This is a genomic window from Leclercia sp. 1548 (assembly GCF_050435045.1).
In the GTDB taxonomy this organism is placed as follows: domain Bacteria; phylum Pseudomonadota; class Gammaproteobacteria; order Enterobacterales; family Enterobacteriaceae; genus Enterobacter; species Enterobacter adecarboxylatus.
Genome location: NZ_JBNDJP010000008.1, coordinates 113,138 through 169,964, shown reverse-complemented (window position 1 = coordinate 169,964; position 56,827 = coordinate 113,138). Strand labels below are relative to the sequence as shown.

Here is a 56,827-nt window from a genome sequence, read left to right as displayed (position 1 = left end):
TCCTGGCGTTGATGGGTGAAACAGATGTTGCAGTTGATCACATCCAGAGAATTCTGCATAAAAATATTTTGTGGTTTTGATCACACTACAGAAACAAACTCACGACAACAAAATGTGATTTGATTCACATTTTATGGGTCAAACTGCCGTTTTAACGGTCGTTGTATTTTTTTTACACTTCAATTTTGTGACGCACATCACTTCAATCGTGGCTGCACCCCCTGCATTTACGTGATTCAGATCACATAAATTTTGCCTGTCTGGACAGTTAAACCATTAAGTGCCAAATTTCACGTCAACAGAACAGGTTGGGCAACCTCTGCCACCACATTAACAACAAACCTCGGGCTTAAGGCCTGCATCAACAGAAGAAGGGGTGTTTTATGTCATCCGATTTCAAGATCAAAGTACAAAGCTTTGGTCGATTCCTTAGCAACATGGTGATGCCAAATATCGGCGCGTTTATCGCGTGGGGTATCATCACTGCGTTATTTATTCCGACAGGGTGGTTGCCTAACGAAACGCTGGCGAAACTTGTTGGCCCAATGATCACCTATCTGCTGCCGCTGCTCATCGGTTATACCGGTGGTCGTCTGGTGGGCGGTGACCGTGGCGGTGTGGTCGGTGCGATCACCACCATGGGCGTTATCGTCGGTGCGGATATGCCAATGTTCCTCGGCGCAATGATTGCCGGTCCTCTGGGCGGCTGGGCCATTAAGAAGTTCGACGTCTGGGTTGATGGCAAAATCAAATCCGGCTTCGAAATGCTGGTGAACAACTTCTCTGCCGGCATCATCGGGATGATCCTGGCTATTCTGGCGTTCCTCGGCATTGGCCCGGCAGTTGAAGTGCTCTCCAAACTGCTGGCAGCGGGCGTTAACTTCATGGTTGCCCACGACATGCTGCCGCTGGCGTCCATTTTTGTTGAACCGGCGAAAATCCTGTTCCTCAACAACGCCATCAACCACGGTATCTTCTCACCGCTGGGTATTCAGCAGTCTCACGACCTCGGCAAATCCATCTTCTTCCTGATCGAAGCGAACCCGGGTCCGGGTATGGGTGTTCTGCTGGCGTACATGTTCTTTGGTCGCGGTAGCGCTAAGCAGTCTGCTGGCGGTGCGGCTATCATCCACTTCCTCGGCGGTATCCACGAAATTTACTTCCCGTACGTGCTGATGAACCCACGTCTGATCCTGGCCGTTATCCTCGGCGGTATGACTGGCGTGTTCACTCTGAGCGTGTTGGGCGGTGGTCTGGTCTCCCCTGCTTCCCCAGGTTCTATCCTGGCGGTACTGGCGATGACCCCGAAAGGTGCCTACTTCGCTAACATCGCAGCGATCTGTGCGGCCATGGCGGTCTCCTTCGTGGTGTCGGCTATCCTGCTGAAAACCAGCAAAGTGAAAGAAGAAGACGATATCGAAGCGGCTACCCGTCGTATGCAGGACATGAAATCTCAGTCTAAAGGTGTTGCTGCAACGCCGCTGGCTGCGGGTGATGTGTCTAACGACCTGAGCCACGTGCGTAAAATCATCGTCGCCTGTGATGCCGGTATGGGTTCCAGCGCCATGGGTGCAGGCGTACTGCGTAAGAAAGTAGCGGATGCCGGTCTGTCGCAGATCTCCGTTACCAACAGCGCTATTAACAGCCTGCCGGCGGATGTTGACCTGGTCATCACCCACCGCGACCTGACCGAGCGTGCGATGCGCCAGGTTCCGCAGGCGCAGCATATTTCGCTGACCAACTTCCTCGACAGCGGCCTGTACACCAATCTGACCGAACGTCTGGTTGCGGCACAGCGTCATGAAGATAACGAAGTCAAAGTGCGTACCAGCCTGCAGGACAGCTTCGACGAGAGCAACAGTCACCTGTTCCGTCTGGGTGCGGAGAACATCTTCCTTGGCCGTACCGCGAGCCATAAAGAAGAAGCGATTCGCTTTGCCGGTGAGCAGCTGGTAAAAGGCGGCTACGTACAGCCAGAATATGTTCAGGCGATGCTGGATCGTGAAAAACTGACGCCAACCTACCTGGGCGAATCCATTGCGGTGCCGCACGGTACGGTTGAAGCGAAAGATCGCGTCCTGAAAACTGGCGTGGTGTTCTGTCAGTACCCGGCAGGCGTGCGCTTCGGTGAAGAAGAAGATGACATTGCCCGTCTGGTGATTGGTATCGCGGCTCGCAACAACGAGCACATCCAGGTAATTACCAGCCTGACCAATGCGCTGGACGATGAGACCGTGATCGAACGTCTGGCAAACACCACCAGCGTCGAAGAGGTCCTGGCGCTGCTGAACAAGTAAGTCTTTCCCTTCCCTCTCCCCGTTGGGGAGAGGGCTAGGGTGAGGGGAAATTCGCGTGGTTCCTCACCCCAGCCCTCTCGGGTAACAACATTGATGAAGGTTAATACGATGAAAGCATTACATTTCGGCGCAGGTAATATCGGTCGTGGTTTTATCGGCAAACTGCTGGCAGACGCGGGCATTACGCTGACATTTGCGGATGTGAATCAGACGGTACTGGACGCCCTGAATGCGCGTCATAGCTATCAGGTGCATGTCGTGGGTGAAAACGAACAGGTCGAAACCGTGACCGGCGTGAATGCGGTCAGCAGCATTGGCGACGATGTTATCGACCTGATTGCCAGCGTTGACCTGGTGACCACCGCGGTCGGTCCGGTGGTGCTGGAGCGTATCGCCCCGTCCGTCGCCAAAGGGCTGGCAAAACGTAAGGCCCAGGGTAACGATGCCCCGCTGAACATCATCGCCTGTGAGAACATGGTGCGCGGCACTACCCAGCTGAAAGGTCATGTGATGGCGGCTGTGGCTGATGAAGATAAAGCCTGGGTTGAAGAGCACGTCGGCTTTGTGGATTCTGCCGTTGACCGCATCGTTCCGCCGTCAGCGTCGGCCACCCATGACCCACTGGAAGTGACCGTGGAAACCTTCAGCGAGTGGATCGTCGATAAAACCCAGTTCAAAGGCGCGCTGCCTGAGATCGCGGGCATGGAATTAACTGATAACCTGATGGCATTTGTCGAACGTAAACTCTTCACGCTGAACACCGGGCATGCTATAACCGCCTACCTCGGTAAGTTAGCCGGTCATCAGACCATTCGTGACGCTATTCTCGATGAAAACGTTCGCGCCGTGGTAAAAGGTGCAATGGACGAGAGCGGCGCGGTATTGATTAAACGCTACGGTTTTGATGCCGATAAGCACGCGGCATATATTCAGAAAATCCTCGGTCGTTTTGAAAACCCGTATCTGAAAGATGACGTTGAGCGTGTAGGCCGTCAGCCGCTGCGCAAGCTGAGTGCGGGCGATCGTCTGATCAAGCCGCTGCTCGGCACCCTGGAATATGACCTGCCACACACCAGTCTGGTCAAAGGCATTGCCGCCGCGATGCACTACCGCAGCGAAGAAGATCCGCAGGCGCAGGAGCTGGCGCAACTGATTGACGAGCAAGGTCCACAGGCCGCGCTGGCGCAGGTATCCGGTCTGGATGCCAACAGCGATGTGGTTGTGGAGGCGGTTAACGTATATAACGCAACCAAATGATGCAGGAACTGGCGCAGGTCATCCTGCGCCCGGAATATAGATTGTCAGATATGCAGGCAATAATGGAACAAACCCAGGCCTTTGAAAACCGTGTGCTGGAGCGTCTGAATACTGGCAAAACCGTTCGAAGTTTCCTGATATCCGCCGTCGAGTTGCTAACCGAGGCGGTGAATATCCTGGTGCTTCAGGTTTTTCGCAAAGACGACTACGCGGTGAAATACGCAGTTGAACCGTTGCTTGACGGTGACGGCCCCTTGGGCGATTTATCCGTGCGTCTGAAACTGATCTATGGCCTGGGCGTTATTAGCCGTCATGAGTACGAAGACGCCGAACTGCTGATGGCGCTGCGTGAAGAGCTGAACCACGACGGCAACGAGTATGCGTTCACCGACGACGAGATCCTCGGCCCGCTCGGCGAGTTACATTGCGTGACCGCCCTGCCCCCGACGCCGCATTTTGATACCAGCGACCCGGAGCTGTACGCGATGCAGAAGCAGCGTTACCAGCAGATCGTTCGCTCCACGATGGTCCTTTCCCTGACTGAGCTGATTTCCCGAATCAGCTTAAAAAAAGCGTTTCAGAAGTAAGCCTGCGCACATTGGTGTATCCTTCCCTGTAATCTCCCCTGTTTTTAGAGCTATTTGTGATGAAAGAAGTCGAAAAGAATGAAATTAAGCGCCTGAGCGACCGCCTGGATCTGATCCGCCACCAGCAGGCCAGCCTCTCCCTGGTTGATGCCGCCGAGAAATACGCCGAGCTGGAAAAAGAGAAAGCGACGCTGGAAACGGAAATCGAACGCCTGCGTGGCGTGAAAGAGCAGAAGCTGAGTAAAGAAGCCCAGAAGCTCTCTAAACTGCCTTTCCGCCGCGCTATTACCAAGAAAGAGCAGGCCGACATGGGCAAGCTGAAGAAAAGCGTGCGCGGCCTGATCGTCGTCCACCCAATGACCGAGCTGGGCCGTGAAATGGGCCTGAAAGAGATGACGGGCTTCAGCAAGACTGAGTTCTGATTTTTAGCCGGGTGGCGCTACGCTGACCCGGCTTACCGCTCTACTCCCCTTCAAAATTGGCCCAACCAATTCCGCAACCAACCCTCCCTTGGTTCACATTTCCATAATCTTTGCTCACAAACACATTGCCGACCAATAACATTTGGTTAACCATTTGTTGTCATTAACCCTACATCACACTATTGGCAGGACCACTTTTACACATATTGTGACGCCGAGATGAGCACAGACTCACCGCATCGCAGTAGGTGTGGTCCTCGGGAGACCTGCAATGAGCCTCTGGCAACAAAACTACGATCCGGCAGGAAATATCTGGCTATCAAGCCTGATCGCCTCGCTACCTATCCTGTTCTTCTTCTTTGCGCTGATTAAGCTCAAGCTGAAGGGATACCTTGCCGCGACGTACACCGTTGCCATCGCCCTGATGGTGGCGCTGTTCTTCTACAAAATGCCGGTGGATCGCGCGCTGGCGTCTGTCATCTATGGCTTCTTCTACGGCCTGTGGCCGATTGCGTGGATCATCATCGCCGCGGTCTTCGTCTATAAAATCTCGGTGAAAACCGGGCAGTTCGACATCATTCGCTCATCGATACTGTCGATTACCCCTGACCAGCGCCTGCAGATGCTCATCGTCGGCTTCTCTTTCGGGGCCTTCCTGGAAGGGGCGGCCGGATTTGGCGCCCCGGTGGCAATCACCGCCGCGCTGCTGGTCGGGCTGGGCTTTAACCCCCTGTATGCCGCCGGTCTGTGTCTGATCGTCAACACCGCGCCGGTGGCCTTTGGCGCGATGGGCATTCCGATTCTGGTTGCCGGACAGGTGACCGGCCTGGACAGCTTTGAGATTGGCCAGATGGTGGGCCGTCAGTTGCCGTTCCTGACCATTATCGTGCTGTTCTGGATCATGGCGATAATGGACGGCTGGCGCGGCGTGAAGGAAACCTGGCCTGCAGTGATGGTGGCGGGCGGCTCTTTCGCTATCGCCCAGTATCTGAGTTCCAACTTCCTCGGCCCGGAACTGCCGGACATTATCTCTTCGCTGGTCTCTTTGGTCTGCCTGACGCTGTTCCTCAAACGGTGGCGGCCGGTGCGGATCTTCCGCTTTGCCGATATGGGTGCCTCGCAGGTCGATATGACGCTGGCCCGCACCCGCTACACCCCAGGACAGATTATACGTGCCTGGTCACCGTTCCTGTTCCTGACCGCCACGGTAACCCTGTGGAGCGTACCGCCCTTTAAAGCCCTGTTTGCCCCGAACGGTGCGCTGTACGACATGGTGGTTAATATTTCGGTGCCGTTCCTCGATAAAATGGTCGCCCGTATGCCACCCGTGGTGCATGACGCCACGCCGTATGCAGCAGTGTTTAAATTCGACTGGTTCTCCGCAACCGGCACGGCCATCCTGTTTGCCGCTATCCTTTCCATTGTGTGGCTGCGCATGAAGCCTGCCGCCGCGGTGCAGACGTTTGCCAGTACGCTGAAAGAGCTGGCGCTGCCGATTTACTCCATCGGTATGGTGCTGGCCTTTGCGTTTATCTCCAACTACTCCGGCCTGTCGTCAACGCTGGCCCTGGCCCTGGCGCATACCGGCTCCGCGTTCACCTTCTTCTCGCCGTTCCTCGGCTGGCTGGGGGTGTTCCTGACCGGGTCAGATACCTCGTCTAACGCCCTGTTTGCGGCCCTGCAGGCGACAGCCGCGCAGCAGATTGGCGTCTCGGACGTGCTGCTGGTCGCCGCTAACACCACCGGTGGCGTGACCGGCAAGATGATCTCGCCGCAGTCCATCGCCATTGCCTGTGCGGCGGTAGGCCTGGTGGGCAAAGAGTCGGATCTGTTCCGCTTTACCGTTAAACACAGCCTGATATTTACCTGCATGGTGGGGGTGATCACCACGTTGCAGGCTTACGTCTTAACCTGGATGATCCCATGATAGTGATGCCCAGACGCCTGTCCGGCGAGATTGCTTCTCGCGTGCGGGCGCTGATTGAAGAACAACAGCTGGAGGCGGGCATGAAGTTGCCCGCCGAGCGCCAGCTTGCCGCCCAGCTTGGCGTGTCGCGCAACTCGCTGCGCGAAGCCCTGGCGACGCTGGTCAGTGAAGGGGTACTGCTGAGCCGTCGCGGCGGCGGGACCTTTGTGCGCTGGCAGCATGAGGAGTGGTCAGAACAGGCGATTGTCCAGCCGTTGAAAACGCTGATGGAAAACGACCCTGACTACAGCTTCGATATTCTCGAAGCGCGTCATGCCATTGAGACCAGTACCGCCTGGCATGCCGCCATGCGCGCCACACCAGCGGATAAAGAGAAGTTAAAAGCCTGCTTCGAGGCGACCCACAGCAGCGATCCCGATATCGCCTCGCAGGCCGATGTGCGTTTTCATCTGGCGATTGCTGAAGCCTCGCACAACGTGGTGCTGCTCCAGACCATGCGCGGGTTTTTCGATCTGCTGCAAACCTCTGTTAAGCAGAGCCGCCAGCGGATGTACCAGGTGCCGCCGGTATTTGCCCGGCTGACTGAGCAGCATCAGGCTGTTCTCGACGCCATTCTTGCTGGCGATGCCGAAGCTGCCCGTCAGGCGATGATGGCGCATCTGGGCTTCGTGCATACCACCATTAAACGATTCGATGAAGATCAGGCCCGACAGGCGCGTATTACCCGTCTGCCTGGCGACAACGATATTTCCAGGGAGAACAAAGCATGATCATTTCTGCAGCCAGTGACTATCGCGCCGCCGCGCAGCGCATCCTGCCCCCGTTCCTGTTCCACTATATTGATGGCGGGGCCTACTCTGAATATACCCTGCGCCGCAACGTGGAAGACCTGTCGCAGGTGGCCCTGCGCCAGCGCGTCCTGAAGAATATGTCTGACCTGAGCCTTGAGACGACGCTGTTCAACGAAACGCTCTCTATGCCGGTAGCCCTTGCCCCCGTCGGCCTGTGCGGCATGTACGCCCGCCGGGGTGAAGTGCAGGCCGCAGCGGCCGCCGACGCCAAAGGCATTCCTTTTACCCTCTCCACCGTCTCGGTCTGCCCGATTGAAGAGGTGGCCCCGACCATTAAGCGTCCAATGTGGTTCCAGCTCTACGTTCTGCGCGATCGCGGCTTTATGCGTAATGCCCTGGAGCGGGCGAAAGCGGCGGGCTGTTCCACCCTGGTGTTTACCGTTGATATGCCCACCCCCGGCGCGCGCTATCGCGATGCGCACTCCGGGATGAGCGGTGCGAACGCAGCGTTGCGTCGTTACTGGCAGGCAGTGACCCATCCGCAGTGGGCGTGGGATGTGGGTGTGAACGGGCGTCCGCACGATCTGGGCAATATCTCCACCTATCTGGGCAAACCGACAGGGCTGGAAGATTACATTGGCTGGCTGGCGAATAACTTTGATCCATCCATCTCGTGGAAAGACCTGGAGTGGATCCGGGAGTTCTGGGATGGCCCGATGGTGATCAAAGGGATCCTCGATCCAGAAGATGCCCGCGATGCGGTGCGCTTTGGTGCCGACGGTATCGTGGTGTCGAACCACGGCGGCCGCCAGCTGGACGGCGTGCTCTCGTCTGCCCGCGCCCTGCCCGCCATTGCCGATGCGGTTAAAGGCGATATCGCGATTCTGGCGGACTCCGGGATCCGCAACGGTCTGGACGTGGTGCGCATGATTGCCCTCGGCGCCGACACCGTCCTGCTGGGACGAGCCTATCTCTACGCGCTGGCGACGCACGGCCAGGCAGGTGTGGCGAATCTGCTTAACCTGATCGAGAAGGAGATGAAGGTGGCCATGACCCTGACCGGGGCGAAGTCTATCCGTGACATCAGCAAAGAGATGCTGGTGCAGGAGTTGAGTCAGATCCCTGCCGGGCTGGCACCGCTGGCGCAGGGGAACGCGGCGTAGGTACGGTCTGATCTCCTCATCCCAGCCCCTCTCTCAAGGGAGAGGGTACTTTCTCTTTGGCAGAGGGTTAGGGTGAGTGAAAAATTCTGCTATTCTGCCCCCGCTATTCAAGGGGGCAGCATGCTTAATATCGTTCTATTCGAACCAGAAATTCCACCTAATACCGGCAACATCATTCGCCTGTGCGCCAATACCGGATTCCGTCTGCATATCATCGAGCCGATGGGCTTTACGTGGGACGACAAGCGCCTGCGCCGTGCAGGGCTGGATTATCACGAATTCACCGCCGTGGTTCGCCATCAGGATCTGGCCGCATTCATGCAAACGGAAAACCCGGAACGGATCTTTGCCCTCACCACCAAAGGTACGCCTGCGCACAGCGCGGTGAGCTATCAGGAGGGGGACTATCTGCTGTTTGGCCCGGAAACGCGCGGCCTGCCGGCCACCATTCTTGATGCCCTGCCTGCTGAACAAAAAATCCGTATTCCGATGATGCCGGACAGCCGCAGCATGAACCTGTCAAATGCGGTGTCGGTAGTGGTCTATGAAGCCTGGCGCCAGCTGGGGTACGCCGGAGCAATACTCAGGTAGGCCCGGTAAGCGTAGCGCCCCCGGGCATTTACTCAGATCCCGTCGCCATACTCAAAGGTGTGGTGACCGTTGAAGAACTGATCCATATCCATCGCTGGTTTATCGCTGTCCGGCCTGCCAACGATACGCGCCGGAACGCCTGCGGCGGTGGTATGCGGTGGTACAGGTTGCAACACCACTGAACCGGCGCCAATTTTCGCGCCGCGTCCGACTTCAATATTGCCGAGGATCTTCGCCCCCGCGCCAATCATCACCCCTTCACGGATTTTCGGGTGGCGATCGCCGCTGGTTTTGCCGGTCCCGCCCAGCGTCACGGATTGCAGGATCGAGACGTCGTTTTCAATAACCGCCGTTTCACCCACCACAATGCCGGTGGCATGGTCGAGCATGATCCCGCGGCCAATCTTCGCCGCCGGGTGGATATCCACCTGGAAGCTCACCGAGACCTGATTTTGCAGGAAAATCGCCAGCGCGCGACGGCCCTCGTTCCACAGCCAGTGGCCGATACGGTAGGACTGCAGGGCGTGGAAACCTTTCAGATAGAGCAGCGGCGTGGAGTATTTATCCACCGCCGGGTCGCGATTGCGTACTGCCTGGATATCACAGGCAGCTGAGGCGATCATCTCCGGGTCGGCCGCATAGGCCTCTTCCACCACTTCGCGGATGGCGATAGCGGGCATGATCGGTGATGCCAGTTTGTTGGCAAGCATATAGCTCAGCGCGCTGCCGAGGTTTTCGTGCTTGAGTAGCGTTGCATGGTAAAAACTGGCGAGCATCGGCTCACAGTCGGCCAAAGCACGGGCTTCGGCTTTAATATTGTTCCAGACGATATCCAGTTCTTCACACGGCATTGCTTGCTCCAGACGTAATGATAATGACCGGCCAGTTCTTCGCCAGCCGGGTCATTCAGGTGATAATGCTTTCCTGCGGTTAACTGCTGCTACGCTCGTCCTTGCGTGCACGACCTAATAAGGTCAATGCTGCCTCGCGCGCATTTTTTCCGCAATACAATACCTGATAAATTTCCTCGGTTATTGGCATTTCGACGCCAAAGCGGTGTGCCAACTCGCGGACTTCTTTGGTATTGCGATAGCCTTCCACCACCTGACCGATCTTCTCCTGCGCGCCGATGACATCCATGCCCTGTCCGAGCATCATGCCAAAGCGACGGTTACGAGACTGGTTGTCGGTACAGGTCAGCACCAGATCGCCTAATCCTGCCATCCCCATAAAGGTGGCGGGATCGGCACCCAGCGCTGCGCCCAGACGGGACATTTCGGTCAGACCACGGGTGATCAGCGCCGTACGCGCGTTCGCGCCGAAGCCGATACCGTCGGACATGCCCGCGCCGATCGCGATAACGTTCTTCACTGCACCACCCAGCTGAACGCCGATAAAATCGGGGTTGCTGTAGACGCGGAAGCTTTTACCGCAGTGCAGGAGCTGCTGCAGATCCTCAGCAAACGTCTCATCGGTTGAGGCCAGCGAGATCGCCGTCGGCAGCCCTGCCGCCAGTTCCTTCGCAAAGGTCGGGCCGGAGATCACCGCCAGTGGGATAGCATCACCCAGCGCTTCGCGGGCGACATCCTGCAGCAGTCGGCCGGTCTCGGCTTCCAGCCCTTTGGTCGCCCAGACCACGCGGGCATCATCACGCATCAGCGGTTTAATCTGTCGCAGCACCTGACCAAACACGTGGCTCGGTACAACGATCAGAATATTGCGGCTCGCAGCCAGCGCTGTCGCCAGGTCGCTTTCAAGATGCAGTGAGTCAGGGAAAGGCACATCGGGGAGGAACGCAACGTTGCAGCGATCGGCTTCTAACGTCGCGATATGTTCAGGATTGTGGCCCCAGAGAACCACTTCGTGACCATTTCTTGCCAGGGTAATAGCAAGAGCGGTGCCGTAAGAGCCGGCACCGATCACAGTCATTGACGCATTGACAGTACTCATCAGGCATCCTGATGTTGTTCAGTACCTTCGCCAGCTTGCTGCTGCAGATAGTTCATGAACAGCGCATCGAAGTTCACCGGCGCAAGGTTCAGTTGCGGGAACGTACCACGGGAAACCAGGCTGGTGATGCATTCGCGGGCATACGGGAACAGGATGTTCGGGCAGTATGCACCCAGGCAATGCGCCATCTGATTACCTTCGATGCCGCCGATGGAGAAGATGCCGCCCTGCTGTACTTCGCACAGGAATGCAGTCTCTTCGCCCAGAGAAGCGGTTACGGTAACACGCAGTACGACTTCATACACATCTTCCGCCAGTTGGGTGGAAGCAGTATCCAGATCAAGTTTAACCTCTGGCTGCCAGTCTTTCTGGAAAACATGTGGCGCATTTGGTGCTTCGTAGGAGACGTCTTTGGTGTAAATGCGCTGGATCTGGAAAGTCATCTCGGTGTTGTTTTGTTCTGACATGGAAATACCCTTTTTAATTGTCCTAAAACGCCTTAGCGCAGCAGGGGATCAAGTCCACCACGCGCGTCAAGCGCATACAAGTCATCACAGCCGCCAATGTGCTGCGCATCGATAAAAATCTGCGGAACTGTCGTCCGGCCACTACGTTTAATCATCTCTTCGCGTTTCGCAGCGTCGCCATCAATAGGCAGTTCCTGGAAGGCAACGCCTTTGCTGTCCAGCAGCGCTTTCGCGCGATGGCAGAACGGGCAGGTCGCTTTGGTATAGATCTCGATATTGGCCATGTTCAGACTCCTGTTTACTTACCACGAACCAGAGGCAGGTTTTCACCGCTCCAGCCAGAGATGCCGTCTTTCAGGACAGTGACGTTTGCAAAGCCTGCTTTGACGAGGGTATTTGCTGGCTCGTTTGCCTGCATCCCGGTACCGTCAACGACAATAATGGGTTTGTCTTTATGCTTTTCCAGTTCGCCAAGGTTATTGGCTTTGATGTCGGCTGGCAGCAGGTTAATTGCGCTTGCAATATGGCCTTTGCGGAAATCATCACGCTGACGCAGATCGACTACCACAGCATCTTCTTTATTGATAAGACGAGTGGCTTCGCCGCGGGTAATCACCTTCACTTTTGAGGTGAGGCCTTTGAACGTGGTGAAAAGTACGGCTGCCAGTAGACCAATCCACGCGATACAAAGTATGGGGTGGCGGCTGACAAATTGCATAATTTCTTGCATGGGGGGTAACGACTCCCGACTGAGTGAATAAAAAACCAGGACAGGAGTATACCTGTGCGTTGTGGCAAATACAGCCAGCGACAATAAGCTAATCCATTTTCTGCGTGCTGCCACGAAAAAAAAGACCAAAATTGCCCTCTCCTTACGCTTCCCCCGGTGATTTCTTTGATCTTCTGCGGCTATTTGATCGATTCAGCTGTAGTAAAATTACGCAAATTTTTTGTCTTTTGAGCAAAGAGGTTGTCGCAATGTCGGTTTCTAAAAAACCTATGGTACTGGTGATTCTGGATGGCTATGGCTATCGCGAAGATCAGCAGGATAACGCCATTTTCAACGCTAAAACCCCGGTCATGGATGCACTGTGGGCACAACGTCCTCATACATTGATTGATGCGTCCGGCCTGGAAGTGGGTCTGCCCGATCGTCAGATGGGCAACTCCGAAGTTGGACACGTCAACCTGGGTGCCGGACGCATTGTCTACCAGGATCTGACCCGTCTGGATGTTGAAATTAAAGAACGCACCTTCTTTGCAAACCCGGTGCTGACCGGCGCGGTTGAGAAAGCCGCCGCCGCAGGCAAAGCGGTACACATTATGGGTCTGCTCTCTGCCGGTGGTGTCCACAGCCACGAAGACCACATTATGGCGATGGTCGAGCTGGCCGCAGAAAAAGGGGCGGACAAAATCTACCTGCACGCCTTCCTTGATGGTCGTGACACCCCGCCGCGCAGCGCTGAATCCTCCCTTAAAGCCTTTGAAGACAAGTTTGCCGCCCTTGGCAAAGGCCGCGTGGCCTCTATCATTGGCCGCTACTACGCCATGGACCGCGACAACCGTTGGGATCGCGTAGAGCAGGCCTACAATCTGCTGGTAGAAGCCAAAGGCGAGTTCCAGGCCAACACCGCGGTTGCTGCGCTGGAAGCCGCTTACGCCCGCGATGAAAACGACGAATTCGTCAAAGCAACGGTGATCCGCGCCGAAGGCCAGGCCGATGCCGCAATGGAAGATGGCGACGCGCTGATCTTCATGAACTTCCGTGCCGACCGCGCTCGCGAAATCACCCGCGCCTTCGTCAATGCTGACTTCGACGGCTTCGCCCGTAAAAAAGAGGTTAAGCTGGGCGATTTCGTGATGCTGACCGAATATGCTGCCGACATCAAAGCGCCATGCGCCTATCCGCCATCTTCTCTGGCGAATACCTTCGGCGAGTGGATGGCGAAACATGACAAGACTCAGCTGCGCATCTCTGAAACCGAAAAATACGCCCACGTAACTTTCTTCTTTAACGGGGGCGTGGAAGAGTCGTTCAAAGGCGAAGACCGCATTCTGATCAACTCCCCGAAAGTCGCCACTTACGACCTGCAGCCAGAGATGAGTTCTGCCGAGCTGACCGAGAAGCTGATTGCAGCCATCGAAAGCGGCAAATACGACACCATCATCTGTAACTACCCGAACGGCGACATGGTTGGCCATACCGGGGTGATGGAAGCCGCGATCAAAGCGATTGAAGCGCTGGATGCATGCATTGAGCAGGTGACCAACGCCGTAGTCGCCGCAGGCGGCCAGATGCTGATCACCGCAGACCACGGCAACGCCGAACAGATGCGCGATCCCGCTACCGGCCAGGCGCACACTGCGCATACCAACCTGCCGGTACCACTGATTTATGTTGGTGATAAAGCGGTGAAATCCGTTGATGGCGGTAAGCTTTCGGACATCGCCCCAACCATGCTGACCCTGATGGGCATGGAAATCCCGCAAGAGATGACTGGCAAGCCGCTGTTCATCGTGGAATAATCCTTCCCCATGAGGGGAAAGGCGATTGTTTCAATCACATGGGTCGTGAAGCCGTTACGGTTATCAGTCAGGCCTTTACTTTACGCCAGCGTGCTCAGCGCTGGCGTATTGTTGTGCGCGGCATCCGCCCAGGCGGACGAGCGCGACCAGCTTAAAACCATTCAGGCCGATATCGCCGCTAAAGAGCGGGCGGTACGTCAGCAGCAGCAGCAACGCTCCTCCCTGCTCGCGCAACTCAAAAAGCAGGAAGAGGCGATCTCCGCAGCGGCACGTCAGCTGCGCGAAACCCAGAACACCCTCGCCCAGTTGAATAAGCAGATAGACGAAATGAATGCGTCTATCGCCAAACTTGAGCGCCAGCGCGCAGCTCAGGAGCGCAACCTTGCCGCACAACTGGATGCCGCCTTTCGCCAGGGTGAACACACCGGCATCCAGCTGATCCTCAGCGGCGAAGAGAGCCAGCGCGGTCAACGTCTGCAGGCCTATTTCGGCTACCTTAACCAGTCCCGCCAGGAGACCATCGCCCAACTGAAGCAGACGCGGGAAGAGGTCACCACGCAAAAAGCGGAGCTGGAAGAGAAGCAGAGCCAGCAGCAGACCTTGCTTTACGATCAGCAGGCGCAGCAGGCTAAGCTGGAGCAGGCGCGCAACGAGCGTAAGAAGACCCTCGCGGGGCTGGAATCCTCCATTCAGGAGGGACAGGCGCAGCTGGGGGAAATGCGCGCCAACGAATCGAAACTGCGTAACAGCATCGCCCGTGCGGCGGCGGCCGCCAAAGCTCGCGCCGAGAAAGAGGCCCGTGAAGCGCAGGCCGTTCGCGACAAGCAGCAGGAAGCTTCCCGCAAAGGCACCACCTACAAGCCAACAGAAAATGAACGTTCGCTGATGTCGCGCACCGGCGGCCTTGGTTCGCCGCGCGGTCAGGCTTACTGGCCGGTACGGGGCTCAATTCTGCATCGCTATGGCGAACAACTGCAGGGTGAGCTACGTTGGAAAGGGATTGTTATCGGTGCATCGGAAGGTAGCGAAGTCAAAGCTATTGCCGATGGCCGGGTGATCCTCGCTGACTGGCTGCAGGGCTACGGTCTGGTGGTGGTGGTTGAGCATGGTAAAGGCGACATGAGTCTTTACGGCTATAACCAGAGCGCTTTAGTCAGCGTGGGCACCCAGGTACGCGCCGGTCAGGCTATCGCCCTTGTGGGCAGCAGTGGCGGTCAAGGCCGCCCGTCACTCTATTTCGAAATTCGTCGCCAGGGTCAGGCGGTCAATCCACAGCCGTGGTTGGGAAGATAAGTTTTGCTTCAATTTCGTCGTATGGTTCTCCCCTTCGTCAGCGCACTGGCGCTGGCGATGCCGGTTTACGCAGGTAAACTCGCTATCGTCATTGATGACTTCGGTTATCGTCCACACACAGAAAACCAGGTGCTGGCAATGCCATCCGCCATCTCCGTCGCCGTGTTGCCGAACGCGCCGCACGCCCATGAGATGGCCACCAAAGCCCACAACAGCGGGCATGAAGTGCTGATCCACCTGCCAATGGCACCGCTCAGTAAACAGCCGCTGGAAAAAGACACCCTCCGCCCGGAGATGAACAGCGACGAGATCGAGCGCATCATCCGCGAGGCTTACGCCAAAGTCCCTTACGCGGTAGGGCTGAATAACCATATGGGCAGCGCCATGACCTCCAGCCTGTTTGGTATGCAGAAGGTGATGCAGTCCCTGGCGCGCTACAACCTCTACTTCCTCGACAGCATGACCATCGGCAACAGCCAGGCGATGCGCGCCGCGCAGGGCACTGGCGTGAAGGTGATTAAGCGCAAAGTCTTCCTCGATGACACGCAAAACGAGGCCGATATCCGCGTCCAGTTCAACCGCGCCGTGCAGGTGGCCCGCCGTTCAGGCTCGGCCATTGCCATTGGTCACCCGCATCCGTCCACCGTTCGCGTGCTACAGCAGATGCTGCCCACGCTGCCTGCGGATATCACCCTGGTGCCGGCGAGCAGCCTGCTCAATGAACCGCAGGTGGATACGTCCCGCCCGGTCAGCTCGCCACCAGCGGGTACTGCGCCTGGCACAAAACCACGTAATCCTTTCCGGGGCGTAACGCTTTGTGCGCCTAAGCATCCGCCAGAGCCGGTCTATATGAGCCGCTACTTCTCGGTGCTTGGGGAGAGCATCAGTCAGAGTACGCTGGTGAAATACGTCCAGTTGCAGTGGCAGGGTTGGGGTAAGAAGAGCTGATACCCGCCGTGAGGCGGGTCCTTTACTCAATAACGTGAGAGTCTGCGTGTTTTTTGCCCGCAGACTCTTTTTGATCGTGGTGCTGATACCAGGCTTTGAAGTATTTCAGAAAGCTGTAAGAGGTGGCATAGAGGCCGGTTACCACTCCCACTCGCCCCTGGCGCCACGCGCCGCTGAACAGATACCACTTGAAGAATGCGCCGATGGCGCTAATCACGCCGCGCGAAAGTGACGGGCGTACAGGCTGGTACTTCACCAGACGGCTGGTGTAGCTGTTCAGCTTGTTGAAGACCTCGTGCAGTGAATAAAAGGTGTCATGACGCACCCGACCCGGGATTTTAACCGACTGGATCGCTCCTTCCACTTTGTCATCCACCGGACGCTGGTTAAACCGCGCCTGGGTACGGTTAAAGAGCCGTACCGGGAAATCGGGCGAGGAGACAGGATAAATCGTCCGAATCTCTTCCCCCAACACATGCCAGTAGCGGGCGATCCGCCATGCCTGATCCGGAGCTGGTTCGTCACCCGCCTTCAGGCGCAGGATAAAATCAACGGTTTCAGCATCGAGGATCTCATCGCTGTCCATGCAGAGCACCCAGTCATTGCTCGCCAGATCGATGGCGTGGTTCATCTGCACGCCATGCATGGTATAGGGCTGATGATGAGGAGTGATGCCATATTCCTGGCAAATCGCTAAGGTGGCGTCGTGGCTGCCCGAGTCGAGGACGATGATTTCATCGGCAACCACTATCAACGGAGGCAGGACTTCGCGCAGTAGCCGTGCTGAGTTACAGGTCAATAAACAAACGGTGAGCTTGAACATAGGCGCTGTAAAGTTGAGTAAACTTCCTCAGACTGTATAAGCGCAGGCTAAAAAAAGCGATGAAAAGCTGTGAATTATCCGGTTGTGGACCGAAAAACGTGAGGCCAACGAAAAAAAGCGCCCGCAGGCGCTTTTCGTTTAATCCCAGCTCAGGATAACTTTCCCGGACTGGCCTGAACGCATCGCGTCAAAGCCCTGCTGGAACTCATCGATGGAGAAGCGATGGGTAATGAGCGGAGAGAGATCCAGACCAGACTGGATCAGGGCTGCCATCTTGTACCAGGTTTCGAACATCTCGCGGCCATAAATACCTTTGATGAACAGACCCTTGAAGATGACTTTGTTCCAGTCGATGGACATATCTGACGGCGGAATACCCAGCATCGCGATACGGCCACCGTGGTTCATGGTATCGAGCATGGTGCGGAACGCTGGCGGCGCGCCGGACATCTCCAGACCCACGTCAAAGCCTTCGGTCATGCCCAGCTCTTCCATCACGTCCTGGAGGTTCTCTTTCGACACATCCACCGCACGGGTAACGCCCATCTTGCGCGCCAGCGACAGACGGTATTCGTTTACATCGGTGATCACCACATTGCGGGCGCCCACGTGCTTCGCTACCGCTGCCGCCATGATGCCGATTGGGCCTGCGCCAGAGACCAGCACGTCCTCACCCACCAGATCGAACGACAGCGCCGTGTGTACCGCGTTACCGAACGGGTCGAAGATGGAAGCCAGATCGTCGGAGATATTGTCCGGGATTTTGAAGGCGTTAAACGCCGGGATCACCAGGTATTCCGCAAAGCTGCCCGGGCGGTTGACGCCTACGCCAACGGTGTTGCGGCACAGGTGGGTACGACCACCGCGGCAGTTACGGCAGTGGCCGCAGGTGATATGGCCTTCGCCGGAAACGCGATCGCCAATCTTAAAGCCTTTCACTTCCTGGCCGATGCCCACCACTTCGCCGACATATTCGTGACCGACGACCATAGGTACCGGAATGGTCTTCTGCGACCACTGGTCCCAGTTGTAGATATGCACGTCAGTACCGCAGATAGCGGTCTTACGAATTTTGATCAGCAGATCGTTATGACCGACTTCCGGCTCCGGTACGTCGGTCATCCAGATGCCTTCTTCCGCTTTCAGTTTGGATAACGCTTTCATCACTCGTCCTCAGGCAATCACGCCCAGTTGTTTGCCGATGCGGGTAAAGGCTTCCACCGCACGCTCAATTTGTTCAGGGGAATGCGCCGCCGACATCTGGGTGCGAATACGCGCCTGACCTTTTGGCACCACCGGGAAGAAGAAACCGGTGACGTAAATCCCTTCTTTTTGCAGCTCGCGGGCAAAGTTCTGCGCCACCACCGCATCACCCAGCATGACCGGGATAATGGCGTGATCGGCACCAGCCAGAGTAAAGCCCGCAGCGGTCATTTTTTCGCGGAACAGACGGGCGTTGGCCCACAGACGGTCACGCAGTTCGGCACCGGACTCCACCATCTCCAGCACTTTGATGGAGGCGGAAACGATGGCCGGAGCCAGCGAGTTGGAGAACAGATACGGGCGGGAACGCTGACGCAGCCACTCCACCACCTCTTTACGCGCAGCGGTGTAGCCGCCGGACGCGCCGCCGAGCGCTTTACCCAGCGTGCCGGTGATGATGTCCACGCGGCCCATTACGTCGCAGTATTCGTGGGAGCCACGGCCGTTTTCGCCAACAAACCCGACCGCGTGCGAGTCATCGACCATCACCAGCGCATCGTATTTATCCGCCAGGTCGCAGACGCCTTTCAGGTTGGCGATCACGCCGTCCATGGAGAACACGCCGTCAGTGGCGATCAGCACATGACGCGCACCCGCCTCGCGGGCCTCTTTCAGGCGCGCTTCCAGCTCAACCATATCGTTGTTGGCGTAGCGGAAACGCTTCGCTTTACACAGACGCACGCCGTCGATGATCGACGCATGGTTCAGGGCATCGGAAATAATGGCATCTTCCGCGCCGAGCAGGGTCTCAAACAGACCGCCGTTGGCGTCGAAGCAGGAAGAGTACAGAATCGCATCTTCCATGCCGAGGAACGCAGCCAGTTTGCTCTCCAGCGCCTTGTGGCTGTCCTGGGTGCCGCAGATGAAGCGCACGGAGGCCATGCCAAAACCGTGGGTGTCCATGCCCGCCTTCGCGGCAGCGATCAGCTCAGGGTGATTCGCAAGACCTAAATAGTTGTTGGCGCAGAAGTTAATCACATGGCTGCCGTCGGCAACGGTGATATCTGCCTGCTGAGCGGAAGTAATGATTCGCTCTTCTTTGAACAACCCTTCCGCACGCGCGGTTTCCAGGTCACTGTTTAACTGTTTGTAAAAATCACCACGCATTGCAATTCTCCAGACTCGGCAAATTTCGGCACATATTACCCAAAGCTATACCTCGATACGAGATGACGCATTAAGAGTTATCGTTTTTGCAGCATAAATCACGTGACGCATTTGTTACATGTACACAAAATCATTCAGGATGCATCAGGGCGGCAAGGGAAGAAATGCCCGGGAGCATAGCGAACCAGGCGACCGGGCCTTCTAAGCTCAGGCAACGCCTGGCAGCCTGAAGGATGAAGTGTATGTCTGTGAATGGCTGATGGGGCGTCATACTAATGATATGATATGACTATTAGTGTCCGGGATTGTCCCCGGACTCCACACTTCAAAGGTTACAGCTATGATCATCGTTACCGGCGGCGCGGGCTTTATCGGCAGCAATATTATTAAGGCCCTCAATGACAAAGGCATCACCGACATCCTGGTGGTGGACAACCTGAAAGACGGCACCAAGTTCGTTAACCTGGTGGATCTGAACATTGCCGACTACATGGATAAAGAAGATTTCCTTATCCAGATTATGGCGGGTGAAGAGTTCGGTGAGATCGAGGCCATCTTCCATGAAGGCGCATGCTCTTCCACCACCGAGTGGGATGGCAAGTACATGATGGATAACAACTATCAGTACTCCAAAGAGATCCTGCACTATTGCCTGGAGCGTGAAATTCCGTTCCTGTATGCCTCTTCTGCGGCAACATACGGCGGCCGTACCTCTGACTTTATTGAATCTCGCGAATATGAGCAGCCGCTGAACGTCTACGGCTACTCCAAGTTCCTGTTCGACGAATACGTGCGCCAGGTGCTGCCAGAAGCGAACTCGCAGATCGTCGGCTTCCGCTACTTCAACGTCTACGGACCGCGCGAAGGCCATAAAGGCAGCATGGCGAGCGTAGCATTCCACCTCAACACTCAGCTCAATAATGGCGAAAGTCCGAAACTGTTCGAAGGCAGCGATGGCTTCAAGCGTGACTTCGTTTACGTGGGCGATGTGGCGGCGGTAAACCTGTGGTTCTGGGAAAACGGTGTTTCCGGTATTTTCAACCTGGGCACGGGCCGCGCGGAATCCTTCCAGGCGGTGGCGGATGCGGCACTGGCGTACCACAAGAAAGGCAGCCTTGAGTACATCCCGTTCCCGGATAAGCTGAAAGGCCGTTACCAGGCGTTCACTCAGGCGGATCTGACCAACCTGCGCGCCGCTGGCTATGACAAGCCATTCAAAACCGTTGCCGAAGGCGTAACGGAATATATGGCCTGGCTGAACCGCGACGCGTAAGGCAAGTAACCGATGAGAATACTGGTGATTGGCCCGTCCTGGGTGGGCGACATGATGATGTCGCAAAGTCTCTATCGCACGCTCAAGGCGCGCTATCCCCAGGCGATAATCGACGTGATGGCACCCGCGTGGTGCCGTCCGCTGTTATCGCGGATGCCGGAAGTGAACGAGGCGATCCCAATGCCGCTCGGCCATGGGGCGCTGGAACTCGCAGAGCGCCGCAAGCTCGGCCATAACCTGCGTGAAAAACGCTATGACCGCGCGTATGTCCTGCCGAATTCCTTTAAATCGGCGTTAGTGCCCTTCTTTGCCGGCGTGCCGCACCGCACCGGCTGGCGTGGCGAGATGCGCTACGGCCTGCTGAACGACGCGCGGATACTGGATAAAGAGGCCTGGCCGCTGATGGTGGAGCGCTATGTGGCGCTGGCCTACGACAAAGGCGTGATGCGCAGTGCGAAAGACCTGCCCCAGCCGCTGCTGTGGCCGCAGCTCCAGGTCAACGAGGGTGAAAAATCCCATACCTGCAACGCCTTTGGCCTGCTGGCCGATCGTCCTCTGATTGGCTTCTGCCCTGGCGCGGAATTTGGCCCGGCGAAGCGCTGGCCGCACTATCACTATGCCGAGCTGGCGAAGCAGTTAATCGACGAAGGCTATCAGATTGTGTTGTTCGGCTCGGCGAAAGATCATGAGGCGGGTAATGAAATCCTCGCCGCGCTGAGCATTGAGCAGCAGGCCTGGTGCCGTAATCTGGCAGGGGAAACCCAGCTGGAGCAGGCCGTCATCCTGCTTGCCGCCTGTAAAGCCGTGGTCACCAACGACTCCGGCCTGATGCACGTTGCCGCAGCACTGAACCGCCCGCTGGTGGCGCTGTACGGCCCAAGCAGCCCGGACTTTACCCCGCCGCTGTCGCATAAAGCGCGCGTGATCCGCCTCATCACCGGCTACCACAAAGTGCGCAAGGGCGACGCCGCCGAAGGCTATCACCAGAGCCTGATCGACATTACCCCGCAGCGTGTCCTGGACGAGCTTAACGAGCTGCTGTTGAGCGAAGAAGGATAACGGATGCGGGTATTGATCGTTAAAACCTCCTCTATGGGCGACGTGCTGCATACGTTGCCCTCGCTCACCGATGCTATGCAGGCTATCCCGGGCATTCGTTTTGACTGGGTAGTGGAAGAAGGCTTCGCGCAGATCCCAGGCTGGCATGAAGCCGTAGACCGGGTGATCCCGGTGGCGATCCGACGCTGGCGTAAAGCCTGGTTCTCCGCGCCAATTAAGGCCGAACGTCAGGCCTTTCGCGACGCGGTTCAGGCCCGGCATTACGATGCGATTATCGATGCTCAGGGGCTGGTCAAAAGCGCGGCACTCGTCACCCGGCTGGCGCATGGCGTGAAGCACGGTATGGACTGGCACAGCGCCCGCGAGCCGCTGGCGAGCCTTTTCTACAATTGCCGCCACTCGATTGCGAAGCAGCAGCACGCGGTGGAACGCACCCGGGAACTGTTCGCCAAAAGCCTGGGCTATGCGAAGCCGCAAATGCAGGGCGATTACGCCATTTCCCGGCATTTCCTGCACGGTGAGGAGCAGGCGGGCACGCCTTATCTCATCTTCCTGCACGCTACCACCCGTGATGACAAACACTGGCCGGAAGCCCACTGGCGCGATCTTATCGGCCTGCTGAGCGGTACTGGCCTGCGCATCAGGTTGCCGTGGGGTGCCCCGCATGAAGAAGCGCGGGCGAAGCGTCTGGCTGAAGATTTTGATTACGTGGACGTTCTGCCGCGCATGAAGCTGGACGGCGTGGCACAAGAGCTGGCTGGCGCCACGGCGGTGGTGTCGGTGGATACCGGCCTCAGCCACCTGACGGCGGCGCTTGATCGTCCTAATATTACGCTTTACGGCCCGACGGATCCGGGCCTGATTGGCGGCTATGGCAAAAATCAATATATCTGCCGCCCGGAACATTCATCGCAGCTGAGCGACCTTTCCGCCGCTGCGGTCTTTGCGCAATTAGAGCCTTTGCTGGCAGCAGAGAGAGCCTATGTCTGATTTTTTCTCAGCGGAACGCCCACCGAAGCGCGTGCTGATCGTTAAGCTGCGTCATCACGGTGACGTCCTGCTGACCTCGCCGGTCTTTACGGTGTTGAAAAAAAACTACCCTAATGTCGAAGTGGATGCCCTGGTGTATGACGACACCCAGGCGATGCTCACCAGCCATCCGTTTATCGATCAGGTGCACACCATTGGCCGCAACTGGCGCAAAAAAGGCTGGTTCGCGCAGTTCCGCCTGTACCGTGCACTACTGAATACCCTGAAGGCGCGTCAGTATGACGTGCTGATCAATCTCACCGAACACTGGCATGGCGCGCGTCTGGCGCGACGCCTGAAACCGCGCGTTTCCGTCGGCTTTAAGCCCGATAAACGCAGTGGGCTGGCGCGCCGCCGCTGGGTGAAATCCTTCACCACCCTCTATCCAGCGATCCAGGATAACAGCCGCCATATGGTGGAAGTGAATCTCGATGCGCTGCGGCGGATCGGCATTCATCCGCAGACCGACGCCGATAAACATACTCTGTTTGTGCCTGGCGACGCGGCGGAAGCGTCGATTGCAGAGAAACTGGCTGGCTTTGGGCTGGCGAGCCACTCCTACATTCTGGTGCACCCGACGTCGCGCTGGATGTTTAAGGCCTGGGATATTAATAAGCTGGCGGCAACCATTGATAACCTGGCGGCCCGCGGCCTGCCGATTATCCTCTCTGCCGCGCCGTCAAAAGAAGAGACCGCCTATATGGATGCGCTGCGTGCTGCGCTCACCCAGCCGGTGTTCGATTTAAGCGGCCAGTTAAACCTGAAAGAGCTGGGCGCGCTGATGAAGCACGCGCGGGTCTACTTTGGCGTCGATTCGATGCCGATGCACCTCGCCAGCGCGGTGGGAACGCCGACCGTCGCCATCTTCGGTCCGACCGGGGCGATCAAGTGGGCGCCGTGGGGGGTGAACTACCGCGTCATCACCGCCGGATTTACCTGCCAGCCTTGCGGTAAAGCGGGCTGCGGCGACAGCGGCGTCTCCGACTGCATTACGGCGATCACCCCGCAAATGGTGCTGAGCGCCATCGACACCCTGCTGTTGGAAAACCCGGCATGAAGCTGGCTATCGTTCGACAGACCTATAATCCCAACGGCGGCGCGGAGCGTTTTGTCTCCCGCGCGCTGAACGTGCTGGCGCAGGATACAGACCTGGACGTGACGCTGATCGCCCGTCAGTGGGAAGACGCCGCTGGCTGGAAAACCCTGACGGTTAATCCCGCTTTCCGCAACCGCCTCGATCGCGAATCGGGTTTTGCCGGGGCCGCGGCGGCGCAGTTTGCGCAGTTCGATATCGTGCAGAGTCATGAGCGTATTCCCGGGGCAACAATTTTCCGCGCCGGAGACGGCGTACACGCCACCTGGCTTGAGCAGTACAACCGCATCCAGTCGCCGCTGGCGCGCTGGGCGCAGTCCCTGAGCCGCTACCACCGTTATATTTTGCAGGCGGAAGCGCAGATGTTTACCCATCCTGCGCTGCGCAAGGTGATCTGCAATTCGAAAATGGTGCGGGATGATATCGCCCGCCGTTTTAGCCTGCCGGATGACAAACTGACGGTGATCTACAACGGTGTGGATACCGCTCATTTCAGTCCTGAGGTGCGCACGCTTTCCCAACGTGATGCGTTGGGGATCCCGCCGACGGCACCGGTGCTGGCCTATGTCGGTTCCGGGTTCAGCCGTAAAGGGGTGGCAACGGCGCTGCGCGCGCTGGTCCCTCACCCTGATGTCTGGCTGTTGATTGCCGGGCGTGATAAGCATGCGCGCAAATTCGAAAAGCTGGCCGAGACCCTCGGGGTGGCATCACGGGTGCGTTTTCTGGGGCCGGTTGCTGATGTGCGCCAGGTGTACGGCACCGCTGATGCGCTGATCCTGCCGACACTTTACGATCCCTTCCCGAATGTCTGTGTCGAAGCGCTGGCCTGTGGCCTGCCGCTGCTTACCAGCCATGGCTGCGGCGCGGCGGAGTGGATTAAAGAGGGTGTTAACGGCTGGGTGCGCGACGCGCTCGACAGCGACGGGTATCAGCAGGTGATAGGCCACTGGCTTCAGGGCCGTGAACAGGGTGTCGATTATTCAGCAGCGGCACGCGCCACTGCTGAGCCTTACACCCTGGAGCGGATGGCAAAAGAGCTGCAGGCGCTCTATCGCGACCTGCTGCGCTGAGCCGCAGTGGCAAAGACTTTTTCCATCGCCTCCAGCATGCATTCGCGAGTGAAATGGCTGCACAGGTAATCGTACCCCTGCTGCGCCAGCTTTTCCCGCAGCGCGGCATTTTCGTATAACTGCACAATGGCTTCGCGCAGCGCCGTTTCGTCGCGCTGCGCAATCAGGATCCCGGTCTGGCCGTTAATCACCGCATCTGCCGTGCCGCCCGCGTCGGTGGCGATGGTGGCGATCCGCGAAGCCAGTGACTGCAACACCCCCTGCGGAACGCCTTCCATATCATGCGAGGGGCTGAGTGCGACATCAAAGGCCGGGAACCAGCGTTCTGGATCGCTGCGATGGCCTGCCATGACCACCCGCTGCTGCAATCCCAGGTCAATAATTTCCTGCTCCAGCGCCGCTTTATGCGGCCCTTCACCGACAATCGCCAGCCTGATGTGCGGATGATCAATGGCGGCCAGCGCGCGCAGCAGCACGCTATGACCTTTATTAGGCCGCAGGTGCGACACCACGCCCAGCCAGAAATCCTCCTGCGTCAGGCCGCAGTGTTCACGGGCAGCCTGTTTATCCGCCGGGTGAAAACGCTGTGTATCCACGCCGCTCGGCACAGACGTGCTCTGGGCCATCGGCACACCAATATCTGCCATCTGTTGGCGCAGTGCTTCCCCGGTGGTCACGATATGGGCACAGGCTTTGCGAAACAGCCAGCGGGTGGTCCAGTTATTGCGCGGCACACCGGAGGCATGGCGGGTACGCACCAGCGGAACCGGATCTGATAGGGTGAGATTAGCCAGCGCCACCAGCCAGGTATCGGCGGAATTATGACTATTGATGACATCAATAGATCGACGGTTTTCTTTCAGCCAGTGGCGCAGCAGCTGGAGATTTTGCAAGTTCTTACGCCGAAGTGGCATCGTCACCACCGTTAACCCGGCATCACGTGCCAGGCCGTGTAGCGGTGCACTCTCCGGGCAAAGTATGGTCACCTGATGGCCGCGCTGAATCATCCCTAAGGACTCATTAATGATGCGTAATGGCTGTCCGCCCTTACCACCGTCTGCTTCAGTGTGAACAATATGCATACTTTTCCTGTTTATTGTGCAAGGACTTGCCATAGCAGCAAATTATAACCTTTACGGCCTGGGTAATACATAAAGCCTGGTGCCGGAAAGCGCCTAACGGATTATTCTTGCTTACAAACATTGTCCTTCTGTAGGTCAGGTATTTGTGATAGTTTTCTCTGGCTTTTTATTTCCCACGGAAAAACCGTGGAGATCGCTCACAGCGTTGTTAACCAGCCGGTCAAGAACCGAAAAATCCTTAACCAGCCCAAAATATATGACAAATACTCGTAACATTTTGACAGGTCTGTTAGTCCTTGCTGTACTGGCTTTATGTTTTATCTGGCCTATTCCCAACGATCAGCTACCTTTTCACCGCAATGGGTTGATTTATCCCATTGTCGCCGTGGCACTTGGCCTGTTTTTTAATGGAGTAACAACCAGACAACGGCTGGATTTAAGCAAAATTAAGTTCGTTCTTATTGTGATATGGGCGTTAACTTTCTTTATTGTGATTAATGGTTTTTTTGTCGCCCCCGACATAAAAGAAATGGTTTCTGCCTGGAGTGGCCAGTGGCTACGCCCGGTATTATTGTTCTGCGCTGGCCTGGTATTATTACCGGCGATTCAGAGAACTTACCCCTCGATGTCTGCCGCCCGCTTCTTTACGCTGGTGATCCTCTTCTTCTGGGGCGTGGTCTGCGTACATTTACTGGATTCACTCTGGCTCTACTGGCGCGACGGTTATATTCACTGGGGCGAAACGCGGATTGTCTATAACCGCACCCGCATGAGCTTCCAGGTCAATATGATCACCGGCTTCCTGATGGCCGAGCTGCTGGCACGTGGTCTGCTGCATCAACGCTTCCTGCGCCTGAAAACCCCGGTTCTGGCATTAATGCTAATAAGTAACCTGTTGTGTACCGCGCTGGTGGATACCCGCTGGGGCACTATCGGCCTGGTTGGCAGCCTGTTCTCGACCTTTATCCTGCTGAGCCTGCACAGCATGCGTCGCAGCCGGGTGATCGTCACCGGGGGGATCCTCGTCGGGATTGTTGTAGCTTCTGCGCTGCTCGGTTACGCCTCATGGAAAACCGATCCACGCTGGCAAAACCTGGAAAGTGATGCCATTGCTGGCTGGAACGCCCCCTTCACCAGCTTTTGTTACAACAAAACAGACGGAACGGTACCGGTTAACAGCCAGGGTGTCGCCATGAACCACTCCAACGGCTGCCGGGCCAGCTTCTTCCATCAGGGGTGGAACCTGATTGCCGAGCATCCGGCAGGCGTAGGGGCCAAAAAAGAGGCATTCCGCTATGTGCTGCGCCGGGATACCCAGGATAACCGTATCAACATTCCCCATAGCCACTATGGCCTGATTGAATTTGGCATTCAGAACGGTGTTATTGGCATTGCAGGCTGGCTGATTCTGCTGGTGGGCTGCTGGTATATCGGCTGGCGAGAATTCCGTCGTGGCAAAATGATGGTGGGGATGTTCCTGCTGCTCTTTACCATCGGCTTCTTCTGCCGGACCATGGTCGATCACAACCTCAAAGATCACTATCTGGAGCAGTATATGTTACTGACCGGCCTGCTGGTTGGCATGTGCGCGCTGCGCCCTGCAAACACCGAAAAGCAAACGTCCTGATCACTCTGACGCGCCAGGGGAATAATCACCCTGGCGCGGAACGCTTTAGCCTGTCGGCTGTCGAATTGCCAGCAAATGGCCTCGTTATACCCTTTTTATTGCTGCGTATTTTTACGGAGAAAGCATGTCTGAAACGCCTCAATTAAGCCTCATCGTTGCCGTTTTTAATGGCGAAAAATTCCTGAGCGCTTTTTTTGACAGCATTAAACAGCAGAATTTATCGAGCCTCGAACTCATTATTGTTAATGACGGCTCAACGGATCGCTCAGCTGAAATTATTGCCCGCTATGCCAGTGAATTTAGCCATTTCCAGATAATCGATCAGCCTAATGGCGGCGTATCGGCCGCACGTAATACTGGCCTTGCCCTCGCAACAGGCGAATACGTCGCCTTCCCCGATATCGATGACGTTATTTATCCAGGCATGTACCAGCGTCTGTTGGATATTGCCTTTGCAGGCCAGCTGGATGTCGCCACCTGCAACGGCACCTATATTTATGACGACGGCCGCCCGTCGAAAAAGATTTTTCCGTCCGACAAGCTCGCGTCTACAGGCGTGCTCGACGGCCCGGAGTGGCTGCAGATGGCACTGGCCTCACGTAAATTCCTGCACGTCACCTGGCTGAATATCTATCGCCACGCCTTTATCAAAGCCCAGGGTTTCACCTTCGAACACGGGCTGCGTCATCAGGATATTCCCTGGACCACGGAAGTGCTGCTGACGGCCAAACGCGTGCAATATGTGGATGAAGTCTATTATGACTATCTGATTCACTCTGCATCGGTTTCCCACACGCCCGGCACTGACGATACGCGGATGCGCTCTTCACGCCACTATATGAAAATCCTCGAAATGCTGGATGCCATTAATAAACGCTATCCAGAACAGGTGAAGCGCGCCCCGGCCTGTCAGTGGCAAATTGCCAAAGAAGGACTGGGTATTCTGCACAGCATTAACAATATCGAAGACAGCGCGAAAAAACGCGAAATCACCCAGGAACTGTTCGATCGCGGCATCTGGTCGATGATCTGGCAAAACGCGCGCGGTTTACGCCAGCGCTGGCGCCTGGGGCGTCGTTACTTCCGCCTTAAAAAAATCATCGGCTAACGAACATTATGAGCAAACTTAAATTACATGCGGTCTCCCGCGCTGATTTCATCGCCAAAAACTATGCAGACTTCCAGACGCTGCTGGATAACCGCGTCAACCCGGATACCATCCCGGAGCGTTTCTACTGCGGCGGTCGCGGCGGCTGGACTTTCCAGACCACTCTGGCGCTGAAACACTACTACGGTGACGACATTGAGTGCTCCTTTGGATCGGAGTGCCGCCCGGATGCCATCAACCTGATGCATAACGATGATTTTGGATCGCGCGTCAAACCCTGGCGTGGGGTGACCGTCGTCGCACGTGCCGACCGCCCACCGGTAATTGGCGCGGACGTGGTTGTGGATCAGAACCCGGAAGTCGATAACCGCAGCAACCGCATCTTTGTTCCGTACTGGCCACAGCCAGGGGTGAAACCGCGTGAACGTACTGATGAAACCGTCAAAACCGTGGCCTTTTTTGGCCGCGTCGACAGCTTCCCGGAGGCGTTCCGCAGCGAGGCCTTTAAACAGCGTCTTGCCGAGCAAGGCATTGACCTGCGTATCTCCTTTGATAACTGGACTGACTATCAGGACGTGGACGTCTGTATCAGTTTCCGTAAATCGCACGACCACAAGCTGGCGCGCAAACCAGCCAGCAAGCTGATTAACAATTGGCTGGGCAAAACGGTGATGATCTGCGACGACGAGCCATCGTACCGCGCGATCCGCGAAAGCGAGTTCGACTACCTGATCGCCAAAACGCCGGATGAGGCTTTTGAGGCCATCATGCGGCTTAAAAACAATCCAGACCTGTATCGTCAGATGCGCGAGCAGGGTGATAAACGTCTGCAGGTTTATTCCCGCGAAGCTGTCGCCGCGCGCTGGTTCAGCCTGTTTGAGGATATTTGGCGTAAAGGACTGCATAAACGCCCTACCCTGGTTCGTGCACTGCGCTTTGGTTTCGGTAAAGCCATTCGCCCGCTGACTAAAAAGTTTTAAGTAACCTTGAGTCCGTTCATGTTTAAAACATCCTCACAATCGTCACACACGCCGCGCCGCACTATTCTGCGTACCGTGATACTCACGCTGGTTTTGCTGGTGCTGTTTTCACTGTGTGAAATCATCATCCTGCTGAAAGACCATGTTTATCAGCCGAAATCCAGCGACATGTCGCTGTATCTGATCATTTCCCTGCTGGCGGCTATCAGCGCCCGCTATTTCCTCACCCGTCTGCTGCTGGCGGTTACCTTTATCGTGCAGATATCGGAAGCGGTTTATTACCAGTTCTACGGCCAGTTTTATGGCCCGAGTGAAGTGTGGCTGGCCTTTGTCGAAACCAAAGATATCGCCAGCGGCATTACGGACAGTCTGGGATCGCTTGGGATCTACTTTGCCATCATGGCCGTCGCAGTAATCTTTGCGCTGGTCTTTACTCGTCGTCTGGCACCGCAGTGGCATAAGTGGGTGGCGATGCCGTGCCTGCTGGCTATCGTGGTGATGTTTGCCGGTCAGTTCTATAAAGCCATCGACGGGCAGATGTATAAATTCAACCCGGATCTGCGCCACTCCTTACTGCGTAACGGTCTGTCGGCCATGAGTTACAGCGCTATTCGCCTGATCCCTGAAGCCCTTTCCGGCGAAAACCAGAGCATAACGCACTATGAGCCGTATAAGGTCACACCGGTGGAAGGCAGTCACGCCGGGAAATACTCCATCATCCTGGCGATTGGTGAAAGCCTCAACCCGCATCACGTCAGCGCCCTGGGCTACGATCGCGACACCACGCCGGAACTGAAAGCCCTGATGCAGCAGTATCAGGGTACGGGTCGGCTGATCGTCTCGAACGCGGTTTCGACCCGCGTGGCGATCCCGATGCTGGTCAATAACCTGCGCGAGCCGGACAACTACGATGCTTATAAGTCGAAGTCGACCAACATCTTTACCAATGCTAAAAAGCAGGGCTACCAGACGGCGTTTATCTCTGCCCAGGGTCTGGAAGGGCTGAGCAACTGGATTGGTATCCACGATATCGACCTGTGGGAAGATACGCAGATCCGCCCGGCGCCGGACGTCGGTGCCGATGTGGTGCTAACCCCTTCCGTTGAGCAGGCGAAGCTGGACTGGAATAAGCCTTTCCTGATGGTGCTGAACAGCCGTGCGCCGCATATTCCGTATGAGCGCAACATTCCGCAGGGCTTCGCGAAATTCTCTACCCCACGCCTGAGTGACGACGTGGCGCAGAAGAAAAATGAGTACGATGATGCCGTGCGCCTGTACGACAAAGAGCTGGCCTCGGCAATCCGTACCGCGATGGCGAAATCCAGACTGCCGGTTCTGGTGTTTATTACCTCAGATCACGGCGAACGCGTGGGTGATGGCGGGCTGTTCGGCCACTCGATTGTCGAAATGCCGATTGCCCAGGTGCCGTTCCTCTACTTCAGTAACGATCCGGCGTATACGATGAGCGCTATCAGCTCACAGGTGCCGCTCAACCATTACCAGATGGCGACGCTGATCAACAAGATGTTGGGTTACGCAGTCAGCAACCCGAACCAGAAGGACGACAGCTACTACATCACCGGGGGTGATATTCGCGGCCTGTCGGAGCGCGTCACCTACCATCTGAACGAACTGCCGGAAGCGGAACGTTAAGCAGAAATCATAAAACGGGCATCAGATGCCCGTTTTTTTATCTGCGAACGCATGTAACGCAGGCAAATGGCTGAGCAAAAGCGCCAAAGGGATAGCTTTAAACGGCCTAAATGCTTAGAATTTGCCCGCCGAAACTGAAAAAACGGATAATCGCTTGGAATTGTTGTATACCGCTCTGCTCTATATTATTCAGCCACTGGTGTGGCTACGACTGCTGCTGCGTAGCCGTAAAGCGCCTGCCTACCGTAAACGCTGGGCTGAACGCTATGGTTTCTGCCGCAACAAAGTTGCGCCGGACGGTATCCTGCTCCACTCCGTGTCCGTGGGTGAAACGCTGGCGGCCATTCCGCTGGTTCGTGCCCTGCGCCACCGTTATCCTTCGTTGCCGATCACCGTCACTACCATGACGCCAACCGGCTCCGAACGCGCCATGTCGGCCTTTGGCAAAGATGTGCATCACGTCTATCTGCCTTACGATCTACCCTGCGCCATGAACCGTTTCCTCAATACCGTGCGCCCTAAGCTGGTGATTGTGATGGAAACCGAACTGTGGCCGAACATGATTTCTGCCCTGCACAGCCGTAAAATTCCGCTGGTGGTGGCCAACGCCCGCCTGTCGGAGCGCTCTGCGAAGGGATACGGCAAGCTGGGCAAATTTATGCGTCGCCTGCTGAGTAAAATCACCCTGATCGCCGCCCAGAATGAAGAAGACGGCGCGCGCTTCCTGTCGCTTGGCCTGAAGCGCAATCAGTTGGCGGTCACCGGCAGCCTGAAGTTTGATATTTCGGTTACCCCGGAACTGGCTGCCCGCGCCATTACCCTGCGCCGCCAGTGGGCGCCGCGCCGTAAAGTGTGGATCGCTACCAGCACCCACGACGGCGAAGAAGAGATTATCCTCCAGGCGCATCGCCAGCTTCTGGAAAGCTTCCCGGACCTGTTGTTAATTCTGGTGCCACGTCATCCTGAGCGTTTTAAAGATGCCCGTGACATGGTGCAGAAAGGCGGGTTCAGCTTCACTATGCGCAGCAGCGGTGAAATCCCGTCCTCCGGCACCCAGGTCGTGATTGGCGATACCATGGGCGAGCTGATGTTGCTGTACGGCATTGCCGATCTGGCCTTTGTCGGCGGCAGCCTCGTGGAGCGCGGCGGGCATAACCCGCTGGAGCCAGCAGCGCACGCCATTCCAGTGCTGATGGGGCCACACACTTTCAACTTCAAAGACATCTGCGCCAAACTGCAGCAGGCTGACGGGCTGATTACGGTCACCGATGCACATTCGATCGTGAAGGAAGTTTCCACCCTTCTGACCGACGAAGATTATCGCCTGTGGTATGGCCGCCATGCTGTCGAAGTGCTGCATCAGAATCAGGGGGCATTGACCCGCCTGCTGCAACTTCTGCAACCTTACCTGCCCCTGCGGAGCCATTAATGTCTGCGCGCCTGTCGGTCGTCATGATCGCCAAAAACGCCGCTGACCTGCTGCCAGATTGCCTCGCCTCCGTGGCGTGGGCCGATGAGATCGTTCTGCTTGATTCCGGCAGCACCGACGCCACGGTGGAGGTCGCCCGCGCGGCCGGTGTTCAGGTCTATATCAATACCGACTGGCAGGGCTACGGCATCCAGCGCCAGCGCGCGCAGCAGTTCGCCACTGGCGACTATGTCCTGATGATCGACACCGACGAGCGTGTTACCCCGGAACTGCAACAGGCCATCCAGCAGGTGCTGGCTGCACCGCAGCCCGATGCCGTCTACAGCATCGCCCGGCGAAACTACTTCCTGGGTCGCTTTATGCGGCACAGTGGCTGGTATCCCGATCGCGTGATGCGCCTGTACTCGCGCACGCGCTATCAGTACAACGATAACCTGGTGCACGAATCGCTGGCCTGCGACGGCGCACGCGTGGTTGCCCTCGACGGCGATCTGTTGCATCTCACCTGCCGTGATTTCGCCAGCTTCCAGCGTAAACAGCTGAATTACGCCACGGCATGGGCGCAGGAGCGTCATCAGCGCGGTAAGACAACCTCGCTGGCGGGTATTTTCAGCCACACCGCAGGGGCGTTCCTGAAGACGCTGGTGCTGCGCGGTGGCGTGCTGGACGGTAAACAGGGCTGGTTACTGGCGGTGGTTAACGCCCAGTATACTTTTAATAAATACACCGAGCTGTGGGCACTGAACCGCGGCTACTCAGAGAAAGCGTGAGCCATGAGCACAAAAGCGATTTATCCGGGTACCTTCGATCCCATCACTAACGGTCACATCGATATCGTCACACGTGCGGCAAGCATGTTTGATACGGTGATTCTGGCGATTGCCGCCAGCCCCAGCAAAAAGCCGCTGTTCGACCTTGATGAGCGGGTGGCTCTGGCGAAAGCCGCGACTGCGCACCTGTCAAATGTGGATGTGGTGGGCTTTAGCGATCTGATGGCGAACTTTGCCCGCGCTCAGCAGGCGAATATCCTGATTCGCGGGCTGCGTGCGGTGGCTGATTTTGAATATGAGATGCAGCTCGCCCACATGAATCGCCATCTGATGCCCGAGCTGGAGAGCGTCTTCCTGATGCCATCCAAAGAGTGGTCGTTTATCTCCTCTTCGCTGGTGAAAGAGGTCGCGCGCCACGCGGGTGATGTCACCCATTTCCTGCCTGCCGTTGTGCATCAGGCGTTAATGGACAAACTGAAGTAGTTCCTGCCTTTTTGCCGGGCGACGCTGCGCTTGCCCGGCCTGCATCGCATTATTTCTGACACTGACGGCAGTAGAAGGTGGCGCGCTGCGCGTGCTTCGTTGCCACAATCGGCGCACCGCAGACCCGGCATGGCTCATCTTTACGGCCATAAACCTGCAGCTCCTGGGCAAAGTAGCCCGGCTTACCGTCGCTTTGCAGGAAATCCTTCAGGGTGGTTCCGCCCTGCTCAATCGAACGCAGCAGCACCGCTTTGATCACCCTGACCAACAGCTCACACTCCTGAGCAGAAAGCGATGAGGCTAAGCGATCGGGATGGATCCCGGCGGCAAAGAGCGATTCACTGGCATATATATTACCGACGCCGACCACCAGCTTGTTATCCATCAGCCAGGGTTTAATCGGGGATTTTTTCTTCGCGCACTTCGCTTTCAGGTATTCCGCGTCAAAGGCGTCCGAGAGCGGCTCCGGCCCCAGGTGCGCCAGCACGTTATGCCCTTCCAGCTCTTTAGTCCACAGCCAGGCGCCAAAGCGGCGGGGATCGGTGTAGCGCAGCACTTTGCCATTGCTCATCACCAGGTCAACGTGGTCGTGCTTTTCTGCGGGCAGCTCTTCGCTAAGGATGCGTAAGCTCCCGGACATCCCCAGATGGATGATGATCCAGCCATCCGGCAGTTCCAGCAGCAGGTACTTCGCGCGGCGCTGTACGCTGAGAACAGGTTTGTCACTCAGCGTGTGGATCTCATCAGAAACTGGCCAGCGCAGGCGGCCGTTACGGACAACAGCGTGAAGAATGGTCGCACCGACCAGGTGAGGCTCAATGCCACGGCGGCTGGTCTCTACCTCAGGTAATTCAGGCATGGTTCCTCCGTTGAGATGCAGAATGCAAAAAACCCCGCAGTTGCGGGGTTTTTCAGTACAAGGAGCCTAAAATTATTTAATTTTAGCTTCTTTGTACATTACGTGCTGGCGTACAACTGGATCGAACTTTTTCAGTTCCAGTTTTTCCGGCTTAGTACGTTTGTTCTTCGTGGTGGTGTAGAAGTGACCTGTACCAGCAGAAGAAACCAGCTTGATTTTCTCGCGAATACCTTTAGCCATGATTTATTTCCTCTTTAAGTACTTAGTACTTTTCGCCACGGGCACGCAGTTCGGACAGAACTGTATCGATGCCTTTCTTATCAATAACACGCATACCTTTAGCAGATACACGCAGGGTGACAAAACGCTTCTCGCTCTCAACCCAGAAACGGTGAGAGTGCAGGTTCGGCAGGAAACGGCGTTTAGTCGCGTTCAGTGCGTGGGAACGGTTGTTACCGGTCACCGGACGCTTGCCAGTAACTTGGCAGACTCGGGACATGTCTATTCTCCAAAAATCAAATTAGCTCGAGCTTCGTATGGGGTATCGGCGCCTCGTCAGGCTTTACAGCCCAGTCATCGCAGTTCTAAGTGAACCATCGATTGCCAGGCCCAATTGCCAAACCCGAGATTCTCAAAGGTGGCGTAGTATACGCTGACTCGAGGATGTGCTCAAGTCCCGAACAGACAAAGATCCCGATGGATCGCGAGAAATGGCTTAAATCCATCCACGTTCTGCAAACGAAACGTACTCTCCACGGCCTATCACCAGATGATCAAGAACACGAATGTCCATGAATTGACAGCATTTCATAATGCGTGCGGTCACGTCTCTGTCGGCTTTACTCGGTTCGGCGCGTCCTGAGGGATGATTATGCGCGAGGATCACGCCAGCGGCATTCACTTTTATCGCTTCGCGCACAATTTCACGTGGATGCACCTCCACATGGCTCAGGGTACCCGAAAATAGCCGGGAGTGTTTCAGCACGCGGTTTTGATTATCGAGGAAAATCACCATAAAAATCTCCCTCTCCTCTTCCGCCAGCTGGCTGCGCACAAACTCCCGGGTCATCTCCGGGTTTTTAAGCGGGTTTTCTTGCCGTATCCCCGAGCAATAGTACCGGCGGGCAAGCTCCGCAATACCTCTGAGCTGAGCGAATTTCGCAATGCCGATCCCGTCCACGCCCCTGAACGCCGTCAGTTCGGCAGTCAGCAAGCCGTGCAGGGAGCCGAAATGCTGCAACAGATCTTTAGAAAGCGTGAAAACATTTTTACTTCGCGTACCGGTTCGCAGGAACAGCGCCAGCAGCTCTTCGTCCGTCAGCGTTGTCGCGCCATCAGCGAGCATTTTTTCCCGCGGCAACTGCGGGAATGGTGTATCCATACTCAGCCCTCCTCCATCGTCAGGCTATGCTGCCATAGACCGTTCCCCCTCACGATGGCGGATTGCTTGTCTTGCGTAACGCCTCGCAAAGTGGCGGATGGACAACATCACGATGCTTTTCGGATTGTGATAAAATGCCCGTCTCTCAGGTGAACCCAACAGGAAAGAATCATGATGAGCCTGGCCGGTAAAAAAATCGTTCTCGGTGTCAGCGGCGGCATTGCGGCCTATAAAACGCCGGAACTGGTGCGCCGTTTGCGTGAGCGTGGCGCAGACGTGCGGGTGGCAATAACCGAAGGGGGCAAAGCGTTTATTACGCCACTGAGCCTGCAAGCCGTTTCGGGCTACCCTGTGTCGGACAGCCTGCTTGATCCGGCGGCCGAAGCCGCGATGGGCCATATCGAACTGGGTAAGTGGGCCGATTTAGTCATCCTCGCGCCGGCCACCGCCGATCTCATCGCCCGTGTCGCAGCCGGCATGGCCAACGACCTGGTGTCCACCATCTGCCTGGCTACTCCGGCCCCGGTCGCCGTGGTACCCGCCATGAACCAGCAGATGTACCGCAACGCGGCAACGCAGCATAACCTTGCCACGCTGGCTTCCCGTGGCCTGCTGATCTGGGGGCCAGACAGCGGCAGCCAGGCCTGTGGCGATATCGGCCCGGGCCGTATGCTGGATCCGCTGGCGATTGTGGATCTGGCTGCCAGCCATTTTTCCCCTGTCAACGATCTGCAACATCTCAGCATCATGATTACCGCGGGTCCGACGCGTGAGCCGTTGGATCCGGTGCGCTATATCACTAACCAAAGCTCCGGCAAGATGGGCTTTGCGATTGCCGCCGCCGCCGCGCAGCGCGGAGCCAGGGTGACGCTGGTCAGCGGCCCGGTGTCGTTGCCAACCCCACCGCGGGTGCAGCGCATTGACGTGACAACCGCGCTGGAGATGGAAGCGGCTGTCCAGGCACAGGCACAACAGCAGCAAATTTTTATTGGCTGTGCCGCCGTGGCGGACTACCGCGCAGCGGCCATAGCAGATGAGAAAATTAAAAAGCAAGGCGATGAAATCACAATAAAAATGGTGAAAAACCCGGATATCGTTGCCGGTGTCGCCGCGCTAAAAGATCGCCGGCCTTACGTTGTTGGGTTTGCTGCTGAAACAAATAATGTGGAAGAATATGCCCGGCAAAAACGTACCCGCAAAAACCTCGATTTGATTTGCGCGAATGACGTATCGCTGGCCACCCAAGGGTTTAACAGCGACAGCAATGCACTGCACCTATTCTGGCAGGAGGGAGATAAAGTCTTACCGCTTGAGCGCAAGGAACTCCTGGGCCAACTATTACTGGACGAGATCGTTACCCGTTATGATGAAAAAAATCGACGTTAAGATTCTGGACCCGCGCGTTGGTCAGGAATTTCCCCTGCCGACCTATGCTACATCCGGTTCTGCCGGTCTTGATCTGCGCGCCTGCCTCGACGCCGCTGTAGAACTGGCGCCGGGTGCTACCATCCTGCTGCCGACTGGTCTTGCAATTCACATTGCCGATGCCTCTCTGGCTGCGGTGATCCTGCCGCGCTCTGGCCTGGGCCATAAGCATGGTATCGTGCTGGGCAACCTGGTGGGGCTTATCGATTCCGACTACCAGGGTCAGCTGATGGTCTCCGTCTGGAACCGTGGCCAGGACAGCTTCACCATCCAACCCGGCGAGCGTGTCGCCCAGATGGTATTCGTCCCGGTGGTACAGGCTGAATTTAATCTGGTAGAAGACTTCGACGCCACCGATCGCGGCGAAGGCGGCTTCGGCCATTCCGGGCGTAAATAAACCCGGCTAAACGCATCTCACAATCTAATAACGTATTAACAAACCGCAAACACCTGTTTGCGGTCGTTGTGTGGATGTCAGCCTGACAAGTGCTTATTTTCAGGGGTATTTTGCAACATGGCAGAAAAACAAACAGCGAAAAGGAACCGTCGCGAAGAAATACTTCAATCTCTGGCTCTGATGCTTGAATCCAGCGATGGCAGTCAACGCATCACCACCGCAAAACTGGCCGCCTCTGTGGGCGTGTCGGAAGCGGCGCTGTACCGTCATTTCCCCAGTAAAACGCGGATGTTCGACAGCCTGATCGAGTTTATCGAAGATAGCCTGATCACGCGTATCAACCTGATTCTGAAGGATGAAAAAGACACCACCGCACGGCTGCGTCTGATTGTTCAGCTGATCCTCGGTTTCGGTGAACGCAATCCGGGTTTAACCCGTATCCTGACCGGCCATGCACTGATGTTTGAGCAGGACAGGCTACAGGGGCGGATTAACCAGCTTTTCGAACGTATCGAAGCGCAGCTGCGCCAGGTATTACGCGAAAAGAAGATGCGTGAAGGCGAGGGTTACAGCATGGATGAATCGCTGCTTGCGGGGCAGGTGCTGGCCTTCTGTGAAGGGATGCTCTCCCGCTTTGTGCGCAGTGAATTCAAATATCGCCCAACGGACGATTTTGACGCCCGCTGGCCGTTAGTGGCTGCGCAGTTGCAGTAGCGGAAACAGTATTCCAGGCCCGGTAAGCACAGCGCCACCGGGCACTTTATTTACACGCCAAACTCTTCGCGATACGCCCGCACCGCCGCCAGGCTCTCTGCCATCTCCGGCTTCTCTTCCAGATACGCGATCAGGTCTTTCAGGGTGATGATCGATGTCACTTTACAACTGTAGTCACGTTCCACTTCCTGAATAGCAGAAATTTCCCCCCGGCCGCGCTCCTGGCGGTCCAGAGAGATCAGCACGCCCGCCAGCGTCGCGTTATTCGCCTGGATAATCTCCATTGATTCACGAATGGCGGTGCCCGCGGTGATCACATCATCCACCAGCATGACGCGGCCCTGCAGGGCGCTGCCGACCAGACTACCGCCTTCGCCGTGGGTCTTAGCCTCTTTACGGTTAAAGCAGTACGGTACGTCGCGATCGTGATGCTCCGCCAGCGCCACGGCGGTGGTCGTGGCAATCGGGATGCCTTTATAGGCCGGGCCAAACAGCAGATCGAATTCAATCCCGGAATCCACCAGCGCTTCGGCATAGAAGCGGCCTAACAGAGCCAGATCGCGCCCGGTATTAAACAGCCCGGCGTTAAAGAAATAGGGGCTTTTGCGCCCGGATTTCAGCGTAAATTCGCCAAACTTAAGTACCTGCTTGCTAAGCGCAAACTCAATAAACTGGCGCTGATACGGTTTCATGGATTCGCTCCTTACTTTTCTACGGACAAAAAAAAGGCGACTCATCAGTCGCCTTTAAAATCAATTTTCTAACGCCGCCTTCTGCGTCGTTACGATAGATTCGATTCCCTCTCGGGCTAACGCCAACAGGGCGAGAAGCTCTTCATGGGTAAACGGCTCACCTTCTGCCGTGCCCTGCACTTCGATGATGCGACCATCTTCGGTCATCACCACGTTCATGTCGGTCTCTGCTGCAGAATCTTCAACGTACTCCAGATCGCACAGCGCTTCGCCATTGACGATACCCACAGATACCGCAGCAACCATGCCTTTAAGTGGATTCGCTTTCAGCTTGCCAGCCGCAACCAGTTTGTTGAGGGCATCGGCCAGCGCCACGCAGGCACCGGTGATAGAGGCAGTGCGCGTGCCGCCGTCTGCCTGGATCACGTCGCAGTCCAGGGTGATGGTAAACTCGCCCAGCGTTTTCAGATCAACCGCCGCGCGCAGCGCACGGGCGATCAGACGCTGAATCTCCATAGTACGGCCACCCTGTTTACCTTTCGCCGCTTCGCGGGCGTTACGGGTGTGGGTGGAGCGTGGCAGCATGCCATACTCGGCAGTGATCCAGCCCTGACCCTGGCCTTTCAGGAAGCGTGGCACACCTTCTTCGATGGAGGCGGTGCACAGCACTTTGGTGTCACCGAATTCAACAAGCACAGAGCCTTCAGCGTGTTTTGTATAGTTACGGGTCAGGGTGACGGGGCGCACCTGGTTGGCGCTACGACCTGATGGACGCATGATGATATCTCCGGCTTGAAACGAATGTGGCTGCGCATTATACGGATTAAACGCGCTTATTCCTATCCTGAGAAAGCCCCGAAAGCTATAATCCCCCCATCTCTCCTTTGAAAACGGAAATGTCTATGATCCGCAGTATGACCGCCTACGCCCGCCGTGAAATCAAGGGTAGCTGGGGCAGCGCTACCTGGGAAATGCGCTCGGTAAACCAACGCTATCTTGAAACCTATTTCCGTATGCCGGAGCAGTTCCGCAGCCTTGAGCCAGTGGTTCGCGAGCGTATTCGCGCTCGTCTGACGCGCGGAAAGATTGAATGCAACCTGCGTTTTGAGCCTGATGCGAGTGCGCAAGGGGAGCTGATCCTTAACGAAAAACTGGCTAAACAGCTGGTGAACGCCGCTAACTGGGTCAAAATGCAGAGCGACGAAGGCGAAATCAACCCGGTTGATATTCTGCGCTGGCCTGGCGTGATGGCGGCTGGCGAACAGGATCTGGACGCAATTACCGCTGAGATCCTGGCTGCGCTGGACGGTACGCTGGACGATTTCATCGTGGCCCGTGAAACCGAAGGCCAGGCACTGAAAGCGCTGATCGAGCAGCGCCTGGAAGGCGTGAGCGGCGAAGTGGTGAAGGTCCGTTCCCATATGCCAGAAATCCTGCAGTGGCAGCGCGAGCGTCTGGTCGCCAAACTGGAAGATGCCGAAGTGCAGCTGGAGAATAACCGTCTCGAGCAGGAACTGGTGCTGATGGCCCAGCGTATCGACGTTTCCGAAGAGTTGGACCGTCTGGAAGCGCATGTCAAAGAGACCTACAACATTCTGAAGAAGAAAGAGGCCGTAGGCCGCCGTCTCGATTTTATGATGCAGGAGTTCAACCGCGAATCGAACACCCTGGCGTCGAAATCGATCAACGCTGAAGTGACTAATTCTGCGATTGAACTAAAAGTGCTGATTGAACAAATGCGCGAACAGATTCAGAACATCGAATAATCAGAATGGGTAACTCAGCGTGAGTTACCCATTAGTTTTTCTCATGCCATAAAAGATCGTTAAAGAATAATTCTTTTCTCTTTACTGAGAAAAATGGTGTGTATGGATTAGTTAAACTAAGCTAAAAATCTTCGCCTTAGAAAATCTCAATCGTGCTCCGCCCTACAAAAGGCTACTCTGCTGAACGTTTTTGGGGGGCGACAATGCTTTTACACATTCTTTATCTGGTCGGTATTACGGCCGAAGCGATGACCGGGGCGCTGGCTGCCGGGCGTCGTCGTATGGACACTTTTGGTGTCATCATTATTGCCACCGCAACGGCACTCGGCGGAGGGTCTGTTCGCGATATCTTGCTTGGGCACTATCCTCTCGGCTGGGTCAAACATCCAGAGTATGTTGTGATTGTTGCTGTTTCTGCTGTGCTCACAACCATTTTCGCCCCTGTGATGCCTTATCTTCGACGTCTGTTTCTGGTTCTGGACGCAATAGGCTTGATTGTGTTCTCTATTATTGGTGCTCAGATTGCGCTGGATATGGGGGAAGGCCCGATCATTGCGACTATTGCTGCCGTGGTAACCGGAGTATTTGGCGGCGTGTTGCGCGACATGTTCTGTAAGCGTATTCCGTTGGTTTTCCAGAAAGAGCTTTACGCCGGCATCTCGTTCGCTGCAGCCTTGCTATACATCGCATTGCAGCATTATGTATCGAACAATGATGTCATCGTTATTACGACACTACTTTTTGGTTTTACCCTGCGTATGATGGCGCTGCGCTTGAAACTTGGGCTACCCGTTTTTCATTACACACATGATTCGCACTGAGTTTTTAACAAAAGGATAAGAGGAAAATGGACAGAAAAAAGCACTTTTGTGCGCTTATAATATATTGGAAAGCGCATACAATACCTCTCTGTCATTATCTTCAAAATTTGCATTAAGAACTGATGTCATTTGCTAAAGCCTCTGTCCTCATCATAGATAAAAAGATCTGCAGGCATTTTTTAATCCTGCTGCTGTGCTCTGTATTGATTCAATTATGGCCGGTGTATTTCACACAACCTGCACGTTTTATGGTGCGCATTGCGATTTGTAATAGCCTTTTGTTGCTTGCTACCGCAGCTATCTATCGCTACCTCCCCGGTAAAATTATTGCCTTCGCTCTGACTGTTCTGTTAACGCTCAATTTTGCGTTTGCGTTCAGTACGTGGAATGTTTACCAGAGCGAATTCAACACCGTTTTTGCCATGAGTATCCTGGCAACCCATATTGCTGAAGCTAAAAGCATGTCGGGGCTCTATATCAATAGCCTTCCCATTGTCATGGCCTATTTTGTTATTACCTGGTACGCCATTAAGTCTCTTAGCGAAAACCTGTCGGATCGGGCAAAAACCATCAGTATGGTGTTACTGGTGGGCTATATGGGCTGGTACTCTGCCGCAAGCTGGCTTAAAAAGCGCAAAGACCTGGAAGTCTACTATCCGCTCAGTTCAAGGATCCTGACTTATACGCCGTTTTACATCGGTTCTGAATTTATTATTGCTCACCGGGACAACGCGTTAGCTGAGAAAATCAGTAAGCAAAATGTGCATTATCCTGCCCTGCAATACCAACGCACCGGTATCGAAAACTACGTGGTTATCGTCGGGGAATCTGCACGACGCAGCAATATGCAGCTTTATGGTTTCAACCAGAACACTACACCTGTTGAGTCATCTTTTAAAAAGAACGCTCTGATCTTCAGGAATGCTATTGCCCCGGCATCGGCCACGGTACTGGCGGTCCCTATGATCCTCAGCCAGGCCGACCCGGATAATTTCACTGTCGACAAACTTGCCGACAACGTTGTCAGCATTGCAGGAAAAGCAGGCTATTACACGGAATGGATCAGTGCGCAAGGGAACTCAGGAAAGAGTAATAATTATATTGCTGCCATTGCTTCAACCAGCCAAAATTTGCACTGGATTAATACCCAATATGATACGGAGCTTTTACCCGCCCTCGAAGAGGCACTAAACAAACCCGGTAAAAAATTCATTGTCCTGCACATTAACGGTAGTCATGAAATGGCATGTGACCGCTACCCTGCATCAGCAGGTGTTCTGGATACCGGAAATAAGTACGAAGATTGCTATAACAATGCGATTCGTTATACAGATTACTTTATCGGCGAAGTGGCTAAACGCTTGCAAAACACCGCCTCTTCAATTCTTTATTTTTCCGATCACGGGCTGGAAAAAAATCCGCAACTGGAATCTATTTATATGCATGGTTCCCGTAATCCAAGTAAAGAGGCTTACGAAGTCCCGCAGTTCATCTGGTACAGCCAGCCCGCACTTTTCAGCCAAAAACGGCGGTTAGGGTGGGTTAATGGCTTCTGGCCCACCGCAAATAACTATTGGCTTATGCTCAACTGGCTCGGCATCTCTACAGGGGTTAAAAACTGCCTTTCGGTGCTCGAAACCTGCTATCAAGAGCCTACGTCACTTCCGGTTATGGACGGCGGACGCCATATCTTCGATTACAACCAGCTACGCAATACGTTTAGCTCACAAGATTTAAATACGCCCTGGCGGAAAGCAAAACCTGGCTCACTTTAAAATCCCTGGATACCCTGTTCTCCGAGCCATGCAGCCAGGGTCGCGATGGTGGGATCATGAATAAACGCGATCAACTTTTGCGCATTTTCCTTGCCGACGCCAGGAAGCTGTTGCCAGCTTTCTGCATCTTTTTCGCGTAACTGCTGCCACGAATGCACGTTAAGCGCTTTTGCTGCGGCTCGCGGTAAAGGAACGCCCAGTGCAGCAATCCACCGTCTAAAGGGCTGCTTGCGAGCGAACTCAAAACGATGCCATAACATTAAGCCTCGCGTGGCATTCATTCCTGGCGTGTTTTGGAGCTGCTCTTTGGTCCACGCCAGCCACGAAAAGATGTTCTCAAAATGATGTGCTTGATGTAATAGCCTCCAGCCCGACTCACCCACGCCTTTAATATCGAGCACATCTTTCGAACTCAACCAGGCCAGGCGGGCCATAAATTGCTCGTGGCATTCCGGCGAGGCATAAAAACAGGTCAGCGGCGTGAAGCGCGACGCTGGCGGAACCGGTTTTTGCCGGTTGCTCCCTCGCCAGACGACACTATCCAACCGCGGGATCCCCTGCCCGGCCAGGCTGACCTGAACCTGATCGCCCGGTGCAATATCCAGCGCCTGCCAGCGCCCTACTGACCCCAGGTTGACGCGCTGCACCCGTTTATCATCAAGCTGCACGGGTTCAAGGGTGGCGACTACTGCGATCCTGCCGGTGCGCCCCACGGCAAAGGTGATAGATCGGACCTCAGCGATCCGTGCAACCGGAGCATATTTCCACGCAATTACCCAGCTGCCGTCACCGGGTAGCCAGCGGTTGCCTGCCGGCTCCTGTGCCGAGCGGATAACAACGCCATCGGTGACAAAGGGCAGCGGCGACGTCAGCCAGCGATGGCGCAGTTTTTCAACCTCCGCCACTGAACTGACCTTGTGCGTCCAGGATTCGGTCAGGTCAAAGCCCGCCCGGGTTAACGCCTGCAGACGCTCATCCATCGTGGCGGGACCGTCAGGCCAGGCCCAGATAAAGATGCCAATATGATCCAGGAGGGCGCTGTCATCCTGCCGCATCATCGCTCCGGCAACTTTTGCCCGCGCATTCATCCCGCCCATCTGATGCTGAACATGATTATCACGACGTAAGAACAGCTCACCCTGCAATACGCTGTTGGCGAGCGGCCCCGTCACCCGGGCGGGGATCGCGGCGATGCGCTTCACTTTCGCCGTCCAGTCTTCGCCTTTCAGCCCATCTCCCCGGCTGGTGGCCTGCACCAGCTGCCCCTGCCGGTAGACCAGCGTCACCGCCACGCCATCTACCTTTGGCTGGATCCACAGGTCTTGATGTGAACGCATCCACTGCCGGAGCGCCGCTTTATTCGCGACCTTCGATACACCGGTATGGCTGACCGGGTGCCTGATCGAACCGCCCGCAGACATTTGCGCCTCTGTCGCCTGTTCATCACCAAAGCAGTGCCGCCACTGCTTCAGCCGCGCGGCCAGCTGGTCATAGACGTCGTCGTTCACGTCGCTGACCCCCTGCTGCCAATAAGCCTTATCCCAGCGGGCTATTTGCTCACTAAGCCGGGCGATCTCCTGCTCTGCCTGCGCGGGTGACCAGGCCGGGCATATCGCCAGCCCGTAACTGCTCCACAACAACATCACTACGCCTAATCCTCGCCACATCGTCGTCCCTCCCTGTTTTATGGAGGGTATAACGCGGTATGAAATTGCAGGCGACAGGGAAAAACAGACTTTACGAGCCAGCATCAGGACTTTGATTCTGTTGCAGCAAACGGCGCAAAAAAGCGGAAAAGGGCGAGCAAAAATCAACGAAGAAGCGGAAAAAGTGTGACAAAGGCTACGTCACGAAGCGGCGACGTGTATAATAAGCCCGTATGTAGGACTTTCTTCGTTAACACATACATAAGACTCTCATGGCTCAAGGCACGCTTTATATTGTTTCTGCCCCTAGTGGCGCGGGTAAATCCAGCCTGATTCAGGCGCTGTTAAAAACCCAACCGTTGTACGATACCCAGGTATCGGTTTCTCACACCACGCGCGCGCCGCGTCCGGGTGAAGTACACGGTGAACATTATTTCTTTGTCGATCACGATGAATTCAGAGCGATGATTGGCAGAGAGGCGTTTCTTGAACACGCCGAAGTCTTCGGTAATTACTACGGCACCTCACGTGAGACCATTGAGCAGGTACTGTCGACCGGTGTGAACGTGTTCCTTGATATCGACTGGCAGGGCGCGCAGCAAATTCGCGCGAAGATGCCGCAGGCGCGCAGCATCTTTATTTTACCGCCGTCGAAAGATGAGCTGGATCGCCGTCTCCGTGGCCGCGGCCAGGACAGCGAAGAAGTTATCGCAAAACGTATGGCCCAGGCAGTTGCGGAAATGAGCCATTACGCCGAATATGATTATCTTATTGTGAATGATGATTTCGATACCGCCCTGGGCGATCTCAAAACTATCCTTCGCGCCGAACGTCTGCGCATGAGCCGCCAGAAGCAGCGACATGACGCATTAATCAGCAAACTGTTGGCAGACTGAACCCACATTCAGTATCATGCCCAGTCATTTCTTCATCTGTGGAGCATTTTAAGTATGGCACGCGTAACTGTTCAGGACGCTGTAGAGAAAATTGGTAACCGTTTTGACCTGGTGCTGGTCGCCGCGCGTCGCGCTCGTCAGATGCAGTCAGGCGGTAAAGATCCGCTGGTACCAGAAGAAAACGATAAAACTACTGTTATCGCATTGCGTGAAATCGAAGAAGGTCTGATCAACAACCAGATCCTTGATGTTCGTGAACGCCAGGAGCAGCAAGAGCAGGAAGCCGCAGAACTGCAGGCCGTTACCGCCATTGCTGAAGGTCGTCGTTAATTAAACCTGCGGGTCGCCCTTGTATCTGTTTGAAAGCCTGAATCAACTGATTCAAACCTACCTGCCGGTAGACCAGATTAAGCGTCTCCAGCAGGCGTATCTCGTTGCACGTGACGCTCACGAGGGCCAGACACGTTCAAGCGGTGAACCTTATATCACGCACCCGGTAGCGGTGGCCTGTATTCTGGCCGAGATGAAACTCGACTACGAAACGCTTATGGCCGCCCTGCTGCATGACGTGATCGAAGATACCCCTGCCACCTACCAGGACATGGAACAGCTGTTTGGCAAAAGCGTTGCCGAGCTGGTGGAAGGGGTCTCTAAGCTTGATAAGCTGAATTTCCGCGACAAGAAAGAGGCGCAAGCCGAAAACTTCCGCAAAATGATCATGGCGATGGTGCAGGATATCCGCGTCATTCTGATCAAACTCGCTGACCGTACCCACAATATGCGCACTCTGGGTTCATTACGCCCGGACAAACGTCGTCGCATTGCCCGTGAAACCCTCGAAATCTATAGCCCGCTGGCGCACCGTTTAGGTATTCATCACATTAAAACCGAGCTGGAAGAGCTGGGTTTTGAAGCTTTATACCCGAACCGCTTCCGCGTGATTAAAGAGGTGGTGAAAGCCGCACGTGGTAACCGTAAAGAGATGATTCAGAAAATCCTCTCTGAAATCGAAGGGCGTTTGCAGGAAGCAGGTATTCCCTGCCGCGTCAGCGGTCGCGAAAAGCATTTGTACTCTATCTATCAGAAAATGGTGCTTAAAGAGCAGCGTTTTCACTCGATCATGGACATCTACGCGTTCCGCGTGATCGTCCACGACGCCGATACCTGCTATCGCGTACTCGGTCAGATGCACAGCCTGTACAAGCCGCGTCCAGGTCGCATGAAAGACTATATCGCCATTCCAAAGGCCAACGGATATCAGTCTCTGCACACATCAATGATTGGCCCGCACGGCGTGCCGGTTGAGGTGCAGATCCGTACCGAAGACATGGATCAAATGGCAGAGATGGGTGTTGCCGCGCACTGGGCTTACAAAGAACAGGGCGAAACCAGCACCACCGCACAAATCCGCGCTCAGCGCTGGATGCAGAGCCTGCTGGAACTGCAACAGAGCGCCGGTAGCTCGTTTGAATTTATCGAGAGCGTTAAATCCGATCTCTTCCCGGATGAGATTTACGTTTTCACGCCAGAAGGGCGCATTGTCGAACTGCCTGCTGGCGCAACTCCGGTCGACTTCGCTTATGCCGTGCACACCGATATCGGTCATGCCTGCGTAGGTGCGCGCGTCGATCGCCAGCCGTACCCGCTGTCACAGCCGTTGACCAGCGGCCAGACGGTAGAAATCATTACCGCACCGGGCGCCCGTCCGAACGCGGCATGGCTCAACTTTGTCGTTAGCTCGAAAGCCCGCGCGAAGATCCGCCAGCTGCTGAAGAACCTCAAACGCGACGACTCTGTAAGCCTGGGCCGTCGTCTGCTCAACCACGCGTTGGGTGGCAGCCGCAAGCTGGCAGAGATCCCGAAAGAGAACGTGCAGCGTGAAATCGAGCGTATGAAGCTCGCCACGCTTGATGATCTGCTGGCGGAAATCGGTCTGGGTAACGCCATGAGCGTGGTGGTGGCGAAGAACCTGCAGCAGGGCGAAACCTCTGTGCCGCAGCCGTCATCAACCAGCCACGGCCATCTGCCGATCAAAGGCGCCGACGGTGTGTTGATTACCTTTGCCAAGTGCTGCCGACCGATCCCGGGCGACCCGATTATTGCCCACGTCAGCCCTGGTAAAGGCCTGGTTATCCATCACGAATCCTGTCGTAACATCCGTGGCTACCAGAAAGAGCCTGAGAAGTTTATGGCGGTAGAGTGGGATAAAGAGACCGAGCAGGAGTTTATCACCGAAATTAAGGTGGATATGTTCAACCACCAGGGTGCACTGGCCAACCTGACGGCGGCAATCAATACCGCCTCTTCCAACATTCATAGCCTGAATACGGAAGAGAAAGATGGCCGTGTGTACAGCGCCTTTATTCGTCTGACCGCGCGTGACCGTGTGCATCTGGCGAATATCATGCGCAAAATCCGCGTGATGGCCGACGTAATTAAAGTCACCCGTAACCGAAACTAGGTTTATGAACTCAACACGTTATGCCCGGATCTGCGAAATGCTTGCCAGGCGTCAGCCCGATCTGACGGTCTGCATGGAGCAGGTCCATAAACCTCATAACGTTGCTGCTATCGTCCGTACCGCAGACGCCGTCGGTGTGCATGAAGTGCACGCCGTCTGGAAAGGTACGCGGATGCGTCCCATGGCCTCGGCTGCTGCAGGTAGCAACAGCTGGGTGCAGGTCAAAGCCCACGACAATATTGCCGACGCCATTTCACATCTGAAAGGGCGCGGCATGCAGATTCTGGCGACCCACCTCTCTGACAAAGCCGTCGATTTCCGCGAAATTGATTACACCCGCCCGACCTGCATTCTGATGGGTCAGGAGAAAACGGGGATCACCCAGGAAGCGCTAGATCTGGCGGATCAGGACATCATCATTCCGATGATTGGCATGGTGCAGTCGCTGAACGTCTCCGTGGCTTCCGCGCTCATTCTGTATGAAGCCCAGCGCCAGCGACAAAATGCCGGGATGTACAAACGCGAGAACAGCATGCTGCCGGAAGAAGAGCAGCAGCGCCTGTTGTTTGAAGGTGGTTATCCGGTGCTGGCCAACGTGGCGAAGCAGAAAAAATTACCCTACCCCCACGTGAATATGCAGGGCGAGATTGAAGCCGATGCAACGTGGTGGGCCACCATGCAAGCGACGAAGTAATCATGCAAGGCCGTCTGCTTGATGCTGTGCCGCTCAATTCCCTGACGGGCGTTGGCGCGGCCCAGAGCAGCAAACTGGCAAAAATTGGCCTGCATACCGTGCAGGATCTCCTCCTGCACCTCCCCCTGCGTTACGAAGACCGCACCCAGCTCTATCAGATTGGCGAGCTGCTGCCCGGCATTTACGCCACCGTTGAAGGCGAAGTGCTGAACAGCAACATCACCTTTGGCGGCCGCCGGATGATGACCTGCCAGATTAGCGACGGCTCCGGCATCCTGACGATGCGCTTCTTTAACTTCAGCGCGGCGATGAAAAATAGCCTGGCCGCCGGGCGTAGGGTGCTGGCCTATGGCGAAGCCAAACGCGGGAAATACGGCGCGGAGATGATCCACCCGGAGTACCGTGTGCAGGGCGATCTCAGCACCCCGGAGATGCAGGAGACCCTGACCCCGGTCTATCCGACTACCGAAGGCATCAAGCAGGCAACGCTGCGCAAGCTGACCGATCAAGCGCTGGAGCTGCTCGACACCTGCGCCATTGCCGAACTGCTGCCACCCGAGCTGGCGCAGGGCATGATGAGCCTGCCGGAAGCGTTGCGCACCCTGCATCGCCCGCCGCCGACGCTGCAACTCAGCGATTTAGAGAGCGGACAGCACCCGGCCCAGCGTCGTCTGATTCTGGAAGAGCTACTGGCGCATAACCTGAGCATGTTGGCGTTACGCGCCGGTGCCCAGCGTTTTCACGCCCTGCCGCTCCCGGCCCGTAACGAATTAAAAGATAAACTTCTGGCCTCGCTGCCCTTTAAACCCACCGGGGCACAGGCTCGCGTAACCGCGGAGATCGAGCACGATTTAGCGCTGGATGTGCCGATGATGCGTCTGGTGCAGGGCGATGTCGGCTCCGGTAAAACGCTGGTGGCTGCCCTGGCCGCCCTGCGCGCCATTGCGCACGGCAGACAAGTGGCGTTAATGGCCCCGACCGAACTGCTGGCCGAGCAGCACGCGAACAACTTCCGCAACTGGTTTGCTCCGCTGGGGGTTGAAGTGGGCTGGCTGGCCGGGAAGCAAAAAGGCAAGGCGCGACAGGCGCAGCAGGACGCCATTGCCAGTGGTCAGGTGCAGATGATCGTCGGCACACACGCCATCTTCCAGGAGCAGGTGCAGTTTCACGGCCTGGCGCTGGTGATCATTGATGAGCAGCACCGTTTTGGTGTGCATCAGCGTCTGGCCCTGTGGGAGAAAGGACTCCAGCAGGGATACCATCCGCACCAGCTGATCATGACCGCGACGCCGATCCCCCGCACCCTGGCGATGACCGCCTATGCCGATCTCGACACTTCCACCATCGACGAACTGCCGCCGGGACGTACGCCGGTGACTACCGTCGCTATCCCCGATACGCGCCGCAGCGACATCATCGATCGAGTGCGTAACGCCTGCCAGGAAGGCCGTCAGGCTTACTGGGTCTGCACCCTGATTGAAGAGTCGGATCTGCTGGAAGCGCAGGCGGCAGAAGCCACCTGGGAAGAGTTAAAGCTGGCTCTGCCCGAACTGAACGTCGGGCTGGTGCATGGCCGCATGAAGCCTGCCGAAAAGCAGGCGGTGATGCAGGCCTTCAAACAAGGCGAGCTGCATCTGCTGATCGCCACTACGGTGATTGAAGTGGGGGTGGATGTACCTAACGCCAGCCTGATGATCATCGAAAACCCGGAACGTCTGGGTCTGGCGCAGCTTCACCAGCTGCGTGGCCGCGTCGGACGTGGCGCAGTGGCCTCACACTGCGTACTGCTGTACAAAGCCCCGCTGTCGAAAACCGCCCAAAAGCGCCTGCAGGTACTGCGTGACAGCAACGACGGCTTTGTGATTGCGCAACAGGATCTGGAGATCCGTGGCCCCGGCGAACTGCTCGGTACCCGCCAGACCGGTAATGCCGAGTTTAAAGTGGCCGACTTGTTGCGTGATCAGGGCATGATCCCCGAAGTTCAGCGTCTGGCGCGCCATATCCATGAACGCTACCCCGACCAGGCGGCAGCGTTAATCGAGCGCTGGATGCCAGAGACCGAACGTTACTCCAACGCCTGATCAGCCAAACATCGGCAACATCAGGTACATCTTAATCACGATCGCGTTGACGATATCAATAAAGAACGCCCCCACCATCGGCACCACCAGAAACGCCATATGTGAAGGACCGAAGCGCTCGGTAATAGCCTGCATGTTGGCGATGGCCGTTGGCGTTGCCCCCAGACCAAATCCACAATGCCCCGCTGCCAGCACCGCCGCGTCGTAGTTTTTGCCCATCAACCGCCAGGTAACGAACATCGCATACAGGGCCATAAACAGGGCTTGAACCGCCAGAATAGCCAGCATCGGCAGCGCCAGCGAGGCCAGCTCCCACAGCCTGAGGCTCATCAGCGCCATCGCCAGGAACAGTGACAGGCAGACGTTGCCCAACACCGATACCGCCCGCTCAAAGACGCGATAAAAGCCCATCAGCGCCAGGCTGTTGCTGAGGATCACCCCCACAAACAGCACGCAGACAAAGGTCGGCAGCTCCAGCGCGGAACCCGCCAGCAGTTGCGCAATCACTTTACCCACCGTCAGGCAGATGGCGATCAGCGCAATGGTTTCGATCAGTACCAGGGAGGTGATCATGCGGCCAACGTCCGGCTTTTCAAACGCCGTTGGCACCGCTTCATCTTCCGGTCGACCGTTCGGGGTAGTGGAGTGCTTCACCAGATAGCGCGCCACCGGCCCGCCGATGAGACCACCCAGCACCAGGCCGAAAGTGGCGCAGGCCATCGCCACTTCGGTCGCATTCTGGAACCCATAGCGCTCGATAAACAGTTTGCTCCACGCCGCCCCAGTGCCGTGTCCGCCGGACAGGGTAATGGAGCCGGCCAGCAGGCCCATCAGCGGATCCAGCCCCAGCAGGGAGGCCATGCCGATACCGATGGCATTCTGCATCACCAGCAGCCCGACCACCACAATCAAAAACACGCCCAGCATTTTGCCACCAGCCCGCAGGCTGGCGAGGTTGGCGTTCAGGCCGATGGTGGCGAAGAAAGCCAGCATCAGCGGGTCTTTCAGCGACATATCAAAGTCGATTTCCCAGCCCATGCTTTTTTTCAGCACCAGCAGCGCAACGGCGGCTAACAGCCCGCCCGCGACGGGTTCCGGGATGGTGTATTTTCTGAGAAGGGGGACACTGTGAACCAGCTTACGGCCAAGCAGTAAAACCAGCGTTGCCGCAACGAGGGTCGACAACGTATCAAGATGAATCATAGTAGGCTCCTTATATGGCACGTACTCCATCAACATGCGCGTTTTCCTGAACCGATTGCGCGACTTAAGCACAATCGGGAGCAGGAGTGTAATGAACTTTGCCGTGGCGTGACAGAAAAGCCGCATTAAGTTGAGGATTTTATCAACGATATTTGTGAGCAATCGTTTGCTTTTCTCATCCACTCGGCTAAAATGCCCGCTTTTCTTCCAGGGGATCGCAGCAGATGTCCGTTAACGCCGTAGAACAGCAAGATGCGCAACCGATTGCGCAGCCGCATAACAGTGAACTGATTTACCGTCTTGAAGATCGCCCGCCGCTGGCGCAGACCTTGTTCGCCGCCTGTCAGCATCTGCTGGCAATGTTTGTGGCGGTGATCACCCCTGCCCTGCTGATCTGCCAGGCGCTCGGCTTACCGGCGCAGGACACCCAGCACATCATCAGCATGTCGCTGTTTGCTTCGGGCGTGGCATCCATCATTCAGATTAAAGCCTGGGGTCCGGTGGGTTCCGGTCTGCTGTCGATTCAGGGCACCAGCTTTAACTTTGTGGCTCCGCTGATCATGGGCGGCACGGCGCTGAAAACCGGCGGCGCGGATGTCCCTACGATGATGGCAGCCTTGTTCGGCACTCTGATGCTGGCAAGCTGCACCGAGATGGTCATCTCCCGCGTATTGCACCTGGCGCGCCGCATTATTACTCCGCTGGTCTCCGGCGTGGTGGTGATGATTATCGGCCTGTCGCTGATTCAGGTCGGTCTCACCTCCATCGGCGGCGGTTACGCTGCGATGGCCGACCACACCTTCGGTGCCCCAAAAAACCTGCTGCTGGCGGGTGTGGTGCTGGCAATCATTATTCTGCTCAACCGTCAGCGTAACCCGTACCTGCGCGTCGCCTCACTGGTGATCGCCATGGCGGCAGGTTACCTGGCAGCCTGGGCGATGGACATGTTGCCGCAAAACAATACCCCGACCGACAACCCGCTGATCGTAGTTCCGACGCCACTTTATTACGGTCTCGGCATCGACTGGAACCTGCTCCTGCCGCTGATGCTGGTGTTTATGATCACCTCCCTGGAAACGATCGGCGATATCACGGCCACTTCCGACGTCTCTGAGCAGCCGGTCTCTGGCCCGCTGTACATGAAGCGCCTGAAGGGCGGCGTGCTGGCCAACGGCCTGAACTCCTTTGTTTCCGGCGTGTTCAATACCTTCCCGAACTCCTGCTTCGGCCAGAACAACGGCGTGATCCAGCTGACCGGCGTTGCCAGCCGCTACGTGGGCTTTGTCGTGGCGCTGATGCTGATTGTGCTCGGTCTGTTCCCGGCGGTGAGTGGCTTTGTGCAGCACATTCCTGAGCCGGTGCTGGGCGGCGCAACGCTGGTGATGTTCGGCACTATCGCGGCATCGGGCGTGCGTATTGTTTCCCGTGAACCGCTGAACCGCCGCGCCATCATGATTATCGCGCTGTCGCTGGCGGTGGGCCTGGGTGTGTCTCAGCAGCCGCTGATCCTGCAGTTTGCCCCTGACTGGGTGAAAAACCTGCTCTCTTCCGGCATCGCCGCCGGCGGGATCACCGCTATCGTCCTGAACCTGATCTTCCCGCCAGAAAAGAACTAATCCTTTTAACGGCAGCAGGCAACTGCTGCCGTAACCCGGAATTCCACCATTCGCGCCTTGAGCAATGCGCATAAATCGTGCATAACTCCTTTATGTGTGTTTTACGTGATGGAAGACCATGAAATTTATTGGAAAGCTTCTCGTCGGTATTCTGGCCGTTCTGCTTATCGCGATCCTCGCGCTCTATATCCTTGTACAAACCCGCTGGGGAGCGGCGCAGGTCAGTAGCTGGATCACGGTAAACACCGACTACGAACTCAATTTTGACCTGATGGATCACCGCTTCTCGTCCCCCACCCACCTGGTGCTGAAAAACGTCACCTTCGGGCGCGATGGCCAACCGGCGACCCTGGTGGCGAAAATGGTGGATATCGGCGTGAGCAGCCGCCAGCTCACCGATCCGCTGCACATGGATACCATTACCCTGTTTGACGGCACGCTGAACCTTTCGCCCCAGACGGCGCCGCTTCCCTTCCGGGCCGATCGCCTGCTGCTGAATAACATGGCCTTTAACAGCCCCAATACCGCGTGGGATCTCAGCGCCCAGAAGGTGACCGGCGGCGTGCGCCCCTGGGACCCGGAAGCAGGTAACGTGCTGGGTAAAAAAGCAAACATCCAGATCAGCGCCGGGTCGCTGACGCTGAACGGCGTACCGGCCAGCAACGTGCTGATCGAGGGGGAGTTGACCGACAAAGAGGTGGTGCTGACCACCATCGGCGCTGACATGGCACGAGGTTCCCTCACCGGCACCGCACGCCGCGACGCCAACGGTGGCTGGAAGGTGGACAATATGCGCCTGAACGATATCCGCCTGCAGAGCGATAAATCGCTGTCCGACTTTTTTGCTCCCATCACCACGCTGCCGTCGTTGCAGATTGGCCGCCTCGACGTGACGGACGCCCGCCTGCAAGGGCCGGACTGGGCGGTAACGGATCTCGATTTGAGCCTGCGCAACCTGACCCTGAGCCAGGGCGACTGGCAGAGCGAGGACGGTCGCCTGTCGATGAATGCCAGTGAGTTTATCTACGGTTCGCTGCACCTGTTCGACCCGATCCTGAATGCGGAATTTGCCCCGCAGGGGATTGCCCTGCGCCAGTTCACCTCGCGCTGGGAAGGCGGGATGGTGCGCACCTCCGGCAACTGGTTGCGCAGCGGAAAAGCGCTGGTGCTGGACGATGTCGCCGTCGCCGGGCTGGAGTACACCCTGCCGCAGAACTGGAAAACGCAATGGATGGAGACCCTGCCGGAATGGCTGCACAGCGTCACGCTGCGCAAATTCGGCCTGAGCCGTAACCTGGTGATCGACGTTGATCCTGCCTTCCCTTGGCAGATCACCGCCCTCGACGGTTACGGCACCAATCTGCAACTGGCGAAAGATCGTCAATGGGGCGTATGGGCGGGCACCGCCACCCTGAACGGGGCGGCCGCTACCTTTAACCGGGTGGACGTGCGCCGTCCGTCGCTCTCCCTGACGGCTAATGCCTCGACGATTGCCATCAATGAACTGAGCGCTTTTACCGAGAAAGGCATTCTGGAAGCGAAGGCCAGCGTCTCGCAGACGCCGGTACGCCAGACGACCCTCAACCTGACCGGTCGAGGTGTGCCGTTGAACTTGCTCCAGCAGTGGGGTTGGCCCGCGCTGCCGGTCACGGGCGACGGCAATATTCAGCTCAACGCCAGCGGTAATGTGCAGAAAGACACGCCGTTGAAGCCGACAGTCAACGGCAGGCTGAATGCGGTAAATATGAATAAACAGCAAGTCACGCAGACGATGACGGGTGGGGCGGTGAATACGGTTGAGCAACAACCCTCACCCCAGCCCTCTCCCTGAAAGGAAGCGAGCGCAAACCCGTTCTCACCTGCTTAAAGATGGGCATTCACTCTTCCCTCTCCCCTATGGGAGAGGGTTAGGGTGAAGGGTCTCAGAGGTGAATCACCACCTCGTCCCCCTCTGCTTTCACTACCACGCCCCACTCGCTGCCAGCATGTGACGCACCTTTCACACCGCTAACTCGGTGCACATTGCGCAAACAGACCGACCAGTCCCGCGCCTCGCCGCTTCCTTTCAGGGTCAGGGTGTCGCCGCTGCGCGTCGCGGTCAGGGTGAAGGCGACAGCACCGTTCGCCGCGGAGACTTCGCTCACCGCCGTGGCGCCATCGTCCAGGTTAAACAGCTGGAAGGCCGTTCCCTCATTCCAGGCATAGTCCGGCTTCTGGTCGTTATTGCCCAGCGCCAGCAGGGTGTTGTTGCGCACGTAGACCGGCAGGCTTCGGAAGTCGTGCTGCTGTTTATGCCAGCGACTGCCCTGGATTTCGTCGTTGTGCCACAGGT

Annotated in this window: 54 protein-coding genes (1 of these 54 only partly in view); 36 read left to right on the top strand and 18 right to left on the bottom strand. The window is 56.4% G+C overall.

Features of this window, described 5'->3' with window-relative positions; genetic code table 11:
- The first annotated feature begins 383 nt into the window (after positions 1-383).
- The 8 genes from ABIE02_RS19785 to trmL all read left to right on the top strand — a co-directional run bounded on the left by ABIE02_RS19785 (position 384) and on the right by trmL (position 9,035).
- Positions 384-2,297: a PTS mannitol transporter subunit IICBA gene (locus tag ABIE02_RS19785; protein WP_032615765.1), complete on the top strand. Its 1,914-nt coding sequence runs from the start codon at positions 384-386 to the stop codon at positions 2,295-2,297.
- A gap of 108 nt (positions 2,298-2,405) precedes the next feature.
- Positions 2,406-3,554: a mannitol-1-phosphate 5-dehydrogenase gene (mtlD, locus tag ABIE02_RS19780; protein ID WP_032615763.1), complete on the top strand. Its 1,149-nt coding sequence runs from the start codon at positions 2,406-2,408 to the stop codon at positions 3,552-3,554.
- Positions 3,551-4,141, top strand: coding sequence for a mannitol operon repressor MtlR (gene mtlR / locus ABIE02_RS19775; protein WP_032615761.1), 591 nt, complete (start codon positions 3,551-3,553; stop codon positions 4,139-4,141). Before mtlD ends, mtlR begins: the two co-directional genes overlap by 4 nt.
- 59 nt (positions 4,142-4,200) lie before the next feature.
- Positions 4,201-4,563, top strand: coding sequence for a YibL family ribosome-associated protein (locus ABIE02_RS19770; protein ID WP_032615759.1), 363 nt, complete (start codon positions 4,201-4,203; stop codon positions 4,561-4,563).
- Positions 4,564-4,834: 271 nt separating this feature from the next.
- Positions 4,835-6,490 carry an L-lactate permease gene (gene lldP / locus ABIE02_RS19765; protein WP_336995102.1) on the top strand — a complete coding sequence of 552 codons (1,656 nt, stop codon included), beginning with the start codon at positions 4,835-4,837 and terminating at the stop codon, positions 6,488-6,490.
- Positions 6,487-7,260, top strand: coding sequence for a transcriptional regulator LldR (gene lldR, locus ABIE02_RS19760; protein ID WP_429211422.1), 774 nt, complete (start codon positions 6,487-6,489; stop codon positions 7,258-7,260). The genes lldP and lldR overlap by 4 nt, the downstream gene beginning before the upstream one ends.
- Positions 7,257-8,444 (top strand): FMN-dependent L-lactate dehydrogenase LldD, encoded by a 1,188-nt coding sequence (gene lldD / locus ABIE02_RS19755; protein ID WP_059308999.1) that lies wholly within the window; start codon positions 7,257-7,259, stop codon positions 8,442-8,444. Before lldR ends, lldD begins: the two co-directional genes overlap by 4 nt.
- A gap of 120 nt (positions 8,445-8,564) precedes the next feature.
- On the top strand, positions 8,565-9,035 hold the full coding sequence (gene trmL / locus ABIE02_RS19750; protein ID WP_103793359.1) for a tRNA (uridine(34)/cytosine(34)/5-carboxymethylaminomethyluridine(34)-2'-O)-methyltransferase TrmL: 471 nt from the start codon (positions 8,565-8,567) through the stop codon (positions 9,033-9,035).
- A gap of 32 nt (positions 9,036-9,067) precedes the next feature.
- Here trmL and cysE read toward each other — a convergent pair whose 3' ends face one another.
- The 5 genes from cysE to ABIE02_RS19725 all read right to left on the bottom strand — a co-directional run bounded on the left by cysE (position 9,068) and on the right by ABIE02_RS19725 (position 12,182).
- Positions 9,068-9,886: a serine O-acetyltransferase gene (cysE, locus tag ABIE02_RS19745; protein ID WP_032615750.1), complete on the bottom strand. Its 819-nt coding sequence runs from the start codon at positions 9,884-9,886 to the stop codon at positions 9,068-9,070.
- Between the two features lie 79 nt (positions 9,887-9,965).
- Positions 9,966-10,985, bottom strand: a complete 1,020-nt coding sequence (gene gpsA, locus ABIE02_RS19740) for an NAD(P)H-dependent glycerol-3-phosphate dehydrogenase (protein WP_032615748.1) — start codon at positions 10,983-10,985, stop codon at positions 9,966-9,968.
- Complete coding sequence (gene secB, locus ABIE02_RS19735) at positions 10,985-11,452, bottom strand: protein-export chaperone SecB (protein WP_032615746.1); 468 nt, start codon at positions 11,450-11,452, stop codon at positions 10,985-10,987. The genes gpsA and secB overlap by 1 nt, the downstream gene beginning before the upstream one ends.
- A gap of 32 nt (positions 11,453-11,484) precedes the next feature.
- On the bottom strand, positions 11,485-11,736 hold the full coding sequence (grxC, locus tag ABIE02_RS19730; protein ID WP_032615744.1) for a glutaredoxin 3: 252 nt from the start codon (positions 11,734-11,736) through the stop codon (positions 11,485-11,487).
- A 14-nt stretch (positions 11,737-11,750) separates the two neighbouring features.
- Complete coding sequence (locus ABIE02_RS19725) at positions 11,751-12,182, bottom strand: rhodanese-like domain-containing protein (protein ID WP_032615742.1); 432 nt, start codon at positions 12,180-12,182, stop codon at positions 11,751-11,753.
- A gap of 248 nt (positions 12,183-12,430) precedes the next feature.
- Between ABIE02_RS19725 and gpmM the strand changes: the two genes are divergently transcribed.
- Genes gpmM through ABIE02_RS19710 form a run of 3 tightly spaced genes read left to right on the top strand, consistent with a single transcriptional unit; the run spans position 12,431 to position 16,219 of the window.
- Entirely contained in the window at positions 12,431-13,978 is a 1,548-nt protein-coding gene (gene gpmM, locus ABIE02_RS19720) for a 2,3-bisphosphoglycerate-independent phosphoglycerate mutase (protein ID WP_059309000.1), read from the top strand.
- A gap of 33 nt (positions 13,979-14,011) precedes the next feature.
- A complete protein-coding gene (envC, locus tag ABIE02_RS19715; protein WP_230431552.1) occupies positions 14,012-15,271 on the top strand; it encodes a murein hydrolase activator EnvC in 1,260 nt (419 codons plus the stop codon).
- Positions 15,272-15,274: 3 nt separating this feature from the next.
- Positions 15,275-16,219 carry a divergent polysaccharide deacetylase family protein gene (locus ABIE02_RS19710; RefSeq protein ID WP_280713644.1) on the top strand — a complete coding sequence of 315 codons (945 nt, stop codon included), beginning with the start codon at positions 15,275-15,277 and terminating at the stop codon, positions 16,217-16,219.
- Between the two features lie 22 nt (positions 16,220-16,241).
- Here the strand turns inward: ABIE02_RS19710 and ABIE02_RS19705 are convergent, their stop codons facing one another.
- The 3 genes from ABIE02_RS19705 to kbl form a co-directional block, all read right to left on the bottom strand.
- Entirely contained in the window at positions 16,242-17,042 is an 801-nt protein-coding gene (locus ABIE02_RS19705; protein ID WP_032615733.1) for a glycosyltransferase family 2 protein, read from the bottom strand.
- 138 nt (positions 17,043-17,180) lie between these two features.
- Positions 17,181-18,206, bottom strand: coding sequence for an L-threonine 3-dehydrogenase (gene tdh, locus ABIE02_RS19700; RefSeq protein WP_032615731.1), 1,026 nt, complete (start codon positions 18,204-18,206; stop codon positions 17,181-17,183).
- Positions 18,207-18,215: 9 nt separating this feature from the next.
- Complete coding sequence (gene kbl, locus ABIE02_RS19695) at positions 18,216-19,412, bottom strand: glycine C-acetyltransferase (protein WP_032615729.1); 1,197 nt, start codon at positions 19,410-19,412, stop codon at positions 18,216-18,218.
- 340 nt (positions 19,413-19,752) lie between these two features.
- Here kbl and rfaD point away from each other — a divergent pair, with 340 nt between their 5' ends.
- Genes rfaD through ABIE02_RS19670 form a run of 5 tightly spaced genes read left to right on the top strand, consistent with a single transcriptional unit; the run spans position 19,753 to position 24,936 of the window.
- Entirely contained in the window at positions 19,753-20,685 is a 933-nt protein-coding gene (gene rfaD, locus ABIE02_RS19690; RefSeq protein WP_032615727.1) for an ADP-glyceromanno-heptose 6-epimerase, read from the top strand.
- Positions 20,686-20,697: 12 nt separating this feature from the next.
- Entirely contained in the window at positions 20,698-21,744 is a 1,047-nt protein-coding gene (rfaF, locus tag ABIE02_RS19685; RefSeq protein ID WP_032615725.1) for an ADP-heptose--LPS heptosyltransferase RfaF, read from the top strand.
- Between the two features lie 3 nt (positions 21,745-21,747).
- Positions 21,748-22,734, top strand: a complete 987-nt coding sequence (gene rfaC / locus ABIE02_RS19680) for a lipopolysaccharide heptosyltransferase RfaC (protein ID WP_429211421.1) — start codon at positions 21,748-21,750, stop codon at positions 22,732-22,734.
- On the top strand, positions 22,727-23,830 hold the full coding sequence (gene rfaQ / locus ABIE02_RS19675; protein WP_032615721.1) for a putative lipopolysaccharide heptosyltransferase III: 1,104 nt from the start codon (positions 22,727-22,729) through the stop codon (positions 23,828-23,830). Before rfaC ends, rfaQ begins: the two co-directional genes overlap by 8 nt.
- Complete coding sequence (locus ABIE02_RS19670) at positions 23,827-24,936, top strand: glycosyltransferase family 4 protein (protein ID WP_117386633.1); 1,110 nt, start codon at positions 23,827-23,829, stop codon at positions 24,934-24,936. Before rfaQ ends, ABIE02_RS19670 begins: the two co-directional genes overlap by 4 nt.
- On the opposite strand, the gene ABIE02_RS19665 is transcribed toward ABIE02_RS19670, so the two are convergent.
- The gene (locus ABIE02_RS19665) at positions 24,915-26,018 is read right to left on the bottom strand and encodes a glycosyltransferase family 4 protein (protein WP_059309007.1); all 1,104 of its coding nucleotides are present in this window, start codon (positions 26,016-26,018) and stop codon (positions 24,915-24,917) included. The genes ABIE02_RS19670 and ABIE02_RS19665 overlap by 22 nt on opposite strands.
- A gap of 256 nt (positions 26,019-26,274) precedes the next feature.
- Between ABIE02_RS19665 and ABIE02_RS19660 the strand changes: the two genes are divergently transcribed.
- The 7 genes from ABIE02_RS19660 to coaD all read left to right on the top strand — a co-directional run bounded on the left by ABIE02_RS19660 (position 26,275) and on the right by coaD (position 34,068).
- Complete coding sequence (locus tag ABIE02_RS19660) at positions 26,275-27,645, top strand: O-antigen ligase family protein (protein ID WP_072250845.1); 1,371 nt, start codon at positions 26,275-26,277, stop codon at positions 27,643-27,645.
- A 124-nt stretch (positions 27,646-27,769) separates the two neighbouring features.
- On the top strand, positions 27,770-28,753 hold the full coding sequence (locus ABIE02_RS19655; RefSeq protein WP_032615718.1) for a glycosyltransferase: 984 nt from the start codon (positions 27,770-27,772) through the stop codon (positions 28,751-28,753).
- A gap of 8 nt (positions 28,754-28,761) precedes the next feature.
- Complete coding sequence (locus ABIE02_RS19650) at positions 28,762-29,733, top strand: glycosyltransferase (protein WP_032615716.1); 972 nt, start codon at positions 28,762-28,764, stop codon at positions 29,731-29,733.
- 18 nt (positions 29,734-29,751) lie between these two features.
- Positions 29,752-31,386, top strand: coding sequence for a sulfatase-like hydrolase/transferase (locus ABIE02_RS19645; protein ID WP_230431101.1), 1,635 nt, complete (start codon positions 29,752-29,754; stop codon positions 31,384-31,386).
- Between the two features lie 154 nt (positions 31,387-31,540).
- On the top strand, positions 31,541-32,815 hold the full coding sequence (gene waaA / locus ABIE02_RS19640) for a lipid IV(A) 3-deoxy-D-manno-octulosonic acid transferase (protein WP_032615836.1): 1,275 nt from the start codon (positions 31,541-31,543) through the stop codon (positions 32,813-32,815).
- The gene (locus tag ABIE02_RS19635) at positions 32,815-33,585 is read left to right on the top strand and encodes a glycosyltransferase family 2 protein (RefSeq protein WP_144883669.1); all 771 of its coding nucleotides are present in this window, start codon (positions 32,815-32,817) and stop codon (positions 33,583-33,585) included. Before waaA ends, ABIE02_RS19635 begins: the two co-directional genes overlap by 1 nt.
- Before the next feature lie 3 nt (positions 33,586-33,588).
- A complete protein-coding gene (coaD, locus tag ABIE02_RS19630; protein WP_130588017.1) occupies positions 33,589-34,068 on the top strand; it encodes a pantetheine-phosphate adenylyltransferase in 480 nt (159 codons plus the stop codon).
- Positions 34,069-34,117: 49 nt separating this feature from the next.
- On the opposite strand, the gene mutM is transcribed toward coaD, so the two are convergent.
- The 4 genes from mutM to radC form a co-directional block, all read right to left on the bottom strand.
- A complete protein-coding gene (gene mutM, locus ABIE02_RS19625) occupies positions 34,118-34,927 on the bottom strand; it encodes a bifunctional DNA-formamidopyrimidine glycosylase/DNA-(apurinic or apyrimidinic site) lyase (protein ID WP_032615712.1) in 810 nt (269 codons plus the stop codon).
- 72 nt (positions 34,928-34,999) lie between these two features.
- Positions 35,000-35,167 (bottom strand): 50S ribosomal protein L33, encoded by a 168-nt coding sequence (gene rpmG / locus ABIE02_RS19620; protein WP_013094893.1) that lies wholly within the window; start codon positions 35,165-35,167, stop codon positions 35,000-35,002.
- A 22-nt stretch (positions 35,168-35,189) separates the two neighbouring features.
- Positions 35,190-35,426: a 50S ribosomal protein L28 gene (gene rpmB / locus ABIE02_RS19615; protein ID WP_002436699.1), complete on the bottom strand. Its 237-nt coding sequence runs from the start codon at positions 35,424-35,426 to the stop codon at positions 35,190-35,192.
- Between the two features lie 216 nt (positions 35,427-35,642).
- Positions 35,643-36,308 carry a RadC family protein gene (gene radC, locus ABIE02_RS19610; RefSeq protein WP_032615711.1) on the bottom strand — a complete coding sequence of 222 codons (666 nt, stop codon included), beginning with the start codon at positions 36,306-36,308 and terminating at the stop codon, positions 35,643-35,645.
- A gap of 174 nt (positions 36,309-36,482) precedes the next feature.
- On the opposite strand from radC, the gene coaBC reads away from it, so the two are divergent.
- The 3 genes from coaBC (at position 36,483) to slmA (ending at position 38,844) form a co-directional block, all read left to right on the top strand.
- Complete coding sequence (gene coaBC / locus ABIE02_RS19605; protein WP_098946311.1) at positions 36,483-37,694, top strand: bifunctional phosphopantothenoylcysteine decarboxylase/phosphopantothenate--cysteine ligase CoaBC; 1,212 nt, start codon at positions 36,483-36,485, stop codon at positions 37,692-37,694.
- A complete protein-coding gene (dut, locus tag ABIE02_RS19600; protein ID WP_230431100.1) occupies positions 37,672-38,130 on the top strand; it encodes a dUTP diphosphatase in 459 nt (152 codons plus the stop codon). The genes coaBC and dut overlap by 23 nt, the downstream gene beginning before the upstream one ends.
- A gap of 117 nt (positions 38,131-38,247) precedes the next feature.
- Positions 38,248-38,844 (top strand): nucleoid occlusion factor SlmA, encoded by a 597-nt coding sequence (slmA, locus tag ABIE02_RS19595; protein ID WP_032615703.1) that lies wholly within the window; start codon positions 38,248-38,250, stop codon positions 38,842-38,844.
- Positions 38,845-38,894: 50 nt separating this feature from the next.
- Here the strand turns inward: slmA and pyrE are convergent, their stop codons facing one another.
- Both pyrE and rph read right to left on the bottom strand, forming a co-directional pair.
- On the bottom strand, positions 38,895-39,536 hold the full coding sequence (gene pyrE, locus ABIE02_RS19590) for an orotate phosphoribosyltransferase (RefSeq protein WP_077226465.1): 642 nt from the start codon (positions 39,534-39,536) through the stop codon (positions 38,895-38,897).
- Positions 39,537-39,596: 60 nt separating this feature from the next.
- A complete protein-coding gene (gene rph / locus ABIE02_RS19585; protein WP_032615700.1) occupies positions 39,597-40,313 on the bottom strand; it encodes a ribonuclease PH in 717 nt (238 codons plus the stop codon).
- A gap of 125 nt (positions 40,314-40,438) precedes the next feature.
- On the opposite strand from rph, the gene ABIE02_RS19580 reads away from it, so the two are divergent.
- From ABIE02_RS19580 to ABIE02_RS19570, 3 genes are all read left to right on the top strand, one after another.
- The gene (locus tag ABIE02_RS19580) at positions 40,439-41,302 is read left to right on the top strand and encodes a YicC/YloC family endoribonuclease (RefSeq protein ID WP_032615698.1); all 864 of its coding nucleotides are present in this window, start codon (positions 40,439-40,441) and stop codon (positions 41,300-41,302) included.
- 203 nt (positions 41,303-41,505) lie between these two features.
- Complete coding sequence (locus ABIE02_RS19575) at positions 41,506-42,123, top strand: trimeric intracellular cation channel family protein (RefSeq protein ID WP_032615696.1); 618 nt, start codon at positions 41,506-41,508, stop codon at positions 42,121-42,123.
- A gap of 122 nt (positions 42,124-42,245) precedes the next feature.
- Entirely contained in the window at positions 42,246-43,898 is a 1,653-nt protein-coding gene (locus tag ABIE02_RS19570) for a phosphoethanolamine transferase (RefSeq protein ID WP_059309011.1), read from the top strand.
- On the opposite strand, the gene ligB is transcribed toward ABIE02_RS19570, so the two are convergent.
- Positions 43,895-45,565 carry an NAD-dependent DNA ligase LigB gene (gene ligB, locus ABIE02_RS19565; RefSeq protein ID WP_059309012.1) on the bottom strand — a complete coding sequence of 557 codons (1,671 nt, stop codon included), beginning with the start codon at positions 45,563-45,565 and terminating at the stop codon, positions 43,895-43,897. The two genes, ABIE02_RS19570 and ligB, sit on opposite strands and share 4 nt — an antisense overlap.
- Positions 45,566-45,816: 251 nt before the next feature.
- On the opposite strand from ligB, the gene gmk reads away from it, so the two are divergent.
- The 5 genes from gmk to recG are packed head-to-tail and all read left to right on the top strand — an operon-like array spanning position 45,817 to position 51,676.
- Complete coding sequence (gene gmk / locus ABIE02_RS19560; RefSeq protein WP_032615690.1) at positions 45,817-46,440, top strand: guanylate kinase; 624 nt, start codon at positions 45,817-45,819, stop codon at positions 46,438-46,440.
- A gap of 54 nt (positions 46,441-46,494) precedes the next feature.
- Entirely contained in the window at positions 46,495-46,770 is a 276-nt protein-coding gene (gene rpoZ / locus ABIE02_RS19555) for a DNA-directed RNA polymerase subunit omega (RefSeq protein ID WP_032615688.1), read from the top strand.
- Positions 46,771-46,789: 19 nt separating this feature from the next.
- Complete coding sequence (spoT, locus tag ABIE02_RS19550) at positions 46,790-48,901, top strand: bifunctional GTP diphosphokinase/guanosine-3',5'-bis pyrophosphate 3'-pyrophosphohydrolase (protein WP_032615686.1); 2,112 nt, start codon at positions 46,790-46,792, stop codon at positions 48,899-48,901.
- 4 nt (positions 48,902-48,905) lie between these two features.
- Positions 48,906-49,595 (top strand): tRNA (guanosine(18)-2'-O)-methyltransferase TrmH, encoded by a 690-nt coding sequence (trmH, locus tag ABIE02_RS19545; protein WP_032615683.1) that lies wholly within the window; start codon positions 48,906-48,908, stop codon positions 49,593-49,595.
- A 2-nt stretch (positions 49,596-49,597) separates the two neighbouring features.
- Positions 49,598-51,676: an ATP-dependent DNA helicase RecG gene (recG, locus tag ABIE02_RS19540; RefSeq protein ID WP_163603901.1), complete on the top strand. Its 2,079-nt coding sequence runs from the start codon at positions 49,598-49,600 to the stop codon at positions 51,674-51,676.
- Here the strand turns inward: recG and gltS are convergent, their stop codons facing one another.
- Positions 51,677-52,879 carry a sodium/glutamate symporter gene (gene gltS, locus ABIE02_RS19535; protein ID WP_032615679.1) on the bottom strand — a complete coding sequence of 401 codons (1,203 nt, stop codon included), beginning with the start codon at positions 52,877-52,879 and terminating at the stop codon, positions 51,677-51,679. It abuts the gene before it with no gap.
- A gap of 224 nt (positions 52,880-53,103) precedes the next feature.
- On the opposite strand from gltS, the gene ABIE02_RS19530 reads away from it, so the two are divergent.
- The gene (locus ABIE02_RS19530; protein WP_032615677.1) at positions 53,104-54,495 is read left to right on the top strand and encodes a nucleobase:cation symporter-2 family protein; all 1,392 of its coding nucleotides are present in this window, start codon (positions 53,104-53,106) and stop codon (positions 54,493-54,495) included.
- A gap of 118 nt (positions 54,496-54,613) precedes the next feature.
- Positions 54,614-56,326 (top strand): AsmA family protein, encoded by a 1,713-nt coding sequence (locus ABIE02_RS19525; protein ID WP_336995104.1) that lies wholly within the window; start codon positions 54,614-54,616, stop codon positions 56,324-56,326.
- A 91-nt stretch (positions 56,327-56,417) separates the two neighbouring features.
- Here ABIE02_RS19525 and yicI read toward each other — a convergent pair whose 3' ends face one another.
- Positions 56,418-56,827 carry the final stretch of an alpha-xylosidase gene (gene yicI, locus ABIE02_RS19520; protein ID WP_336995105.1) on the bottom strand. 1,909 nt of this gene lie beyond the right edge of the window, so the window shows 410 of its 2,319 coding nt (coding positions 1,910-2,319); the start codon falls outside the window, past its right edge; the stop codon is at positions 56,418-56,420.

Excerpts from the sequence above, each read along its gene's own strand:
- recG (WP_163603901.1), top strand. The coding sequence starts at position 49,598 with ATGCAAGGCCGTCTGCTTGATGCTGTGCCGCTCAATTCCCTGACGGGC.
- rfaQ (WP_032615721.1), top strand. The coding sequence starts at position 22,727 with ATGTCTGATTTTTTCTCAGCGGAACGCCCACCGAAGCGCGTGCTGATC.
- rpoZ (WP_032615688.1), top strand. The coding sequence starts at position 46,495 with ATGGCACGCGTAACTGTTCAGGACGCTGTAGAGAAAATTGGTAACCGT.
- rph (WP_032615700.1), bottom strand. The coding sequence starts at position 40,313 with ATGCGTCCATCAGGTCGTAGCGCCAACCAGGTGCGCCCCGTCACCCTG.
- rpmG (WP_013094893.1), bottom strand. The coding sequence starts at position 35,167 with ATGGCTAAAGGTATTCGCGAGAAAATCAAGCTGGTTTCTTCTGCTGGT.
- mutM (WP_032615712.1), bottom strand. The coding sequence starts at position 34,927 with ATGCCTGAATTACCTGAGGTAGAGACCAGCCGCCGTGGCATTGAGCCT.
- trmH (WP_032615683.1), top strand. The coding sequence starts at position 48,906 with ATGAACTCAACACGTTATGCCCGGATCTGCGAAATGCTTGCCAGGCGT.
- ABIE02_RS19705 (WP_032615733.1), bottom strand. The coding sequence starts at position 17,042 with ATGTTCAAGCTCACCGTTTGTTTATTGACCTGTAACTCAGCACGGCTA.
- ABIE02_RS19650 (WP_032615716.1), top strand. The coding sequence starts at position 28,762 with ATGAGCAAACTTAAATTACATGCGGTCTCCCGCGCTGATTTCATCGCC.
- mtlD (WP_032615763.1), top strand. The coding sequence starts at position 2,406 with ATGAAAGCATTACATTTCGGCGCAGGTAATATCGGTCGTGGTTTTATC.
- ABIE02_RS19575 (WP_032615696.1), top strand. The coding sequence starts at position 41,506 with ATGCTTTTACACATTCTTTATCTGGTCGGTATTACGGCCGAAGCGATG.
- ABIE02_RS19770 (WP_032615759.1), top strand. The coding sequence starts at position 4,201 with ATGAAAGAAGTCGAAAAGAATGAAATTAAGCGCCTGAGCGACCGCCTG.
- ABIE02_RS19580 (WP_032615698.1), top strand. The coding sequence starts at position 40,439 with ATGATCCGCAGTATGACCGCCTACGCCCGCCGTGAAATCAAGGGTAGC.
- gmk (WP_032615690.1), top strand. The coding sequence starts at position 45,817 with ATGGCTCAAGGCACGCTTTATATTGTTTCTGCCCCTAGTGGCGCGGGT.
- ABIE02_RS19725 (WP_032615742.1), bottom strand. The coding sequence starts at position 12,182 with ATGCAAGAAATTATGCAATTTGTCAGCCGCCACCCCATACTTTGTATC.
- mtlR (WP_032615761.1), top strand. The coding sequence starts at position 3,551 with ATGATGCAGGAACTGGCGCAGGTCATCCTGCGCCCGGAATATAGATTG.
- ABIE02_RS19645 (WP_230431101.1), top strand. The coding sequence starts at position 29,752 with ATGTTTAAAACATCCTCACAATCGTCACACACGCCGCGCCGCACTATT.
- coaBC (WP_098946311.1), top strand. The coding sequence starts at position 36,483 with ATGAGCCTGGCCGGTAAAAAAATCGTTCTCGGTGTCAGCGGCGGCATT.
- slmA (WP_032615703.1), top strand. The coding sequence starts at position 38,248 with ATGGCAGAAAAACAAACAGCGAAAAGGAACCGTCGCGAAGAAATACTT.
- rpmB (WP_002436699.1), bottom strand. The coding sequence starts at position 35,426 with ATGTCCCGAGTCTGCCAAGTTACTGGCAAGCGTCCGGTGACCGGTAAC.
- kbl (WP_032615729.1), bottom strand. The coding sequence starts at position 19,412 with ATGCGTGGTGATTTTTACAAACAGTTAAACAGTGACCTGGAAACCGCG.
- rfaC (WP_429211421.1), top strand. The coding sequence starts at position 21,748 with ATGCGGGTATTGATCGTTAAAACCTCCTCTATGGGCGACGTGCTGCAT.
- radC (WP_032615711.1), bottom strand. The coding sequence starts at position 36,308 with ATGGATACACCATTCCCGCAGTTGCCGCGGGAAAAAATGCTCGCTGAT.
- tdh (WP_032615731.1), bottom strand. The coding sequence starts at position 18,206 with ATGAAAGCGTTATCCAAACTGAAAGCGGAAGAAGGCATCTGGATGACC.
- gltS (WP_032615679.1), bottom strand. The coding sequence starts at position 52,879 with ATGATTCATCTTGATACGTTGTCGACCCTCGTTGCGGCAACGCTGGTT.
- ABIE02_RS19660 (WP_072250845.1), top strand. The coding sequence starts at position 26,275 with ATGACAAATACTCGTAACATTTTGACAGGTCTGTTAGTCCTTGCTGTA.
- lldP (WP_336995102.1), top strand. The coding sequence starts at position 4,835 with ATGAGCCTCTGGCAACAAAACTACGATCCGGCAGGAAATATCTGGCTA.
- ABIE02_RS19570 (WP_059309011.1), top strand. The coding sequence starts at position 42,246 with ATGTCATTTGCTAAAGCCTCTGTCCTCATCATAGATAAAAAGATCTGC.
- rfaD (WP_032615727.1), top strand. The coding sequence starts at position 19,753 with ATGATCATCGTTACCGGCGGCGCGGGCTTTATCGGCAGCAATATTATT.
- ABIE02_RS19530 (WP_032615677.1), top strand. The coding sequence starts at position 53,104 with ATGTCCGTTAACGCCGTAGAACAGCAAGATGCGCAACCGATTGCGCAG.
- coaD (WP_130588017.1), top strand. The coding sequence starts at position 33,589 with ATGAGCACAAAAGCGATTTATCCGGGTACCTTCGATCCCATCACTAAC.
- ABIE02_RS19665 (WP_059309007.1), bottom strand. The coding sequence starts at position 26,018 with ATGCATATTGTTCACACTGAAGCAGACGGTGGTAAGGGCGGACAGCCA.
- ABIE02_RS19785 (WP_032615765.1), top strand. The coding sequence starts at position 384 with ATGTCATCCGATTTCAAGATCAAAGTACAAAGCTTTGGTCGATTCCTT.
- pyrE (WP_077226465.1), bottom strand. The coding sequence starts at position 39,536 with ATGAAACCGTATCAGCGCCAGTTTATTGAGTTTGCGCTTAGCAAGCAG.
- grxC (WP_032615744.1), bottom strand. The coding sequence starts at position 11,736 with ATGGCCAATATCGAGATCTATACCAAAGCGACCTGCCCGTTCTGCCAT.
- gpmM (WP_059309000.1), top strand. The coding sequence starts at position 12,431 with ATGTCGGTTTCTAAAAAACCTATGGTACTGGTGATTCTGGATGGCTAT.
- rfaF (WP_032615725.1), top strand. The coding sequence starts at position 20,698 with ATGAGAATACTGGTGATTGGCCCGTCCTGGGTGGGCGACATGATGATG.
- trmL (WP_103793359.1), top strand. The coding sequence starts at position 8,565 with ATGCTTAATATCGTTCTATTCGAACCAGAAATTCCACCTAATACCGGC.
- lldR (WP_429211422.1), top strand. The coding sequence starts at position 6,487 with ATGATAGTGATGCCCAGACGCCTGTCCGGCGAGATTGCTTCTCGCGTG.
- lldD (WP_059308999.1), top strand. The coding sequence starts at position 7,257 with ATGATCATTTCTGCAGCCAGTGACTATCGCGCCGCCGCGCAGCGCATC.
- ligB (WP_059309012.1), bottom strand. The coding sequence starts at position 45,565 with ATGTGGCGAGGATTAGGCGTAGTGATGTTGTTGTGGAGCAGTTACGGG.
- ABIE02_RS19670 (WP_117386633.1), top strand. The coding sequence starts at position 23,827 with ATGAAGCTGGCTATCGTTCGACAGACCTATAATCCCAACGGCGGCGCG.
- dut (WP_230431100.1), top strand. The coding sequence starts at position 37,672 with ATGATGAAAAAAATCGACGTTAAGATTCTGGACCCGCGCGTTGGTCAG.
- ABIE02_RS19655 (WP_032615718.1), top strand. The coding sequence starts at position 27,770 with ATGTCTGAAACGCCTCAATTAAGCCTCATCGTTGCCGTTTTTAATGGC.
- cysE (WP_032615750.1), bottom strand. The coding sequence starts at position 9,886 with ATGCCGTGTGAAGAACTGGATATCGTCTGGAACAATATTAAAGCCGAA.
- ABIE02_RS19525 (WP_336995104.1), top strand. The coding sequence starts at position 54,614 with ATGAAATTTATTGGAAAGCTTCTCGTCGGTATTCTGGCCGTTCTGCTT.
- secB (WP_032615746.1), bottom strand. The coding sequence starts at position 11,452 with ATGTCAGAACAAAACAACACCGAGATGACTTTCCAGATCCAGCGCATT.
- ABIE02_RS19635 (WP_144883669.1), top strand. The coding sequence starts at position 32,815 with ATGTCTGCGCGCCTGTCGGTCGTCATGATCGCCAAAAACGCCGCTGAC.
- gpsA (WP_032615748.1), bottom strand. The coding sequence starts at position 10,985 with ATGAGTACTGTCAATGCGTCAATGACTGTGATCGGTGCCGGCTCTTAC.